Origin of the sequence: Paenibacillus sp. 4624, from assembly GCF_050435065.1 — a bacterium.
In the GTDB taxonomy this organism is placed as follows: domain Bacteria; phylum Bacillota; class Bacilli; order Paenibacillales; family Paenibacillaceae; genus Paenibacillus; species Paenibacillus amylolyticus_D.
This window is the reverse complement of the sequence record NZ_JBNDJR010000015.1, coordinates 57672-109805: the sequence shown is the minus strand read 5'-3', so window position 1 is coordinate 109805 and position 52134 is coordinate 57672. Positions and strand designations below refer to the sequence as shown.

Below are 52134 nucleotides of genomic sequence, written 5' to 3'. Positions count from 1 at the left end.
TCCGCGTCTGACTTCTGCCCACTTTAATCCTCCTCCTTTTTGAACATTCCACTAAATTTCAACTGCGTTAAATTGATAACCATAGCAATGACTAATAGAACGATACCAACCGCAGCTGCGTAACCCAGCTTATTCTGCTCAATCCCTTGTCTATATAGGTATCCAACTATGGTTAAGCCAATATTTTGGGGTGATTTGTTACCGTTGAACATCATCAGACTCTCGGTAAACATGGCTAAACCTGCATAAACACTAATTGTGGTAACATATATCGTGGTCGGCTTCAATAATGGCATTGTGATCATTCTAAACTTCTGCCAAGCAGATGCACCGTCAATTGAGGCAGCCTCATAATATTCATTGTCAATGCTTTTCAAACCCGATAGATAGTAAAGCATATTAACGCCTGTCCATCTCCAACATGCGAGGATTAACAGTGCTGCCATACTCCAATTTCCGTCTTTCAAAAATTTAATAGGTTCTACACCAAATAGACCCAGGAAACTGTTCATTAATGAACCTTCCATTTCACCGAATGTCAGGCGGAAAATGGTACCCGCAACTGCGACAGATGTTAAGGCAGGGAGAAAGAACGAAGATTTAAAAAACTCTCTTCCCATCATTAACTTACTGTTGATCATAACGGCGAATAACATGGGAAAGGGAATTAACAGCACTAAGGTTCCTAACATGTACACAACGCTATTTTTAATAGATATCAAAAACACTTTATCTGTAAGCAATTTTGAATAATTTGCTTCACCAATCCATTTAGGATCCTGCCCCAACATCCTATCTTGAAAACTCATTATGAATGAATTTACAAGGGGGGAAAACCAGAAAATCAAAAATATGAGTATAAATGGCAATACAAAAACATAAGGTGCAACTTTTTGAGAGTATACAAATTTCTTTATCATATTCTCAATCTCCCTTGACTATGGTTAAACCTGCCGACCACTATACCTGCCAACAGGTTTAATCGAATCATTTACTTATTATATTTATTTCAATTCTTGTTCAATGGCTGCTTGTGCTTCATCCAACGCTTCCTTCACGTCTTGGCCATCTTCAAAGATCGCATTCAAAGTAACCGTATTGAATATATTGCCGATGGTTGGTGAAGCTTTAACGGACTTAATCACTCTAATTTCGTCCTTGATTTCATTCAAAGTATCAAATGCATTTGTTTTAAAGTATTGGACATATTCATTTTCAGGGTTTTTCGTAACTGCATCATCTTTCCATACTTCCATGTTGATTGGGTCAAATCCAAGTGTATTCCAGATTTCAGTAGTAGCTTCTTTCGAAAGCTTAGCAAAGGCTACAAATTCTTTGGCCAACTGAACGTCTTTACCATTCTCGGTAACAACTGTGCCAGTACCGCCTAAGCCAACGGAACGAGGATTACCTTCTTCGAATACAGGCAATGGAGCTATAGCATACTTACCTTTAAGGTCTTTCATTTCGTTTACAAAGCGGGACATGTACCACTCAGGCATTAATGCACTTGCGTAGTTGCCTTTGTTATATTCGCCCTTTGCTTCTTCTGTGTCGGGTTGTCCGCCAGGGATCGTATGAATAACATTGTTCTTCTGCAGATCGACTAACATTTCAAACGCTTTAATCATTTCAGGCGAATTCACTTTTGGATTACCATTTTCATCTGTAAAATCAGCATTTTGCTGAGCTAGTAGCAGCGATGCTTGGAACGAAGCTGATGTATCAGCAGTACCTAAGTACTTGCCAGTCTTTTCGTAAACCTTGATACCAGCTTGTTTGTAATCTTCCCACGTTTTGATTGTTTTGTAGTCAACACCTGCTTGTTCGAGAATTTCAGTGTTGTAGAAAGCAAGCGTAGCACCTACGTGATAATCAAAGCCATAAACCTGATCGGCTTTGGAGTAAATCTCGACACGTGAAGGAACAACAGCGTCTTTGTATGGTGCATATACATCATTCAAAGATTCCAGAGGAACGTTGTCACCTTCCAAGAATTTAGGGAATTTACCAAGCTCGATATCCGCGATATCAGGAGCACCTTTTCCGCTTGTAACTGCCAATAAGAGCTTGTTGTGCATATCATCGTAAGGCATAACCGTTACATTCAACTTAATCTGTTTGTCTGGGTTCTGTTGGTTCCATAACCCCAGCATTTTATCCAAATGCTTACCGTGTAAATCTACGAATGTCCAAAATGATAATTCTGTTGCATTCTCACCGGCATTAGCGCCTAATTGCTGTGTTTCCGTTTTTGAACCAGAAGGACCACAAGCAGTAAAGACAATTGACATAATAAGGAGTGTAACGATGGAGATTAAAGCACTGCGTTTTTTCATTTGTTCGTCATCCTCTCTTTTTTGTTATGCATTTGAAAAGTCGGCTGACTAGTTAATTTTGTTGATTTAAGCGGTTACAATCCATCTTGACAACACCATCCTTAACTTAATTCTAACCCTTCAAAGAAAAGACCCCTTCGCAGCAATTTCTTAGATTCCATACTGTAAGCGCTTCATATGCCGTATTAATATATATATGAAATAAGCTTTATATAACCAATTGATTATAAAATCATAAAGTTTATGGGGAGATGCTACTCTTTGAAAAAGCTGGCGCTCTGCAAACAAATCGTACACCATTACATCCGACAATTACGGCGGTGCGTACAAGGCGGTCTCCCATTTGCTATCCAAGAGTCAGCAGCAGATTGCGCTCATCTCACCTGAAAATGCCAATACAGCCGTCGAGGATCGCATGCTCGGCACAGATCAAGGCATTTCGATTGACAAGAGTTTGTGGTGTCACATCCCTCTCGACATTCTACGCAGCGAGCAAGCATTAGACTATGTAATTGACTTCTTGCAGGACCACAGTGGAATTTCGGCAGCCTTTTCCCTGACTGGAGAAACTGCACGCCTTACATTAGCCGCTATCAGTCGTCTGAACGATCATTCAAATATCGATTTGCTATCTTTCGATAATCCACATCTTTCAGGCGTAGCTTATGTGCAGCAGGATGAACAGGAAATGGCACAAAGCTGTTACGTGAACAAATGGAAGTATTCATTCTCCTAAGAACGCCGTCATTCCCGTGCAACTCATCTTCCCTTGACACGACAAACGTTGCAGCCAGGCGATAGATGAACTGGGCATATTGATTGGTTTTACCGGCGATGTTGTTGATGATTGTCTGCCCAGAAAAGTTAGTTCATGATACAAAAAAACTTACTCAAGCAAAATATTCAACTCATTTAACTTTTATCTCACCACAGGATTCCATCATAATGCTATTTAGATAATTACCTAATCCGAAATGACACAATGTTCTTGTCCTCAGCTTGGGACAAGAACTTGGTTCCTTAAAACAAAAAAGCCGCTATAATAGCGACTTTGAATGGAACAAGGTTCTTGTCTCGCGACATTCTTGCCCCATTATTCATGTAAAATTTCCCACGCTGTTTATGGAAATGATTCTCCATGACTAAAACGAATTATCCTGCCTTAGTTTAATGAGAATTGACCAGGTTTTTGTCCCTCGACCTCACTGCTACTATAGTTACATTCCTGCTAGCCGCAAAACGTCTTCTAATTTCAGTTTCCCAAGAACCTTATACCCTCTCTGATCTCCCAGAGGTTGTATAATAACAGTTTCCATACTTGAGAGCTCTCCCAATCCTAAACCTGGAGGAAAGGAATGAGCTACAATTACCCTGTTGAAATTACTTGGAGTTTTTTGTTCAACTTCTTTGGTAAAAACTTGTAGTGTAGTGCTTATGGTTTCAGTGCTCGGATTTTGACTGAGTTTATATATATTTATCCAGAAATCATTAACTTTTACATTTTGTATACCAAAAGCAGTTTGAGCCGTTTGGACGGTTCTACATAAGGGACTAGCTTCAACGGGTAAATAGACAGGAATATTTAGCTTTCGAATAGCATTGCCATATTTCTCAGCCTGCTCCTTTCCCATAGTGCTTAAATTCCTTTGTGTAGTGCAATCACTCAGATTAATATTTTGTTGATCCTCACCTACCGATGCATCCCCATGTCGGATATAAAGTGTATACCCACCTTTTTGAAGTTCATTTATGAGAGAAGAACTGGGAACTTCTGATTGGCTGGCATTACAAATTGTTCCAAGCAAAAGAAATAGATAGGGTACGATAATGAATAAACGGTTCATTTCTTTACCACCTTTTTTCTCTCTACTGTCCCCTCATGACGATTTTCTATACAATTTTCATTATCCTTTTTAGGAAGGGATACTTAGTTACTTCTAATGAGAATGACGAGATGATTCATCAATGTTAGCACCCCATAATCAACTACATCGAGAATAATTATGTCTTGGTTGGTAGTGTAGCATTTTAGTTAAAGCTCTAATTGGTATTTTAACTTTTAGACATTACGAGAAAAGATTAGATAAAAGGCAGTCTTATGTACACGATGTATTCTAAACGGAATGGTTTCCATCGACCTCATTACTTCCTGGCTCGGTTGAACTCAATGCTTCTATCATCGTTCTAATACATGGCATAAAACATTTAAAATGGCCCCACTGAAGCAAACTATGGAAACTTGTACCGATCCCTTCTACGTTCCCCTCTTCATTATCAATTTATCTGTGAGTAGAAAACTTTTAGTGGCTGAACGTTATCATAAACAAAAAAAGGCACCTCTGTGGAGAGGTACCTTTAGCTATATTATCCGCAAGACATGTTTCTGGCTGAGCAACGGATAAACATTGAATAATGCTGCAGATTTCAAACACCATAAATAAATTTAGTTGTCATTGCATACAGCCTCCCTTTTTCTCAGTACTACTACGATATCTGTCTGAGGTACAAATAAATTATAATTCGTTACATGCACTTGTCTCGTTTCCGTTACGGATTCAATCTTTAATTCAGGAGGAAGACAGCGCTCTATGTGAGTAATTAATGTTTCTTTGGTAAATCTCCAAATTACACCATCAATCGAAGAGTTCGCCATATAACCACCGTCCGTTACAGAACCTGAAAGAGACTTGAGAATAACCGGGTCCGCAATAATGATAGATCCACCGTCACGTAACAATCTGCAGCTCTCAATGAAGGCTTTTTTGTGATAACGAATGTGATGAAAGCTTCGTGCAAACAAAATTATATCGCAGCAATGTTCAGGTAAAGAAGTCGGCTTATCAATGAAGGCATGGATATAGGAATTAAACCTTCCCCACTTCTTTCCAAGTTTCAGAGCATTTAAATTCGGATCCATATTGAGAAAACGAATATCCTTCTGCTTGCGAAGATACTTGTTCAGTAAACCTGTACCACAGCCCACCTGAAGAACATCGCCCTTTAAAGGGGGTAAAACTTTGTAGACATTACGAGGAATAGGGAAGTTTTGAACATACATGGCTAATTCGTAGAGAATCGGATAACGCTCTTGCAATCGAACCAATTTACTGGTGTAGAAAGGCTTCCGCTTTTTGTGACGTTTAAAGTCCCATTTGTTCAAATAGTAGATAGGGGTTAATAACAAGAACAGAATAATAAAGACTCCTTGGACGCCATAAATTCCAAGTTTACTAAAGCCATCATTGGAATGTTGAGGCATCATTTGTTTAGAAGTATTCAAAATGATCACTCCCCTCTCACAAGGCTATAAATGGTGTAGAACCTGTTCTATCATAACAAACGAATCCAATATATGGTTGAATGCGCCAAAAAATACAGACATACTGTCCGTAAGCAATGCTTCCTACCAAATGACTTACGAAGCGGAGGGAATCTGATCATGCACAATTCAATCGTATTTAGAGAAGATTTTTTGACTCCTTCCCCCCCCCCCCCCGTCCATTTGAAGCTGACAAAAGAAGAGCCGTTTACGATGATGCATCACCATGATTTTGTTGAAATCGCTTATGTATATGAAGGAGAAGTGCTCATCAGATTGGGGACCAATGTATTTTGGTTTCCAAAGGCGACTTGTTTGTCATCCCCTGGTGTATCACATGTGTTTCAACCTCTGGATTTAAAAGAACAGGCTCCGTTATATTTGTCGAGCGGCGTAACGAATTTCGCAACGTATTCGAACAAATGTTACATCAACAGGAGGCTGATGCTACGCCTTATTTAGCTGCTGCTCACCAAGCCGTTATGGGGACCCATTATAGGGATACACTTACATTGCAAAAAATAAGCCGGCTTGCTGCGATGAGTACAAGAAATTTTCAACGAATGTTTAAAAAGAAACGGGTATCAGTTATATTCAGATGTTACATTAGAAATTGGAACATGTTCTTATCCCTCATCTGAGCATCGAAAAAGCCGCCCACAGGCGACCTTTTGAGCAAGAATACGTTTTTCAATTTGAAGTATGATCATCAGGACGCTGGATCATATAGGTCTGCATCATGTTCTTCGATCCAATCAATTTGCCTGAATCCATAGCCAGCCATCGTTTGCTGCACATCCAGCACCTCTAATTCCGGTGCCTGCCAAGACGTTTTTTTCGTTTCGTCGTCTCCTCCATTCTACAAAAACTGGAACCAAGATGCGAGCACCCTTATATTACTTGCGCGATACAAACTTTTTGAGATACGATATGTATCTTTGTGAAAATTATAAGACACAATACGTATCTAAGTAAACAACTATTTCATCCCTTTCTATGGGTAAAGTATTTCCCTGTAGCGCTACTGCCCCAAGTTAAAGCCCACTCGTCTCTATATTGTGTTTTTATTTTGACACATATCTAATCGGACTATGTTCTTGTCCATTCCGGCAATCGGTACAAGTTCTTGTCCTTCGCTCGGGACACGAACTTGTACCGCGATATAATAAAAAAGCCGCTTAAATAGCGACTTCAATGGGAATATGTTCATGCCCCTCAACATTTACCTAATTTTTGGGGTTTTAAGCATTAGTTTCGTATGAATATACTGGAAATCTGGTACTCTCTGAAAGTACTACATCCCCTTTTGTCCTCAAAAAGCAAAAGGGATGAAATTATTCAAATAGTATTCCACTTCTTTTCAAATAGATATATTTGACGTTCAATGTTTTATATTCCCTGTTAGTCAACAATGAATTCAATTATCTCTTTTCTTGCTTCTCTTCCTTCTCGCATAGGATACAACGGATAAACATGATTCATTTTCTATCTTACATGAAGAATAACATCAATTTTTGTTCAACTATCGTATCCTTCGTAGCTTAATCAACTGAATCGCGTCCAAGTTGGCGTTTAAACGCCAGGTTGCTGTCCGCCATCGATGACAATTTCTGTTCCCGTAATAGAAGGAACACGGTCGGAAACAAGTAACAGCGACATCGCTGCTATTTCCGCCGGATCTACCATGTGTCCGAGCGGTATCGCGGCGTTCATTTCCGCCTTCATAGCATCGGCGCTGATTCCTTTAATCTCTGCGTTTTGCACGGCGAGATTTCCCGCCCGCTCTGTTGCCGTTAAGCCGGGTGAAATCGCGTTAATCCTGATGTTCGATTCCGCCAATTCCTTGGAGATGCCTCTTGTAAAATTCAACAACGCCGAGTTTGCGGTACTGCCCGCGAGGAATGCTGGATTTGGCGTCCGTCCTGCGATGCCGACAATGTTAACAATACGTCCGTCTCGCTGTTTGATCATGTGTGGCGCCGTTTCCTTCACCATTCGGATGTAACCGAGCAGCTTTAAATTCCATGACTCCAAAAAAGCTTCCTCCGGCAGATCGAAAAAAGATCCTGATTTAGCGGAACCGGCATTATTGATCAAAATATCAATGCGGCCATAGTGTTCAAGCGCGGTCGACAACGCTCGCAATAGCATAAAAAATGTTGAAAAGTTCATGCAGTGATTCGACTAGACGTTCTGCTGCTCCTCCGGCCCCGCCTACTTCCATTAATTGTTCCATCCTCGTTGATAGATTTCTGTCGTCATTGAGTATATAAATGCTGAGATGAAGAGGTTCATCGGTATGGCAACAGCCAAGTACCGAGGTCTATTTCGTATGCGAATACAGACATATCTCACAGCATTTATTGTGAATGTGGAACGAATGGTAAAGTTAGTCGAGCAAAAGCAGTATTTGGCATATTTAAATAAATCAACAAAGCTTATGACTGAGACAAAATTCCTTTTACAAACAATGAGACACTGTGCTGGTAGAAATCTTCCTCGGTGACGAGTTGGGACTGATATTGCCGGTGAATCAGCTCGCTCATCTGAAATCCGTAGCACATCGAGAGAAAAGACATGGCGGCAAGGCGCTCATCCTGTCTGGCTATAACTTTTTTCTTCTGCAGGCGTTCAAAATATTCAACCAGCAAGGAGTGCAGCTTCACCGGCGGATCGGCCAGCACTCTGTCCAATTCGGGAAACATTCCTTTGTCGCGGATGCCAATCAAAATGATGTCCGCATTCTTATGGAAAAACAATCGGTACTGCTGACTTACATTCAGCAGATCGACCTCCGGATTATCGGTCGCGTCCTCTTTTAACAGCTTCTCAAATTGCGGAATATCCGAATGTCTTTCAATGATGGCTTCCAATATGCCTTGCTTACTTCCGAATTGCCGGAAAATCGTAGATTCATTGACTTTAGCTTCCGTTGCAATGGCTTTGGTGCTTACACCTCGATAGCCATTCTTTTTGATGAGCCGTGTCGCGGCTTCAATGATTCTGTCTGAAGTTTGCATTGTATTTCTCCTTTTGCATATGTTAAACCTATTCTACTACAAGTTCTGCGATGAAGCAGATTCAGAGTTCATCATTTTGATAAACGTTTATTTAAGGTAAATCGCTTCTTTTTTCCCAACGACTTGGTTCCGTAATCTTGACATGATCAGGCACCAATTGCGTGAGCGTGCCTAATTTATCAAATGTAATCTGGATTCGGTCAGAGGGCAACAACCATTCTTCGGTCTCGATTGCGCAGCAATCCGGTATCGTCCCCATTCCTATAATCGTGCCCGGGAGTGGCGTGAAAACTTTGAGAACCTCCTCTATCACTTTTGCAGGGTGTGCAGCATACTCGGATGTGCTTCCCTTCCAGTGCAGTCTCTCCCCGATGCGTACATCTACATCCAATGCCAACGGGTTGTCGATTTCATCCGGCGTTACCAGAAATGGTCCTATTCCTTTGCTGCGATCGAAATCTTTGCAGCGCGTCGGTCCGGTCAGCGCCTGGAAATCCGGCCACTGCACATCGCGGACTGTACTGTCGTTAAAAATAACATAACCTGCAATGCAGTTCCCCTTCCCTGTAACAAAGGCCAGTTCCGGCTCGATATCCAGGTAGGAAGAGTACGAAGGCCAATGAATCGTATCCCCATCGCCAATTAATGCATTATGGTTACACTTGTAATAACTGAAAGTTACTTTATTCAGATTTTTCTGGAATTTTTCGGAAAGTTTACGTGTGAGTTCTTCTCTTTCCGGCCCTGTATATTCTCTTTGCAGCAGATTTACGCCAGCATTTCTTAGATGTCTTGGCGTCAGCCCGAAATCGATAAGCGCAGCCGGATTCGGAACCGGCGGTAGCAGGTTTACCGCTGTAATCGGGCTGATTTCATTTTCATTGAATTGATGCAACTGTTCGACAGCATATTGCATCAATTCCTTAGCGGTATCGTAACTTGCCGGCAAATAATGAAGATAGCTGTCCATACTTTCAAGACTGTCAACGAATGTTCTCTGCTTTTTCATGATTGCGGCAAAAGACACGACAAATTTCTCATTAATTACAAGCCCAAACAAAGGTTCCTGGGATGTATTGGTTCGAAAGGTTACTAGTTTCATGGTTAAGCGCCTCCATCCATGTAGTGTGATGTTGTTCTGTTACTATCATATTGCATAGAATGATTGCATGCAAGTACATGCTTGCATTCCTGTTTTCCATTCTCTATAATAATGGCATAGTCAGTATGTCTTACCCCAAAACATATACGCAAAGGAGAAATTTCATGAAGTATGGACGTATTATTCAAAAACCTCGCGTTAAATTTTTTGAAGTCGCAGATGGCGTCTTTGCCGGTATTTCGCCGTATCGCGGCATCAGTTGGGCCAATGCCGGGTTCATCAACAAGGGTGAAGGGCTGGTGTATGACACGTTCTTCGATTTGTTCCATGCGCGGGAAATGCGTGAGGCATTTATGGAAGTAAGCAACGGCGCCTCTCCCGCATATGTGGTGAACTCGCACTATAATAGCGACCATGCCTGGGGAAACAAAGCGTTTGAAGATGCTTGCATTATTATGCACAAGGAAGCGTCCAGAGAGCGTCTTACCGAAAATATCGCCTGGATGGATAGCGTTATCAGAAGAGGAAAGGATTCTCCCGAATCTACATCGGGCGAGCGGTTTTTTGCAGCGGAATTTGAAGGATTCGACCTGGAAGGCGTAGAATGGGTGCTCCCGAATATTGAGATAAAGGACGATATCAACATCCGTCTTGGCGATACGGAAGTAATGATTTACAACGTTGCTCCGGCCCACTCTGACAGTGACTTGCTGCTGTGGATGCCAAAAGAAAAAGTGTTGTTCGCCGGCGATGTCGTGTTTAACGGGTGTACGGCATACAGCGAAGAGGGAACCCTCAATTGGGTTAAAGTGCTTGACCGCATTATTGATGAAATTAAACCCGAAATCGTTATTCCAGGACATGGCGCCATCTGCGGCCTGGACTTCGTGAAGGAGCAGAGAGACTATCTCCTGAACCTGATCAGCGAGTTCAACAAGCATTACAATGACGAAATTGATGCCTTGTCCCTAACTAAGCAAATTGATATTTCCCGCTTCCTTCATTGGATTCAGCCAGAACGCTTGTATGTTACAGTGGACATCCTATTGAAAAGCAAACGAGGGTTACCACCCCTTCCCATTTGGAACGAGGTGCCTGCTAAGCTGGAAGACATGAAAGTTTTTTTGGCCGGAAAATATGGTAATCAAATCAAGCCATGGGACCCTATGAGTGTTTGGCAAGAATGAATAGCAATTTGAAGTTAGCCTACGAAAAACAAAAAACGACCCTGTCGCATACGTGAACTGTGACCCGTAAGATGGACACTTTGAAAAAAGTGCCCTCTTACGGGTCTTTGGTGTTTTAATCAGATGATAAACGTTTGTGGGGATGTAGATTATGGGGAAAATCAGACGGTTTTTTACGGAGAAAGAGATCATACTCTTAACTTATTCCAGGGAACGTTAGGTGTAGTATTAGGTATGCTGATATATGGAGGATCATTGCTTTTGATACATCTATGGATGAGTCGACGATTTTAAGTTCGTTGGCTCTTTTTTGAATTGAGCTCTTCCTTTAATCTGTTCTAATCTTCATACGTGCTATTCATTTTCAGCCGGACAACTGAATTCAATGCTCTCTTTAACCCAACACTCTTATACAGGATGATGCCAGATTTTTTCGGGAACGTTTCATAGGTTTCTTCATCAATAAACTCAGTTGTTGCATTGTTTTTGGCTAGAATATCCAAACAGGTCTCAACGTAGCCCCCATGCGAGACTAATTACCCACGCTAATATATGAACTTGCATCTATAAACCGATCGGTTTATACTAACACAAAAGGTATAGAAAGTGAGGCGATTCATGAACAAGCCCCCATTCATGTTTCTGAGCCAAATAGCTTCTGTATAAACAAAAATATAATAACTGATGGAGGTATTTTCCATGGCAAAAGTAAACGTAGGCGCTGAGAATGACCAACCAATTGAACTGTATTATGAAGATCATGGTGCGGGAAAACCAATTATTTTGATTCATGGCTGGCCTTTGAGTGGACGATCCTGGGAGAAGCAAGTTCCTGCCCTAATTGAAGCGGGCTACCGTGTTATCACATATGACCGTCGTGGATTCGGTCAGTCTTCTCAACCTTGGGATGGTTATGACTATGATTCCTTTGCTTCGGATTTGCATAAATTGATTTTGCACCTTGATCTGCGTGATGCTACATTAGTCGGATTCTCCATGGGTGGCGGCGAAGTTGCACGTTATGTCGGAACCTATGGAACAGAACGCGTTTCTAGAGCCGTATTTGCGGGAGCGGTTCCTCCCTATCTCTATATAACCGAAGACAATCCTCAAGGAGGATTAGATGATGCAACGATTTCAGAATTTCAAAACGGGGTAAAAGCGGATCGGCTAGCATTCCTGGATGGTTTTACAAGCAACTTTTTCGCTGCTGGAGACCGTGCTGACCTTGTGAGCGAACCATTCCGTATTTATAACCGTGATATTGCAGCTCTGGCATCACCTAAAGGCACATTGGATTGTATTGCTGCCTTTGCCCTTACGGATTTCCGTCAGGATCTGGAGAAGTTCAACATTCCAACACTGATTATCCATGGTGATTCAGATGCTATCGTGCCTTTGGAGGTGAGCGGACAACGTACTCATGAATCCATCCCTGGCAGCCGTCTGGTTGTTGTCGAAGGTGGACCACACGGATTTAATGCGACCCATTCTGATCAATTTAATGCAGCATTGATCGAATTTTTGCAGGGTTAAATTTAATTCGACTGATGATTTTAGCAAAAAAATGAGAGTAAAAGCAGAACGCCTCCTATAGAGGAGCGCGTCCTGCTTTCTGATTATTTCTTAAGAATGAACACCCTCTTGATCATTGCTAATACACAAAAAGAGCCACTATGCATAAGATTCATAAGATTGATGGCTACTTGGTACACTATGAATCTGTACCCATTCTAAATTGGTATTGAATTTGGGATGTATACTTGCACTTATAAACCGATCGGTTTATACTGTTACAAACAGTTTAGAAAGTGAGGAAAATTTAATGAATAATTTAACTCCCCCATTCACTCGTGAGACAGCAATCCAAAAAACACGTATGGCAGAAGACAGCTGGAATAGCCGAGACCCTCAGCGCGTCTCACTTGTGTATACTGAGGATTGCTATTGGAGAAATCGGAGCGAATTTATAACAGGCCGCCAAGAAATTGTCTCTTTACTGACTAGAAAATGGGCCAAAGAACTGGACTACCGCCTGATCAAGGAACTTTGGTCATTTACGGATAACCGTATTGCAGTCAGATTCGCATATGAATGGCATGATGATAGTGGCAATTGGTTCAGATCGTATGGAAACGAGAATTGGGAATTCGCTGACGACGGCTTGATGCAGCGTAGATTTGCTTCGATTAATGACATGCCGATTAAGGAAGAGGAACGAAAATTTCATTGGCCTCTCGGCACGCGCCCCGCTGAACACCCAAGTCTAAGTGAGTTAAACCTATGACTCGCACTGTTTTTGAAAAGTCTGATGTCATCCCTCTCGTTACTGAAGTATTTCGTGAATTAGGTTATGAAGGTGCATCTTTGAGTAAAATTACGGCCCGTACGCGTCTATCTAAAGGAAGCTTATATTATTTCTTTCCGGGTGGAAAAGATGAGATGGCTGCTGAAATTCTTGCTCATATTGATCAATGGTTTATCAAGAACATTTTTGAACCGCTCGAAAAGAATGAACCTCGGGCAGCCATTGACCATATGTGGCAAGAGGTCGATACTTATTTTCAATCTGGTCAGCGTATATGCCTTATTGGTGCATTCGCTTTGGACGAAACAAGAGATCGATTCGCTGCTGTAATTCGGCAATATTTTATAAGATGGATTGAAGCCTTAAGCGCGGCACTAGTTCAAACCGGTATCTCTAAAGAGACTGCAGACCAAATTTCAGAGGAAACAATTGCTAGTATCCAAGGGGGATTAATTTTGAGTAGAGCACTTAATGATGAATCCTATTTTGAACGTACATTGGCAAATCTGTCACAACGAGTCTCAACTTTTGTTTCTGAAAGCAACTCTGCTTACTGACACAAAAGTGTTTTTTAGTACACTGGCGGAATTTCTTTTCACCAAAAAACAAGTGATTTTTTCTTAACGATTTTTAGCAACTTTATGGGAGGTCAATATCATGAGCAATTTTGTCACAGATCAATTAGGATTTGTTCGCCATCAGACAGTTGATTATGTGAGGAATATAAATGACTCTGCCTCGGAAATAATTCCAACAGGTTTGAAAAACAATATAAAATGGAATCTAGGCCACATGTATGTCATACATGAGAAATTCGCTTTCCAACTTACTGGGGAAGAAACCAAATATCCTGCTAATTTTAGTAATTTGTTTGATCCAGGAACTAAACCGTCTGATTGGAATATAGAGCCTCCAACGTTGTCTCAATTAATTAACTTGTTAACTGAACAAATTGAAAGGGTTGAATCGATACTTTCAAACAAATTGAAAGAAGAAATCAATCCTCATTACAAGTCTTCTAAAGGACTCATCTTTACAAATGTAGAACAATTACTAGGTTTTCTGATTTACCATGAAGCAATGCACTTTGCAACAATTAAAAATATCAAAAGCATAATTAACAGTTATGTTTAGTAAAGAATTTGTTGGAATTAATGTCTCCATGAAATATTGAGTTATCTTACTTCGTTATTAGTAGTGTCCCTTCACTAAAACAAACAAACCGACCTTAAATTCTACTGAAATCGAAATAAGGTCGGTTTCTTTTTTATAACATCACCTTTCTAATCGGAATGGGAATATGCTTTTCCAATTCAGCAATCGGTGCAAGTTATTTGTTTCTTGACTTCTCTTTATGATTGATTTTTTCATTTGTGATAATTAATTTAATTCTGAAATAACCGGATATATTGCGCCTCTTAAGTGGAAATCATAGTTCTGATCTACAATTCCTACGACTACGTCTTCATGTTCATAGAGATCCACCATGAATCCAGCCATTTCTTTAGCAGTGTGATACTTAGGCATATTTGCTTTGTAATCAAATCCTTCGGCATCAATTGATTTTTGTACAAATTCTGTTTCCGTAATTGCTGGTGCCAAAATCTTCGCTTTAAGTTTTGCACCTTTTAGTTCCAGTTCTTTCGCAAGACCTTCTGTAAAGGCACTAACATAGTATTTCGATGCGGAATAAGCTACACTTCCCACTGCAATTGCATATCCGAGCGCTGAAGAGACGTTAATCAATTGAGTGCCTTCAACATCTGCATAATCTCGAACATACAATGTGGATAGAATCGTTAAAGATTCGATATTAACGCGCAGCATGGTTTCTACTTTGTCCAAATTCTGTTCAGCTATAACTGAGCCTTCTCCAATTCCAGCATTATTGATCCACGTTTCAATTTCATATTGTTTCAAATTGTTATACAGTGCATAAGCTTCAGAGGATACGGACAGGTCACTTTGTTGAACAATAACATTTACTTTAGTATCCATGCCTTGGATTTTAGCTTTGAGTTCTTCCAGCTTATCCGCTCTTCTGGCCACCAAAATTAAATTTTTACCCCGTGCTGCAAATGCTAATGCTGTTTCATATCCAATGCCTGAACTTGCTCCTGTAATTACAGTGTATTTCATAATGTTCTCTCCCTCTTATAGTACAGAATTAGTATGGATAATCACCTTTTATTAGAATGTTCATTCTAATAGAGTTAAAAAAATATTTCTTAATCGGAGTATAGCATTTTGAGAACGATCGGTAAAGAATTTTCGCTTGATTCTTTCATGAACTTAGATTTTCTTTTGACTTGAACAGATGGGCGAATTCAATATTAGTTCATAGTGCAGTGAATATGACCTATGAAGGAATTAGCCCACCCAAAACAAATCATTATATATCTAATAGTAAAAATTAATCTAAAATTGAAAGTGACATATCTATAATACTCGTTAATTTCCGCTGATCTGATGTCGTCTTAACGAGTGTGCGTAGTCCTAGCCAATTATTCATTAGAAAGTAAGCAGTAACTACCGGGTCCAAGTCTTTCTTAATTTCACCTGTTTGTTGTCCTGTCTGTATAAGTGTTGTCAAAAATTCTTCTGTTCGAGTGTAACTCTCATTTACTAAAGAAGAGATTTCAGGATCTAAAACACCCAGTTCCACACCTGAATTCACCATGAAACAACCTATTGGTTCGCCTTCTTTTCTTATTGTTGATTCAAACATCTCGCGCAGCACCAGTTTAATCGATTTTTGATTTTGAGTCAGGAACTTTATTTTGCTGGTCTGTTTCGCTTCATATCGCTCTAGTGCTTTCACAAATAAGGCATGCTTGTCCCCGAACGTATCATAGATGCTTCTTCGATGAATGCCCATAAATTCCACTAAGTCCTGCATGGAGGTTTTCTCATAACCTTGAGTCCAAAAAAGGTGCATTGCTTTATCTAGTACTTCATTTATTTCAAATTCTTTGGATCTTGCCATCTTTATCACCTCGAATAATCATTATACATTCAATTGATTATTCAGCAAATGGGTTTATAAAGTTCTTTGAACCAAATCAAACGATGGCTAAACTCTGTTTATTTATAGTTTTCTTCGTATGTTGGCTTGTAATCAGTCTGATGTCCATCCTTTTACTAAAACATCCGAGGTTACGCTGTACTTAAACGAATATCACTACCTTTCAACGTCTCCCGTAATTGTTTAATCGTTCTTGCCCTACAATTGCTGGAGTAATTGAGGGATGGGCTTGTGTAAACGCCAAAGCAAGAGGGGCCGCGTATAACCTACTTCATTGGCAAGAACTTGTAGTTCTTCATGCATTGCCCTTCACCCGCATGCAGGTGTTTTTTTCTTGCGTTTCACGCACTCAACTTGCTAAAGCCATAATAAAGAAAACTGATCTTACCGTCAAAGAAGTAATGCCATAACCTACGGAATAATCTGCTCAAGCAACTGTGGGGAAAAGGGGATTCAGCTCAAGCGATGCTGGAGATTACTCGAACCAGCAACCGTTCGGGCAATATTTCCGATGGCCATTAAATTGAGTTTAGTCCAACACGAGAATGCTTATCAGCTTGAACAATTAAATGCCCAATCATATTATTTAACACTACTTTTCTTTTGCTGTTAAATTTTTCATTTATAGCATTATTACACAATTATACAGTGATACCCTCTATCTTGAGATGAATTGCAATAATTGTAAGTCCTGTGAAATCCTCTACTACGTCTTTCACTTTATATTGCAGCTCCCTGCATACCTCATGCAAACGCATGCCATATTGGACTATAATGCTTAAGTGAATATCTATGCCTTTATCATGTTCACGCAGCTCAATTCCAGCAGTGTTACCAGTCAATTTTCTAGTGATGGATCCGATATAAGTCGAACTTAAAACAAGCCCGTCTGTCATATCGAGCGCCATACTTACAAATTTAGATATAGTCTCTTTGGAGAATGTAGTTTTGCCTAGTCCTGTTTGAATTAACATAATTACCATCTCCTTGTTTTCCACATAAAAAATATCTTCAACAATCGATCTTAAGTAATCGCTGGTATTTTGCTCCACTTTCTAACAAGCGAATTATCCGTTATCCTTTGTAATGATCATCTTTGAGTGTGAACAAGGGGCTCCGATTTAAGTATGAAACTGATTGCTATACTATGAAGACCACTGTGTGAGCGTATAGCACATCCCCCCTCTATGATGTGTACTTTTTTAATAGAAGTCTCATCAAGAATAACATTTCTTATCCATTCAGCGGTTTCCTTCTCTAGTGTCTGGGCAATAATAATATGATCGTGATCAATTCGATGAATTTGGCTTAAGATGCTTGACAAAAGTTTTTTTAGTATCCGCTGTTTGTTTCCTCTATACTTCACTCCTGATAGCACTCTTCCATGACTAACATATAAAACCGGACGTATTTTAAGCATATTTCCCAGAAGATTTTTAAGATTGCTTAATCGCCCCCCTTTATGGAGATAATCGAGATTATTAACAACTACGTTCAATTGAATTTCATCTCTTATTGTTTCAAGCGATTCTGCTATACCTATAGCGCTCTTACCTTCACTAGCCAATTGTGTGGCTAATAAAACCATCATGGCCGTCCCGGCAGAAACATTTAGAGAATCCACAACAGTTACTCTTCCCGGAGGAAACTCGCGCGAGGCTGTAACAGCATTTTGATATGTTGATGATAAATGAGAAGACACACTGATATACAGTACATCTTCTCCGTTCTCAATAACCGGGCGAAATGCTTTAAAAAAGTCAGCTGGTGGAGGTGTGGAAGTCTGCGGCAATTGTCCGTTCATCTCAACTTTGTTGTACATGTCATGGACGTTGATCTCTATGTCAAGATAGGAATCTTCCTGAAAAACTATATATAATGGAATGATTCCTATTTTATACTTATCAATCCATTCCTCCGGAATATCCGAGATGCTGTCTACAAAAATGCGCACTTTGGACACAGTCTTTCCTCCTTTAACCCAGTTTCTCTCTGTTTATCATGGTAGAAGCTTCTGATCCTTCATTCTCCACATTCGATTCTTCTAGGTGTTTAAGATGACGGGTTTTTCATCATAAGAGATTCGCCCTCTACATCAATATTTGGAAGTAGGCGATTTAGCCACTGAGTTGCAACTTAACGTTGCTCATTTGTATCTTTCTTCTATGTTAATTCCAACTAATCTATGTGCTTTAAAAACTTGAGTAACCTTGGTCACCTTGATTATCGATCTGAGGTAGGTTATCTGTTCCCATGTTCAGACAATTGAAAGTCGAATCCTTTTCTTTTGCAGAAGTAACTTCTAATTTCGATGTGTTCTGAATGTAAGAAGTAAGTGGCTTGTTTTCAGGTTTGATAGCAGCTGAAGATTCCAAAGTAATTTCTGTCGTCGAACATCCCAAAAGGGTTAGAAATACAGCTAAACTCAATGCGTTAATATACTCTTTCATATTATCATCTCCATATAATTATTTATTTAATGACATTACAGACTATTAATACAAAGGATAAACTAAAAGCTTATTTATATTATACGTCTGGTAATATTGTAAAACATCGTTCAAAGGGGCATACCTGTCTGCCCAATTGGGCAATGTTAATATACGATTATGTAGCATACTCCTCAAATGCGTATATTAAACCGTACTTTTGTATGGATCATCTCTTTAGGTGATTCCCTGTAAATTAGAGAGAGGAACAAATTTAGATAGTTCGTTAACAAACCTAATAGGGGCAGTATAATTAAATAAAACGAACGGTCCGTTTCATACCATATAGATTAAAGTGTCAAACCGACATCCACTACAATGATTGAACCTGTCATATAGCTGGATTTTCCAGTGGCATTGAAAACGACCATCTCCACAAGCTCCGCCGTATCGACTCCTCCCGGAAAAATGGCGTTGATCCTTACGCCTAATCGGCAATCGGTACAAGTTCATGTCTTTGGCATGCGACAAGAACTTGTACTGATAAAATAAAAAAGCCGCTTTAATAGCGACTTGAATGGGAATATGTTCTTGTCCTTTCTATCGGAACATGTTCTTGTCTCCCGACATGAACTTAAACGTTCTCGGAAGCCAAAATATTGTACTGTCTTCAACTTATAATTTGATCACCTTCCCTTCCGTAATGCCATTTTCATTAAACGCATCCACACGGACAAAGTAATCTGTTCCTTTGATTAATGCGCGAATATCCTGCTCTTTCTTGCCAAATATCATATAGCTGTGATACAGCTTATCCTCCTGATGTCCCCATAAAATATTATGCCCTGCTGCATTTTCATCCTGAGAGGTGATGGTCACTTTCATATCCAAATCATTTAATCTTACAGCCGTAAATGCCGGTGTAATTGGAGCAGTTCCATTTCCTTTACCAAAGACACGCACGCCAGATACACAAGCAGGTTGATTATAGGGCACTTCCAATACGGTAAGCTTCAGATAACGAGCCTGCACACCCTCTTCTCTGACCACCAGATCATGGGGCAGGCAAGTGTTCACCTTGGATTTATCCTCAATCATAAAGTAATTTTCGCCATCCAATGACCCTTTGAGCATCCAACGTGTTACAAACTCACGTTCTTCGATATAACGCCCGCCTGCTGCACTCACCACTAATGGCTGTGGTGGCTCGATATCAATCATGTCATCTGCAAAGTTCACCTGAACTGCACAAACGTCCATGGCTGCACCTAAGTCAACCTGTACCCATTCTCCAGATGCATTAGTAGTAGCACGCCACCAGGTACGAACATCCTCTTCAGTGACTTTGCCAGGCTCCTTTCCTTCTTCCGCAGAAGAAGCTGTCGCTGTCTTGCCGTAACTTAGCAGCATCCATTCCGGGCTGTTCCAAGGGTCCATCTTTCCTTCTTGTACACGCATAGGCCAATCCCCGTATCGCTGGTTACAGAACAGCTCTCCATCTGCATCAAAACCTGCCGGCCATAAGCCACAGCGACGCTCAAAATTATGATTTACGCTGATGCGCATGGTAGCGGTATGCCACAAATTATCATTCATATCTCTCATGGTAGAACCGTGGCCTGCACCAGGAATAAAGCCTCCTGGTTTGTACGAGTATGGGTTATTGCTGGACAAAGTGAAGGGTCCAAGCGGGGAATCACCTACATACACACCATCACAGTATGTATTGTATTCTGTTCCCGGACATGAATATTGCAGGTAATATCGGCCCTCATATTTATCCATCCAGGCTCCCTCAATATATGGACGATTCTTGGCCATCTCCCGGAACATTTGTCGCACTTCCTTAGGGACCATTTCTTCCGTTATACCTAATTTTCTCAAAAATTCCTGATACGCTTCATCCAATCGTTCCTCTGGAATTGGCGGGGAGGTATGATCTTCACCGTTACGTTCATAACCGATGTTATCCCAATTACCGGCAATAAGTCCGACTGGATCGGTCTTGGGTAGCATCGTCTCCGGGTCCATTTCTACGCCATAGATCGGCTCGGCACTCGAACAGCCCCAGTAGAAATAGACCTTTCCATCATCATCTACGAACAGATTGGGATCCCAGAATTCAAAGCTGCCCTGAATTTCTTCATAGGGTCCATTTAGAACATCCCGGGTACGATAGAAATTGCATGGCTCCGCTCTTTTAGATGCAGAGAAATAAACATATTCACCAATTACACGAACATCCGGTGCATAATCATAAAATGGCAAATTATCCGGCAATCGTTGTGCCTCCCAATGCGCCATGTCCTCGGATACCCATACCCCTAGTGTCATAGAAGCAAAAATATAATATTTTCCCTTATAACAAATCATAGACGGGTCTGCAGCCTCTCTTGAAATTTGCAGCGCTCCCATGGTATCTCCAATCTTTTGCTGGTTAAACTGATAACGGTAATCTACATTGATTGGGTTACAATAATACTTCATAGTTAAACTCCTTCTATAATTAATGTCAATTATATGCAAATAATTTTATTTTTAACAATGTCGGCTTATTATACTTCATTAAGGCAACTTCATCACCATTAAGCCTCCTAGTCATTTTCCAATTTCCATTCTCAAATTCTCCTTCTTCCAATGAAAGAATATCTACATATGGCTTTTCGTTTGTTGTAGAAAACGGTCTGAGGTAGTATCCATTGACAATGACATAAAATTCATTCTCAGACTTTTTTAATACCAGACATACGCCATCTTTTCTTTCTATCACTGGCAGATTCATTATTGCTTGAAAGCCATATGCTCCAAAAATCATAGTATCAACATCTTTTCGTTCACAAATAACTGCCTGCAAATCAGGTGTACCATACTTCTCTGTTAATAAAGGCATCATGTCATTTAATGTCTGTGAGTACCATCCATATTCCTCCACATTTTGGGGTGTGGACAGAGCCGGATCTGCAGTATCCATGCCAAATAGGTGTCCCTCACTTGCTGAGAACGGTTCTCCCATCTCCTCAAATCCAAAAGGAGCATAGCAAAGTGCATGATAATGCCCTACTGCATACACTTTTCTTGGTCCTGCATAGCTGTGAGTTACGGTCTCAGGGATAAATAACGGATTTCCCCTTCTTGTATATTCATCACAAATACCACAGAAATCAGAAGCATAAATATCCGGTGCAATAATATCAATGGCAGGTGCACAATATTTCCACACCTCCATCATACGTGATACCGGTCCTCCACTTGGATACATTCCGGCTTCCTGTCCTTTATCCAGCCAACAGTTAGCTACCGTAGGAAGTGGATATACCTTTTTTCCCGCTATAGCCACTTTATTCACATAACTTGCTATATGGTAAGCGCTAAATATTTCCTCCGCTGCATTACCAAACACAGCCCTCCAGTTACCACTCTTTGCTCCATCTTCAACTACAGCTCTCACATCAGGTACCATAGTTCCGGCATGTGCCCTCATGTACTCGACAAACTGCTGCGGAACATTTTCCTCGAATAATGCATCTGCTTCATCCGAGTTTTCTCGTGCAGACCCCTGTAGTCCAGTCTCGTTTTCTACCTGCACTACCACAACAGTATTTTCCTGCTCATCAATTTCTTTGATATGCTGCATCAGCTTTCGAAAAGCTCGTGCATCTGCATTATTAGTTTCTTCGCATAAATAAGATAAAGATGTGTATGGCATTCCATAAAAATCCTTAAGGTACGTAAATTTCTTTCCTTTCTCTACTTCAGCTCTTTTAAAACGCTCAAGATCTGTCTTCACCCATTCCGGTGCATAATAGCACTGTGCATTTTTCCAGGCTCCAAACCATAAAAAACCTAATTTCTTACCACGCCCTCTAGCCTGTTCAATCAACCCGTCTACCAAACTAAAATCAAATTTACCTTCCTCAGGTTCAATAAGCTCCCAGGTCACTGGAAGTAGTAAACTGTTCATTCCCAGTTCCTCTGCTTTATCCCAGATCTGCTCCATATACTCAACCGACGATGAATTAGAATTATGAACTTCACCGGAAAGCATAATAAATGGCTTTCCCTGTACCATCAGTACTTTTTTGCCTTCTTTTTGTGTTAAATATGGAATTGACAATTAAATCTCCTTCTTCCTTCTTCTTATTTTTTATTTAGGACCTGCATCATAAGTTTATTGACAAGTCATTCGTCTACCTTCACAATACAGACAGAGTGTCTATTTAACAACCATCAGTTGTTTTGTGTTTTGATGTAATTTAGACACTTGAGAGAGAAGTGTCTATTTTTATAGAAATTTTATTGCTTGGAGATGATTTGACCATGAATCAACGGGAACGGTTAACCAAACTACTGTTGAAGCAGAGCTTGATCAGCTTGCTCAAAGAGAAAAATATAAGCCAAATCAGCGTTAAGGAATTGTGTACCACAGCGGGCATCAATCGCTCCACGTTTTACTTACATTTTGCCAATGCTTACGACCTGCTTGAAAATGTTGAACAGGAGATTATTAATAATACGAGTGCCTATCTGGATAAAATTGAAGCGGTAGACAGCGGTACTACTTATATCCTGGCTTTTCTAGAGTACATAAAAAAAGATGAGGAGCTATTCACTGTCATGCTCCTCACCTCCAACGAAAACGTGTTATTTCCCAAACGTCTTCTGAAAGAAATACTCCAAAAAATTGATCGCGAGCTTCAACTCAACGTACCTGAACGATTGAAACCTTATACTTATTCTTACCTGGTCAATGGAAGCTTGGCGATCATCCAAGAATGGATACAAGAAGGATTTATTCTCTCCAGTAATGAACTGGCAGAGCTCATCTTCTCTTTGGCCGACCAATCCTTAGTGGCGATTACACAGCTAGAGAAGAAGTGAGTAGCTTATTGCTGGCAGAACCTGGAGACCATAAAGAGCGCATAGTCTATCCAGACTGCCAGCCAAAGCCCCATGATTTTTGCAGGAGTTGATCATATTCAGTTTAATGTTGATTACGGCGTTCTTCCAGTTCCTTTACGATCTGAGGATACTTCGCATCTAAGTCATACTTGCGCAGGAAGATATACGTAAGCGCCAAGGTGGCTGCAGGAAGATATACAGTAAGAACAAGAATACTGGTTATTGCGGAATCCGGCTGTGTGGTTAATGTTCCATCATAATCTCCCATTGCCAGAATCCAACCGATCATTGCTGCGGCGAGACCCACACCGATTTTAATACCAAAGCTGTTTGCACTATTGACCATCCCCACTAGACGCTTGCCTGTCTTCCATTCCCCGTACTCGACAGTGTTATTGACCAGCACACCGCCTACAGCCATCATTGGAATAGTACCCAGAGTTGTTAATCCGCCCAACACTAACGCAGCCACAAAGCTATATGGCATGAAGCATCGGATACCCGAGGCAGCGATTCCGATGATCATCCCAATACGCGCTGTGTTGGAAAGGCCAAACTTTTTAATCATTGGAGTAACGAGAGCGAAACCTATAACTACCGGAATCAAACCAACAGCACCCATGATTCCGATTAGATCTTCATTACCTAGAATATATTTGGTGTAATAGATCCCGGTTGAACTGTTAAACACAAACGTTATATTAATAAATAATTGAGCAAACAACATCATGATCCAATATTTGTTCCTTAGCAGGAGCTTGATACTTTCCCAGAATGGTACGTCATCGGTTTCATTCAAACTTACGTTTGCATTGTCCTCTTTGGAGGAAAGGAAGGTCAGCACTAAGGCAATGGCTGACACTGTTCCAAGTACGACTGCAACGATGATCCAAGCCTTCTGATTTCCGCCAAGCATATTGGTCACCGGAATTAGCAAAACAGAGATGATCATTCCAAACAAATATCCGGAGATTGAACGGGCAACTCCCATTTTACCGCGTTCTTCGACACTTTTAGTCCGAATAGCCATTAAGCTTCCGTACGGAATAGCAATCCCTGTGAATACAATGGCAGAAGCGAATATTACTGTGACTAAAGCATATATCGTTTTCATACTGTTGGATGCATCGGCAGGAATCGTAAATAGCAAAATGATAGCGGCCAGTGCCGGGAGAGCCATCCACAACATCCAAGGCCGTGCTTTCCCGTACTTCGATTTAGTACCATCAACGATACGACCCATGAGCAGGTCCGTGATTGCATTAACTAACTTGGTGATCAGCATAATTGTACCAACTGTCGCTGCTGCTATACCTACTTTATCTGTATAAAAGTAAGTTAGCACCCCAAGAAGTCCGCTAATGACGTTAAGTGCAATTTGTCCTGCAGCGTCACCTAAGTAATGATGAGGCCGCATCGTTTTTTGGATACCCTGGGCATCAGTACCTAATTCCTTCGATTTTTTGGTTGGCGTTACAACCTCTGTACTGTAGTTTGTTTCATTCATTATTTACCCCCCGTTTGACATGTCATGATAGCGCTTTCTATTCCTTATTTTAATCTTCTGAAATGAACATATATGGTATCTTAATTGTTTTTTTAGAATTTTAATTGTCTTTCTCTTTTTTTATTTTAAGCGTTTTCAAACCGATGATTCCCAGTGTACATTAAAATAAAAAGGGCATTGTAGTTATCCTACAACGCCCTCTTGTTTTAATGCACTGCCCCTTGCTCTTTCGGTTCATTTAATGTTTTCAAGATCAGTTTAAACAACACTGCTGTTTCCTCAGGGGTATTGGTTAACAATTCGCTTATTGAGAAATTATACGCATATTGTATCATCGGATGGTCTAACATCCCGGGGGCATGTTCTTCCATAATCTGAAGAGCTATCGGCTCTTCGATGACTTCCTTAAGCGTGGAGTCCAAGGTAAACCGCTCTATGTCCAGATTGGTTTGTGTAGGATATCTGAAGCTGTAATCTCCAGAATCGACTTCAATCGGGTCTTCCTGCTCAGGCAATTTAATGACCGCAGTAGTATTGGCAGGGATCGTCACATTGACGATAATTTCCCCATTCCTGCAAGACCATGAGCTCTTGATTTCTCCATATACCGAATGATAAATAGCTTCTACCGCACTTATTCCCTTTATGAACTGAGGATGTATCAGGATCTTCTTAAATCCGGGTTCGATTTGATTAATACCAGCCAGCTTCCTGTACATCCATTCTCCAATAGAACCATACGCGTAATGATTTAAGGAGTTCATGCCTGATGTATCGAAATCTCCATTCGGGAGAATGGAGTTCCACCGTTCCCAGATGGTTGTTGCTCCCTTCTTAACTGCGTACAGCCAGGACGGGAAATCTTCTTTCAGGAACAGGATGCCCGCAAGCTCATGCATTTGATTCTCTGATAATACATGGCACAAATACGGAGTGCCCACAAAGCCGGTGGTAAGATGATTCTTATGCTGGGCAATATTGGACTCCAGGGTCTTGCGGACTCTCTTTCTGTGCTTGTCATCCACCAGATTGAAGTGAAGAGCTAATACGCAAGCCGTTTGAGTCTCACTAACTAACCTGCCGGTTGCTGAAATATACTCTTCCTGGAACGCTGATTTAATTTGGCTATGAAGAGCTTCATATTTGGAGGCATCCTCAGATTTATTTAACAGCCTGGCAGCCTGGGCGACCAGTTCTGTGGAATAAGCATAATAAGCGTTAGCCACCAGATACACATCCGTAGCCCCGGTTCGCTCATTGCTGAACTCTTCCTTATCAAGTCCGAGCCAGTCTCCGTATTGAAATCCTGTCTGCCACAGCCCATTAACCCCGCAGCGTCCAGTGATATAATCAACCCAGCCCTTCATGCTGTCGTACTGTTGCCCGAGCAGTTTGAGGTCACCATACATTTGATACATGGTCCAGGGAACAATAACTGCAGCATCGCCCCAAGCAGCAGCTCCGTCCTGATTCCCCAGGATATTAGGAACTATTTGCGGAACCCCATATTCTTCAGTCTGCTCAGAAGCAAGATCACGCAGCCATTTCGTGAAGAAGGAGGCTACATTCATATTAAAGGCAGCCGTTCCGGCAAACACTTGAGCATCTCCCGTCCAGCCAAGACGTTCATCTCTTTGCGGGCAGTCCGTAGGAATGTCAAGGAAATTACCGCGCTGACTCCATTGAATGTTACTGAATAATTGGTTAACCATTGCATTGGAGGTTGTCAGGCTGCCTGTTTCCTCCAGATGTGAATGCAGTACGCAGGCGGTGAACAGCTCCGGCTGAATGATCTCTAATCCTTCTACCGCGATGTAACGGAAGCCGTGGAAAGTAAAATGCGGCCGGAAGACTTGTTCTTTCCCGTTACAAATAAAGCGGTCAATAGATACAGCTTGCCGCAATGTCTCAGTATACAGGTTTCCTTCTTTATCAAGTACCTCGGCATGCCGGATGGTAATGACCTGACCCTCAAGCCCGGTAATCTGCAGCTCTACAAATCCGGTCAGAATCTGTCCGAAATCAATAACCTGCTCTCCTTTGGGTGTAGTAAAAAACTTCACTGCGGGGAGCCTTCTGGTAATGCTGACCGGTTCACTTTCCTGGGAGATAAGACGATCATTATTATAGGAGAATGGGACCACATCAAATAGAGTATCGTCTGCATAACAGGAGTCGTAGGTCTCTCCCATATAGATTTCACTGGAGCGGATTGGTCCCTTCGTCACCTTCCAGCTGTCATCTGTTCTAATCATTTCTTTAGATCCATCTGTATAGACGATGTGCAGTTCTGCAATAGCTGCCACTCTGTCCCCGTAATGATTCGGAGTACAGGTAAAACCAAAGATACCTTTATACCAGCCATTTCCAACGGTGATCTCCATCTTGTTTTGCCGTTCCAGCAATCCGTCTAGGTTATAGGTCTGATATTGCAGCCGCTCATTGTAATTAGTCCAGCCCGGGGCAAAATAATGATCCCCTACCCGATTCCCATTAATAGAAATTTCATAAACTCCTAATGAGGATGCATAGAGACGGGCTGATTGTATATCCTTTTCTAAAGTGAAGATCTTTTGGAACACGGGAGGTGCAGTTTCATCGTCCTGGAAGGTATGCGTGATCCAATCTGCTGTAAAGTTACTTCCCTTCAGAAGACCTGTTTCGAAATGTCCCTCAATGCTTGCTTGATTGTCTTGATTATCCCAAACGGTGACATGAATCTGATACAAAGTGGAGGCCTGAAGCGGGAGTCCCGCATACTCTACCAGAATTGAAGTGTCCGCCCCCACCTTACCTGAATTCCAAACCTCCTGAGTATCCTTGGTTACAGTGATCTGATATGCAGTTTGCATTACTCCTTGCGCTGAAGAAACCAATTGCCATGAGAAGCGCGGGTTTGGTATATCCAAGCCAAGGGGATTCTCCATGTATTCAATCCGAAGATTCTTTAATTCCATCTGTATCCACCTTTCGATAAGTCCAGAATTTTTATGATACCGCTTACTAATGTTATTGTAATGAAATAGAAATAAATAATATGGTATTATGATTGTGATTTTAGAATTTTAATGCTTTATATGATCTAAGGAGACTTATATGGAGCAAAGTGTTGAAAGCAATTGCAAGCTCATATTGTCGGCCCCTCCCTGCCCTTCACACTGTTCGAACACAAAATAAATGGCTAACCACCGATACAAATCTCTTCACTAACTTCTTGATAGCTGAGAGATAAATTCATATCTACCGCTCCCCAAATTCTTTGTATTGCCAGGAAGAATGAGAGTAGCGGTAGAATTCGCTGGAATCGAGCATTGGTAAGTCACCTCGTCACCAGAAACAACATAACTGCTTTCTATCTTTCCATACGTTGTTTCAATGCTACCAGACGCTTGTTGAAATCCGGTAAAATCAGGCTTCAAGAAAAAATGATTAAATCCCGGATTGTGCACGTCTCTCCGAATTCCCAATACATATTCATACAGCCAGCTAATAACGCTTCCCAATGAATAATGATTGAAGCTATTCATTGCATTACGTCCGCCGAATCCTTTTTCAATCGTGTAGCTGTCCCAATGTTCCCAAATGGTGGTGGCTCCTTGAGTGACTGGATACAGCCAACTTGGAAAGGCGGTTTGGGTAATCAACGCATGAGCAATTTCTGGATAACCGCCCTCGCTTAACATCGGATTTAATGGTCCCGTGCCGAAGAAGCCGGTCGTTACTGTGTATCCTGCTTCCTTGGTCTTCGAAGCTAGATTGTCATAGGCTTTCTGTTTGTTCCTCTCTTCAAACATATTAAAGTTCAAACCGATCGCGTATCCCGCTTGAGTATCGTTAACGCTTCCGTCCATATTTAAGGTTTTTCCGGTTTCCGCATCCACAAAAGTCTTATTCCAGTATTGCTTTGCTTCATCCGCTTTCACGATGTAGTAGGAGGCATCGAATTGTTTCCCCAATAATTTCGCGTAAACGCTCATCAAATACATTACTCTTCCGTAAAACGCATTCCATACCAAATGGCTGTCCGTCTTTACAGGTGCGAGCCAGTCATCGATCGGACCCATGTATATATCTCCTGGCATACCCATATATTCCAAGTAGTTCGTAAATTGTTTCATTGCATCATAGTACTCAGCTACAACATCGACATCACCGTAATGCTGATACATTTCCCAAACTATCAAATGAATGCAGCTGCCATAAGTAATCCCACCAAATCCGCTGCCTACGGGCGCAATGTTGGGTAAATTCCCATTTGACAGTTGACCATCTCTAATCGCCTGTAGATAGCGCATATAAAACGTTCTAGCATCACTCTGGTAAAAAGCGGTGCGAACAAATACATGAGCATCACCAGTCCAGCCCATCCGTTCATTTCGCTGAGGACAATCGGTTGGAATGCTGATAAAGTTGCTTAGCTGGCTGTACTTCACGTTTTGAACCAGTCTATTAACCAGATCATTATCCACTTTCACGTGACCCGTAATGGTAGAGATGCTAGATAGTTGGATGCTCTTCACATCTTCGAGTTTTGGAGCTTCATCCAGACCCGTTATCTCAATATACCGATACCCATGAAAGGTAAACTTCGACATATAAGTTTCACCTTCAGGGTCGCCGCGAAGAGTATAGATGTCAGTGCTGGAAGCGTCTCTAAGATTGGCAAGAAGCATCCTCCCATGCAATTCTCCATATTCTTCTATTTTTGGATATAACATTTCTGCATAACGGATCCTTACCTTGGTCCCTCTCTTTCCTTTGAACGTAAGGGTAGGAATACCAGCGATCTCCTGACCCAAATCGTAAATGAATAGACCAGGTGCAGGCTCCGACATACTTTGGGCAATAAAAGTTTCAACTTTCCTCACTGGAGCGTTGAAATGGCCTATCAACTCTGGTTCTGTTTCATTAACTGCGGGCCACGGTAAAAAGAAACCCGGCAAGGAATCAAATTCCCCAATCGGAACAGCTTCAACAACTGCCGGCTTCTTCATACCTTCCTTGTAATAGCCTGGTTTCGAATAATCCTCATAGATATGAGCCAGATTGGCATCATAGTGCTCTCCTTGGAAAAAGCCAGAAAACCTATATGGTCCTTCCCCATAATATTGCCATTCGTCCTCGTTCGTCACGTAATTATCAGTTGTACCGTCTTCATAAGTGAGCACTAGCATGGCAAGCAGATTTTCTTTGTCGCCCCAATAATTAAAATTTTGCAGCACGAACGTCTGCGAGCCATTCCACCACCCGGAAGATAGCGTAAAGCCGATACCATTCATTCCCTCGATAAGCAACTCCGTCACATCATAAGTCTGATACATGAGATGTTTGTCATATTGACTTGAACCCGGCGCAAAGAATTGATCGCTAATCGCCTTTCCATTGATCATACAGTCATAGATTCCTCTGGCTGTCGCGTAAAGCCTTGCTTTTAACAATGGCTTCTTAACCGTGAAATCCCTTCTCAGCATCGGCAGTGAATGTTGATCCGGGCTTCGAGTCATTTGCACATCATTTTCAAATGCTTCTATATCGACCCCATACTCCGTGTCCATGTTATAGAATTCATTTGAAGGATGGCGCAGAAAATTAAGACGAATGCCATCAAAATGGGCCTTCGTACCGGCGGCAACACTATAACCGATCTGGCAAAGTCTTGGGAAAGTGGTGATGTCATTGTCGGCAAGGGGATTCAGTTGTCTGGCAGCGAGGTTTCCGTATTTTGTAAGCACTGCATCGACTAGAAATCCGTCCACATAGGCGAACGCGGCATTACCAACTACCTCAATCTTTAGCTCATGTGGACTATGCCGGTTTGCTTCGTTAATAATCGGTATCGTTTCATCTCCCTCAATATGAACAATTGGTACAGAAGCAAGCGGCACTTTCGGGTGATCATCTTTGTGGTACCCTACACGGTAAATGTCAAGCGTCGCGGGAGATTGCCCGATATTAATCTCATACTTTATGTAGTTCTCTCCTTCGAGTAAAGATTCGTTTCGCTCTCGATTCAATAATCGCTCGTCGTTAGCTCCGAATACTAATCCTGCACACGATCCGCCTTCCATTATGGTAATTGTACCCCTCATCGCAAATATACCTAATGTATTACTTGCGATATAATACTCGGGCGCGCCAATCCATTGCGCCCCGTTCCAGGCTTCCATACTTGGATTCATAAGCCCTGTTTCAAACTTCGTAGAGGCCGTAGCCACTTCATTGTCTTGATTCGTTGTTTCCACCTTTACATAGTATTCCATACACGGCTCAAGTTGTGCTCCAGCATAGACAATTCCCGTGGAACAATCGCTTGTCAACCAGCCACTATCCCACATGTCGCTAGAATCCGCCTTCCTGCCTACAACAATTCTAAAGCCAGTCTGTTTCATGTTATTCGCATCGGAAATGAACTGCCAGGAAATGACCGGCTTCTTCTCATCCAGGCCCATCGGTTCGATCTCGTGCATGACTTTAATTTGTGATATGCAATAACTCATTGTGTTTTCCTCCCTTATGGCCTCTAAGGTTATCTTGTAGAATTGTCTCTTTGATCCAATATTCATCGTGAACATTGTTGATTCAACCCGTGCCACTATCCAAGACAAGTTGTGCGATGAGATCCTCATTCCCGAGAATATACTTGGTGTAATAGATTCCAGTTGAACCGTTAAGTGTATACAACATGTAGATCAATGGCTGAGCAGACAGCATGACCCAGTATTTGTTCTGGTATAGGAGCTTAATGCTTTCCCAGAAGGGAGTGTTATCGCTTTCAACAATAGTTACACCAGCATTGTTGTCTTTGGAAGCTAAGAAGGTCAGAATCAAGGAAATGAAGGACACGAAACCCAATACAACTGCAACAATAATCCATGCTTTTTGATTCCCACCAAGCATATTGGTTATTGGAATTAACGCGATAGCGATAATCATCCCAATAGTATAACCAAAGATGGTTCGGGTAAGGCCCATTTTACTCCGTTCTTCTACACTTCTGGTACGGATCGCCATCAAGCTACCGTAAGGGATCGGAATTCCCTTACCACCCTTCAGCATAGATCCTGCACCTAAATGTTAACGCTTACTAAAATAGTATAATGAATTCCCCTCGTGTAATATGGTAATATCATTGTAATTTTATAATTATGGTATGATAAGATGATTAATAAAGGAGGCAAACGCAAATTGGATTTAAAACGTCAATGTAAACTCATTACAGAACTTTTTGATATGTCCATCTTCTTCGTAAACTCCACTGGAGAAGTTAAATTCGAACTGTTGGGTAATCGGATGCTTAATCCGCTGTATAATAATGATAAACAATTCTTTTTTTCAGCGTTGGGGTTTGATCCATCCGTGTGTAAAGAAGAACCTACTGTTGTAAGAACGAAGTTTTTTGAGAACTACATTTTAATTCGTATTGGTAACGATCAGAACGATGAAGGCACCATCATTTTAGGACCTTCCCTTCCATTTAGCTTAATTGAACATAAAATAAATGGGCTTATCAATGACACACATCTCTTTGCGAATCGGGAACAAGTATATCACTATTATCAGTCTGTTCCTGTGATAACCAATGAGAGACTAATCAACATCACGATCTTGGTTAATCAAATGTTTAATCATGAATTGATCGAAGCTGAGGATGTAGTACAGGACTATTTGCGCGGTATGTATATCGAAGAAAAACAAATACAAGGTGCCACAAATTCTTCAACAGGCTATGATGAGTTGCTCCATCACGACCCACTGAATGAAAAGAAATTGTTAACGTTCGTCAAGGAAGGTAAGTTGGATATGCTCAAACACTTTACACAACTTGGTTATGAAAATACAGGGGTCCTGTCCAAATCAAGCCATATCCGTTCTAAAAAGAATCTTGGCATTATAGGTATAGCTCTTGCAACTAGAGCAGCCATAGACGGAGGTGTCTATTCGGAGATTGCTTTTTCAGTAAGTGATCTTTATATACAGCGCCTCGAGGATCTACGGACCGATAAAGAAATCGATCAATGCTGCTTGGAAGCATTTTTTTCGTTAACCGAGAAAGTCTCTCAGGTTAAAGAATCACAGCATTCTAAAATCGTAACACTTTGCAAAAATTATATATATAACCACCGTTATTCCAAAATGACACATGAAAAAATTGCTGAACATGCCGGTATTAGCCCAAACTATCTATCGATACTCTTTAAAAAAGAAGTAGGAGTTCCCGTTAATAAATATATTCAACAGATTAAAATTGAGGAAGCTAAACATATGATTCACTTTACGAGCACTCCACTTTCTGAGATCGGGTCTCTTTTGAGTTTTACGGATCAGAGTTATTTCACCAAGATTTTTAAAAAACACACAGGTAGAACCCCTAAGCAGTATCAACAAACGCATCATATGTTAGAGGAATAAGCCCGATGGCGGGCTTATTCTAACGATGCATTCATTCAACGGTTAACAGCGGATAAGATACTTTGAAGTGTTTCTTCTGTGAACAGACCGTTGCTCATAAGTGCTGCATTGTGCAATGTGGTACCCATAATTAATTCCTGCATTCCCTCACCCAATCCTGCTCCATTCCCGTCATATTGCCCCATCGCAGCCATAATTTCAGCTCCGACGGGATGCTGAAGTAATTCACCGAATGTGGAATGTCTGGTAATTGGTTTGGTAACTATTACGCTCGATTCTACCTCGATCGTTTCAGTGAGTTCAATCTCTCTTGAAGATTTTCCGACCATAATGTCGAATTTGCCCGTCTCCACATGCCAGTCTTTCAGCTTAACATCGTAGTAAGCAAAGGCTCTTTTGCCCAGTTCAAAATGTACAGTGGTCTCTTCACCAGGCTGAAGTGAAACTTTGGCGTACCCCTTCAATTCCTGAAGTGGACGTGGGACCGTTGATTCCACATCACGTACATATAGCTGAACGGCCTCTTTTCCCTCTGTTTCACCCGTGTTTTTAACTTTTGCTGTAACCGTTACACTGTCGGTATCTTTGATCTGTTTATGACTGACTTGTAGATCACTATATTCAAATTGGGTGTAGCTTAACCCGAAGCCAAATGGAAACAAAGGCTCAACATCTCTTGTATCGTAATGTCGGTAGCCAGTAAAAATACCTTCTCGATATTCGACAGTCTCGCCGTCTCCAGGGAAATTCAAGTATGACGGATTGTGGATCAGTTTTTTAGGAAATGTCTCAGCCAGTTTCCCGCTTGGATTTACGCTTCCAAAGAGAATATCAGCGATCGCACCACCCAAAGCCTGTCCTCCAAGGTATGCCTCCAATACAGCCTTAACTTTATCCAGCCAAGGCATTTCAATGGGACCTCCATTGCTCAATACAACAACAACGTTCTCTTGAACCTCCGCGACTGCTTCAATTAAAGTTCTGTGACTTTCCGGCAATTGAAGATGTTTCCGGTCGAAACCTTCGGACTCATAACGTTCAGGCAGCCCGGCAAAAATAACTGCAATCTGTGCATTCTTTGCGGCAGATACTGCTTCTTGGATCAGTTCTTCGTTTACAACATCTTCGTCCAATGTATAACCGGCCGCATACGAGATGTTTGCACTGTCAGCGGCTGTTTTAAGAATTTCTTCATAGATGTTGTCCAGCTTCGTTGGTATAACATGTGAACTACCGCCGCCCTGGTAGCGCGGGTGCTGCGCAAATGCTCCGATAACTGCAATGGAATCTTTGGTGTTTAGAGGTAGAATGCTCTCCTCATTCTTGAGCAGGACCATGCATTCGCTTGCAACTTTTCTGGCCAATTGGTGCTGTGCCTCTACATCAACCGATACTGACTTCCGCTGGCTATCTACAGCTTTGAATACAAGTGACAACAATCTCTCAACAGACTGATCCAGCACCACTTCGCTCAGCTTTCCCGATTGAACAGCTTCAATAATTTTCTTGCTTCCCGCACCATGACTGGAGGGCATTTCCAGTTCCAGACCGGCAGCTAGTCCCTGATCCCGTTCATTGACAGCTCCCCAATCCGAGACCACTACGCCTGAAAATCCCCATTCATCCCGGAGAATTTCAGTCAGTAACCGGCTGTTTTCGGAACAAAATTCACCATTTACTTTGTTATAAGCGGCCATGACGGTCCATGGCTCTGCCTCTTTCACTGCATGTTCAAAGCTTGCAAGATAAATTTCCCGTAGAGTCCGTTCATCCACCACTGCATCGACAGACATACGCTTATATTCCTGGTTGTTTACAGCAAAATGTTTGATAGAAGTACCCACGCCTTGGCTTTGTACGCCTGAAATATAGCTAGCTGCCAAAGTCCCCGATAAATAAGGGTCTTCAGAAAAATATTCAAAATTTCGGCCACACAGCGGGGAACGCTTGATATTCACAGCAGGCCCCAAAATAATCGAAATATCCGCTGCTTGTGCTTCTTGTCCGAGTGCTGTCCCCATCGTATGGGCGAGTTCACGATTCCACGATGAGGCAACTCCACTTCCGGATGGGAAGCAGGTAGCTGGTAAACTTTTGTTTATACCTAGGTGGTCCGCAGTCCCGTCTTGTTTTCTAAGTCCGTGAGGCCCATCTGACATCATAATAGAGGGAACCCCAAGACGGTCAATGGAATTGGTATTCATGAAATCTTTACCTGAGCAGAGTTCTGCTTTTTCTTCTAATGTCATTTGCTTGATCATTTCTTGTAAATTTCGTTCCATTAATATTCCTCCAACCTTAATGATATCGCTTACTTATATAAGGATAGATGAATCTACTCATCAAATATGGTAATATAATTATTTTTTTAGAATTAATCAACTGAATCGTATCGAATAAGATCATTTTCTTCAAAAATCCATCACTAATGCACTCCATACGTTCATGTTTACTGTTCAAGCGGGAGCGTAATACTGAAACTCCCCCTTCCAATATAACTGTAATGCATGGACCGGACGTAACCGAGTCTCCATTGATCCACAATCGGTAACGGCTGTTTGCACTTATCGATAATCAAGAGAAGCATGATCATTCAGGTGTATAGCCAACCGGTAAAAAACAAAGCGATTCTCCTTAAGATCTGGTATCAGATTCTTCAGTTTGCATTTCTCTGATGTCGTCATAAGCTCTCCTTCATCTCAGATTCCGATGGATTCCGCCAATCCATTAAGATGCTGAATTCGCCGTTCTCTTCTCCTCTTACTATTTGACCATTCGGCAAAACAATCGTGCATGAGATTTGCTCTGGCCAAGTGGCATGCATGCGAAATGTAGAATCGACAAGCTGCCATTGTACGGAAACCATGCCTTTAGAGGTCATTGCACACCCTTCAGCGTGGGAAAGGCGGTCGATTTGCGGACTTATTTTTATCTTCTCGCAGCCTGGGGCAGAGGGCTGAATCCCTAACGTTTCTGTTGTATATTCATAAATAGGCACGGAGCCCCAAGCGTGAGCATCGCTGCGCTTGCTTACAGTATCTTCCATCCACGTTGTTAGCCCTTCACACGCCATTTGCCGCCATGGAGCCAGTAAATCATATACTTTATCGTACAAACCAACTAAAGAAAGCGCACGGAACTGGTAGATGGACATCGCGAATGAACAGGGTACGAAGTCCGGGCATTCGATCGAGTGAAGGATTGCATGCCTGGCCTCTCTTCCTGTCAACGTTCCACTTAGCACAGCCCAAATTTGGACATGTTGGCTGAAAAGCTCCAGTCCGGGGCCGTCGGTAAGACAGCCAGGGCGGCTTATCGACATGCAGTTTTCCTTAACAGCTAGCTGCATGCGTTCGGCTCGATCAAGATACTCCTTCGCAACGCTCCTTCTATCAGTAAAAGCAGCAAGCTCAGCAGCTCTTTGCAGTGCGTAAGTATACATTAGACAATAAACCGTCAGCGGGCCTTGGCGGGCTGCGTCAGGGACGCCATATTCTTCCTTCCATTTATCAGCCCAGTCTACAAAGGACCAATACCGAGGGTTCATCTTACCGATCAGACCGCTTGTCTCAATCTGCCGATGGAAATAACCGAGTATGGCATCTACACCAGGCAGGTATTGCTCAACAAGTTTCCGGTCTCCCGCAAACATCATGTGGTCATGCAGCATGTAAATCCAATATAATGAAAATCCTGGTATGACTTGGGTTGATACACTAGGATATCGGGACTGTGTTAATCCCTCCGGAAGCAAGGAACTGTAAAAATCAAATAAAGTTCTGCGGGCAAGCCTGTCATCGCCAGATAGAATATAGGTGAACTGGATTTGGGAGCGGGTATCCATCACATATTGAAGCTGCTCATAATACGGACAATCTTCGTATGTTTCATGCATGCATCGTTTAAGCGTTCTGACGCTAATATCCCATAAAGCAGTTTCTTGAGGATCTGAAGAACGATATTGGGCGATGACATCAAGCGGGTAACCTGTCTCTCTATAAGAAAATTTACGAAGCGTTAATGGTGCTTCTCCTGTCCTGATTTCAACTCTGACATAGCGGAATGTCCGGAACCAGAAAGGTTCATATTTCTCTATAAATTCCTTTCTTTCCTGTTCCATGCCACTAGGTCTATAAATATCCAAATCACCATATAAATCTCCATTTGTACTGTCCGTCCGATCCCCTTTGTCGCGTATCCAAGGGACTGATATGGGCGGATTCTCATAACATTCGGCGCACAACAGCTTAATTTCACTCCCTTGACCTCCGGACAAATCCATCTCAAGGTAACCTGTAGTCAGCTCTCCGGCGTCAAAATCTATCGTTATAACTGAATGAGGTGCGATCGTTAACGAGCGGTCATACGTCACCAGTTCCAACCAATCAGGCTTGCTTCCTTTTTCCGAGAGTCGGGAAATACCAACAAACCGGCGTTCAGTTTCATAGAGAGGAGGAATGGGACGTTTTCTTAACTCCCACGGTTTTAGTTCCCCATGAACGATATCGAATACATATCGGGAGGCCTTCTCCCACTTTTCTGGAACATAGCCTGCTTCTGTCCATCCAAAAGGACGCTTGAATCCGTCAACAGCTTCCGAAATTCCGAGAAATTGAGTATATACGCCTTGAGATAAAGTAATCGCCTCATCCTTAATACATTCCCAGGATTCATCGGTATGTGCAGCTGCAGCCTGAGTATTCTGCTCATCTCTGATGACAGCATGCACATACAGCCCGGCAAGCCGCGTACGCCATACAGACTGATTTCCACCGCCTGTATAGGGATAACGCAGCACCTGAGCAGCAAAAACGTTTATGCCTTCTTTCAGGTATTCTCCAATCTCAACTTCCTCATAATGCCATGTGAACCGGTCCCCTTTGCAAGGTCCCCGGCTTACTGGTATACCATTGACATAAAGCAGATAACGGCTGTCAGCTGAAATACGAAGCGCACAGTTATGCCTGCCTTTTCGAAGTTCAAATGTTTTTCTAAAATAGACAAATCCGCCTCCCTTAGCTTCATTTTCTTCCTTCCAATGAGGGTGCCATATCCAGCTTGCCTCTTCTTCCCAATCAGGACGCATAAGTGACCTCCTTTTTGCAGATAGATTACTCTTTTACACTTCCTGAAGCGACTCCTGAAATAATTCGTTCCGAAAAGATGAAAAATAATAGCAGAACCGGAATGGTTGCAATGACGGAAGTTGCCAGTGCTTTATCCATATTAAGCAGAATATTGGATGTATACTTCATAACTGCCAGCGGTATTGTCTTGACTGCGTCGTCTTGAAGCATAATTAACGGCAGGAAAAATTGGTTCCAGATATTAACGGACAATATAATGCACAGACTGACGATTACTGGTGAAGCAAGCGGAAACATAATTCGGTAAAAAATTCTCCATTCTCCGGCGCCGTCTATTCGTGCGGATTCGGCCAGAGCGTCCGGCAAGCCGGCAAAGAAATTCGTGAGCATCAGTACAGCCATTGATAATCCCGCTGATAACACCAGAATTACGCTCCACGGAGAATTAATCAGTCCAAGATTCTTGATAATCAAAAATACGGGAACCACACCGAGCTGGACAGGGAACATGAGACCGATCAAAAAATACAGCATTACACCTTGCTTAAACTTAAAGGAGTAACGACCTAAACCATAAGCAACCATGGAGGCTAAGGCTACAATGATGATGATTGTCATCATGAGGATAAATACGCTGTTCCAGATATTGACGCCGAAATGCTCGTTGCGAAAAACTTTGACATAGGATTCCAATGTAAAGGACTTGGGCCAGCCCAGTGTATTTGACAGTACATCCTGCTTGGTGCGAAATGAGTTCCATGTAAGATACCCAAGGATGAGTAAGGTGAAGGAAGAGTACACCCAGAGGATCAGCTTCGTTACATACAGCTTTTTGACATCAGCCATGATCATTTCTCCTCCTTATAAGTGAATCTTAGCTGAATCAAAGCAACCACAAAGATGATGGCAAACATTACGACGGCAATGGTAGTCCCCATACCTACGGAGTTTGTGCTTACCGTTCCTCCCATTGCGCCGGTCGTTCCGAAAGTAATTCTGTAGAAAAACAGTGTCATCACATCCATCGAATTGTTAATACCGCCGCTCACCCCTCCCAGCAAATAGCTGAAATCAAATAAGGTCATGGCAGCGATATAACTGATCATAGCAATATTTACAATACTGGAACGGATCTGCGGCATAATGACCGAGAAGAACCGTCTCCAGTAGCCGGCTCCGTCCAAATAAGAAGCTTCCATCACTTCGTCGGACAGCATCTTCATGGCTGCCACGAAGTAGATCATACTGAAGCCTACACCGGCCCAAGCATTCATAATGAACAAGGTAAGGACCTCGTAGCCCGGAACCCCTAACCAATTTCGAGCATGTTCCCCTAACCCGATTAGTTGGAGAAATTCATTGAAAATACCGATATTCTGGTCAAAAACAAGCGTAGCCAGAAATACGATAACGCTAGTGGTAATAAACTGCGGAGCAAAGATCATTGTTTGAAAAAAACGGTAGCCTTTTACACGTGTATAAATTACATAGGCAAAATAAAGCTGAATAGGAATCAGCAGTCCGACGTTAAGCACGACCAATATAACATTGTTCTTAAGCGCATTTAAGAACTGCCGTTTTAATTCCGAATTAGTGAACAATTCAATATAATTATTAAAGCCTACAAACACCTTCTCACTAAAACCGTTTGACTGAAACAGACTAAGCTGGGCAGCTGAGAAAATGGGATAGATCACGAAAATAGAATACAGAATAAAACCGGGCAATATGAACCACAAATAAGGTTTCTTTCCAAGCCACTGCAACACCTAGATCGCCTCCAAATGATTTGGACGGTTAAGCAGCTCGGCTTAACCGTCCCAAAATCGTTCTGATTATTTTGTGCGGAGCAGCGCTTCTTCCAGCATTTCTGCAGCTTGCTGACCATCAATATGAGAGGTCAACAGTTGCGGCATTACTTGCTGAAGGAAGATATCATTCAACTTGATCTCTTCTGTTGATATGTTAGTTAATACGGAATAAATATTATGACCCAGGGAATCAAACGCACTCAATTCTTTGACTCCCTCATCTCTAGGCGTGATATCCTGCAGGGCCGGCACCATACCTGTTTCATCCTCAAACAGCTGTTGAGCTTTTTGGCTGGACAGAAACTTTACATATTCGACCGCTTCTTCCGGATGCTTGGTTCCAGCAGATACGGCAAAAGTGGTCGCATTACTGAAGCTTTGCGGAGCAATGCGTTCACCAGATACTGTCGGGATATAAAATCTGCCGAGGTTTATTCCAGCGCCTACGAAGGTTGGATCATTCCAGGTACCATCTGCCATCATTGCTGTCCTGCCGTTAGTAAATGCCAACTGGGCACCGGCATTGTCTACAGAGGCCAAATCCTTGGTAAAATAACCTTTGTCGGCGAACTCTCTGATCGTTTGGAATACCTTAATTATGCTTGGGTCTTTGAAAGAACCAGTCCCCTCATTAATCTTGCTTAATGCTTCCTCAGCGGTAGCAGGCATTAGCGCAAAGGCAAGCCAGGCCCGTTCGAATTCAGCTTTACCGGGAACGCTGAAAGGTGTGATTCCCTTATCCTTTAATGCCGCGACCAGCGTCACGAACTCATCTAACGTTGCCGGAGCCTGCAAACCTTCCTTTTCAAAAATGTCCTTATTATAATAAATCAACTGAGAGTCCATAAAGGCCGGAGGCGAGGAATATAGTTTTCCGTCCACCTTTGCGTATTCCATGAGGTCTTCCCCGAAACGGCTGGTATCGAGTCCGTAATCATCCAGATCAAGCAATGCACCGCTCTGCACATACAGCTTCATTTTAGGCGTCTTGTTTCCTTGAACATAGAACACATCCGGCAGCGAGTTGCTCTTAACAGCCGTATCGATCGCTGTCTCTGACCCTGAGAATTGAAAGTTTAATTTGATATTCGGATGTTCTTCTTCAAATGCTTGATTGATTGCGGTAAAACCCGACTCAAACGATGATTGGTTAGACTGGTCTCCCCACACGGTTAATTCCACTTGTTTTTCAGTTCCGGTTTTGCTGCCTTGATCGGGTGAAGAACTGTTTGAGTTGTCGCCACATGCTACCAACAGCAAGACGGAGACACCTGTCACTGCAAGAAGTGCTTTTCTGAATAACCCCTTTTTCATTTTTTATTTCTCCCTTCGTGTCTAACGGTTTGTAAGCATGTAATAATCATAGTTCACAAAATAAAGCGTTTCCATGAACAAGTTTTTGTTTATGATTCCATATTATTCGATAGTTGCATTTCATTTAGGGCAAAAAACCGGAACAGTGATGTCCCGGTTGATCGTCATTCCATATTATTAGATGAACATTCCATTTATTTAGTTGAGAAGCCAGTCGAGTTTCTGAATTCAGAAACGGTCATTCCGGTAACTTTTTTAAACACCTTCACGAAATAATTCGAGTTTGGATATCCCACACGGGAAGCTACCTCTTCAGCAGAAAGCGAGTATCGCTTCATGAGATCTATAGATTTACGGATACGAACCTGGGTTAGGTATTCAAGAAACGTCATTCCCATTTCCCGGCTAAATCGATGACTGAAATAATGAATGTTTAAGTTCACTAAGCTTGCGGCATCCTCAAGCCGAATGCTTTGGGCGAAATGTGCTTCTACATAAAGAAAAACCGGCTCCAGCCATGTTTGCGATTTCATCCTAGCGGTGGCGGATAAGTCATTGAACCGTTTAATCGTCTGTAAAAAGCAGGACTTTAATTCGTCCCATGTTCGGATGGAATCCACTGAATAAAAGGGGAGGGTCATAGAATCGGACTTCTCTGTATCAATCAGCATATTCATGTTCGATGGATCATTTTGATAAATTTTAAGCATCCACTGGACCAAACGGAACGCAGTATCGGGAGAATAACGTGTCTCTAGTTCGCTGCCTACGGCGTCCAGCCACTTCGCCAACTCTTCCTCTGAAGAATTCAATATGCTTATAAATTCCTGCTGCCATTGTTGAAACTTTATGTCTAGCTGCTCCTGAACAACATTTAGACTCGCATCAAAGCGGTACAAGCCTGGCCCATTGAAAAAGGATCGGTCAATCATTTGCTCTGCTTGGGTTCTTATCACTTTACACTTCTGAAAGATCAGATGATCAGACATACCGGCTGATACTGTAATGGCAAGATTCTGCTTCACTGTGTCCATCCATTCTTTTACCAGACCGGCCATCATCGTTGTTTCTTCCGGCTTTGTTTCTCGACTAAAGAGTAAGCCGTGAAAAAAGCCTTGATCAAAGCCCAGAGGAATTGCATGTGTCGTTTTATTCATAAGATCTTGCAGGAGAAAACCCAAGGCAGTCTGGTCATCATCGTTGCCTGAGTTATCCGTTGACCAAATACGAATAGCAACCCAACAAACGAAAGCAGCTTCTTTCAAAAGGTCTGTAAGCACAGGGTACTCTTTGTGAGAGAAATCCGCCGCAAAAGCAACAATACCCGGAAGTATTCTGGATTGTGCCATCAGTCGCTGCCTTTCTTCATCCATGGCATTGGCCCGGCTCTGTCTAGCGCGAACCTTTGAGGAGAGTCTCTCCGATAATCGGGTCAGTGTTGAAATCAATTCATCTGGGTCGAACAGATGCTTTGGAATATAGTCTTGAACACCCAATTGGATTGATCTTCTTGTATATTCAAACTCTTCATAGCTGCTCAGGACTAAAATGATCATCTCTTTATCCGTCTCTCTAATTCGTCTTATCAATTCTAGACCGTCCATTTCAGGCATTCGTATATCGGTCAGCAGCACTTCGGGGTAACCATCTGTAGAAAAGGCCTCCCATGCCTCCTTGCCGTTCCGATAAACCCCTTGTATTTCATAGCCATTTTCATGCCAGTCAATAATAGTCTGAAATCCAACCCGAACCAGGGATTCATCATCTACAATCGCAATTTTAATCATTTTCGTTTGGCCATCCTTCTTTCAAGATAGGAAGCTTTAATTCCACAGTAGTGCCTGCTCCCCGTTCACTCGTAATGTTCATTCCGTAGGCAGGGCCATAGAACATTTCAATCCTCTCTTTCACACTCAATAATCCGATGTGGCTTCCAGTTCCGCTGCTCATAACCTGCTGGATTTCATATAAGCGCTCTTGACCTATTCCGCTACCATTGTCCCATACCCGAATGCTAAGCATCCCTTTCTCTGCTTTTGCCTCCAGACGTATCTGTCCTGAATGATCAATAGACGACAAACCATGAACTATAGCATTTTCTAAGAGCGGCTGAATCAAAAATTTAAGCAGTCGATACGGTTTCACCTCATCCTCCAGTTCGACCTGAAATATAAAGTTTTGGTGACGTACTTGTTGAATTTTGACAAATTCACGCATGACGTTAATTTCGTCTTCAAGCGAAACAAGTTCATTGGTGTCTCTGATCGAGTATCTCAACAGATTGCTCAAAGCATCAACAATCTCTTTTATATGGTCCTGTTTTCGTATCATGGCCATCCACCGGATGGTATTTAACGTATTGTAGATGAAGTGAGGAGAAAGTTGGTTTTGGAGCACTTTTAACTGCACCTGCCGTTTGCGTTCTTCACTGGCCTTCACTTCACCCAATAAATTGTAGATTTCATACATAACAGAAATAAAGGTTTCATTCAGCTGCGTAATTTCTCTGGCCCCCCTGAATTTAGTAAGGGAGTTAGGCTTCTCCCCGCGCAATCCTCTCCGCATATTGGCAAGAAGCCTCACGATCGGCAAAGCAATGTCGGTACGAATCAGGTAGGAGGCAACCAAACCAAGGACCAGACTTCCCCCGGCCAGCCAAGCTGCAAAAACACTCATTCGGTAGACGGTGGCATACACGGTATTTAGAGCATACTCCGCTGTAAGCGTCCATTCATTGTAATCAAGACTTTGTTCAAGACGTAAAACTTCAGAAAATGTATCTTCCTGTATTACTTGTTCTTGAAGCAGCACTCTATCCGGACCGTTAAGGAAAAAAGCAGTATTGGAACCTGCCATAGCAGAGCTAAGAACGTCCCTGAATACATTAGAAGAAACAATAAGATAAAAATATCCTATAGGTCGGAAGTTCTCATCTTTAATGACACGCCCTAACCTGAAAGCACTTACATCATTATCTGTAGTATAACCTGACCTTACAGAATCCCAATAAGGTGCTCCGTTGGCTGTAACCGTATTTGACTTTCCTTTCTCACTTAAAGGCTCTTGTTCATCTTGGCCGATGATAAAGGTAGTGTTGTCAGTCATAAATACACATCCTTTGATACGGTTGCTGTCTAGTCCTCCAATGATCGGCAGCACACTTCGCTCCAGCTGCTGCTGCAGTTCGATTTTTTCAAAATCGTTATGTACCGGTTCAGACAGAATTGCTCCTATTTCATCTGAGGTTAGAATGTGCAGACTCACATTGTTATAGGTCTCTATGGTTGCTTCCAGTTTGTCTACAGTCAGGCTCGTAATCGAATCGGAATATGACTCGGCGTTGGTACGGATCGCAGCATTATAGTTCTGGGCTAAGAGACTTAGTCCAACGATAGAGGGGAGAACAAATAAGGGCAAATAAAACAGGACCAGCTTCTTGGTTAAACTCCATTTATTCCATCGGCGATTTAACCATTTGTATCCAGGTAGATAGGAATGGGATCTTCTCATGCCAAATTCTTCTATACCTCCTATGCTGCTCTTAAAGAGAGTAACAGCCCTTACCTGATTCATTTAAACAACCAAGCAGTTCTTTAAAGGTAGCATAGCCGAAAAGGTGCAGCCCGGCAACAAGGTATCTATGTCAGGATGTAGTTAGCTAAGCAACTGGAAAAAACAAAAAGCCGCTATAAGCGACTTTTCTATATTGACCTGATTAAATTAAACGTTATTTCAATTTGTTTTCTTCGGAAATAGCATCCATTAATATTTTCTTGGCTTTAGCGCCATGATCCGAGTAATCGAACATTGACATACTTCCCCACCCACTGTAATCTGGAGCCCAATAACGGATACCTATAAGCCCATGTGTTTTACCCCACTGAACCACATCATGATAGATTGCCGCTTGTCCTTCTTCATTATGCGGATATCCCTTGATCGTTTTTGACCATCCCGCATATGCGCCCTGCACTTCACCTGAAGGATAAGAAAACTCTGCGATAAATACAGGTATACCCACCTCTTTGTTAATCGCAGTAACTATTTTTTTATACATAACCATTTTGTCGATGTATACTCCTGGCGCGCTGGGATAAAAACTAATTCCAGCAGTATCAATAGGGAATCCATTTTCCTTTAATGTCTTGAAATATGTGACTGCTGTATTCACTGTTGTTACTACAGTGGCGATGTGAGTAGAAAACTTAACATTGCTTGAATCAAGACCTAAACTAGTGTAGGCCTCTTTAATCCCTTTAGCTACTGAAGTCATCTGCACCGCATTGTATTTCCAAATATTATTTTTCAACCAATTGGTTCCCATCACAGAATAGACATGTCTCATAAAGCCCGGAACTTTTTCCAACTTTTCGTTTACTGCGGTTTTCAACCCAATGCTTACCCCTGCAAAACCATAGTTTGCTTCGTTACCAAGGTTCCAGTTATCTACAGTGACGCCAGTTTTTAAAATTTCTGTTGCCACAAATTTCCCGTATGCTTCCAAGACAACGTTCATTTCATCCAAAGTCAATTCTTCCCAAGGCTTTCCATTTTGCAGAGCATATATCTCGGGATATTCCTCGAAATTAGGTGCTTGTTGCCGATCCATATCCATATAAGTGTAAGCCAGCATAATCTCAGGGTTCAACGGTATATTTAATTTGGCTGCCATTCGAGCCAACTCTAATCCTTGCTCCAACGTATGGTAATTTGCATTTGAGTCTTCCTCACCATTTACGATATTATCTTCAGTAGGATATCGTTTAGTAGCAATTCTTGCGTACATTTCCGTAGCCCCTGATGAAATATACATCTTTTCTAATTCTTCTCGGTTTTTCGCAGTAACGTCTCCTGCTGTATACGTAGTATTCCCCGTCTTAAATTCATTTCCCGAAAACGGGCTTACCGAAAGCGCTACACGGAACTTCTCTGTAGTGGCAGCAGGTACATAATCTTTATCTTCCACATACACGGATAAATTTCTTACGATAATCCCTGTTATGATTAAAATAATGATAAGTAAAGAGATCATGATTTTTGTTCTTGTTTTCATTCGATTTAATACATACTTTAATTTATTCATGATGAAAAGTCTCCTTTTATGGATAATATGGGTATTATTGTATTAAAAAGTTTATCTGAGATAAACTTTTTAATATGTGCTTCTTCCACAAAAAGAATGGAAATTGTTAGCATAACCTGAGTTACAGAGACGAGAGGGCATCCATATTCGCCATATTTTAATTCTTCCCCTTTCACTTTTCTAAAATCCTCGAGCTACAAACCGAGCAACCTGTACCCCCATGATAACGAAAAAGAAAGAAAAAAAAATCGTACGAAAGGGCAAGCCCTTTATGTACGATGGGGCAACGGGATCAGCCCGAACTATTTGTGAGCATTTTTCAGTTTGCTTATAACTAAAAAGGATATTATTTGAATTTCTATGTATTTTTGTGATAGAGTTTCATTGGGGTTGATAGTTTGGATATCACATCGAAGTTTATCATATTAAAATCAGAGGTGGTGTTGGAAAGATGTATTCAGAACATAGCAGTATCGTCATTCATGAGATATCAAAGTTACAAAGTCCTGAACAATTATGGAGCCCCTATGATTGGTACCACGATATGATTGTCAATAATCCGATATATTATGATGAGAAGCAGAACGTCTGGAACGTATTTCGCTATGATGATGTGAACAGGGTGCTTAGTGACTTCAAACTATTTTCAAGTATACGGAAAAGAAGTGTGTCACCTATTCCACCAGTTATTACACGTGTAGATATCAATTCTACCGATCCTCCTATTCAACGTGATATACGCAAGTTGGTATCCAGTGCCTTTACCCCAAGAAGCCTAAAGGAGTGGGAACCAAGAATAAGGGGCATTGCTAAAGAATTAATAGATAATATGAAACAGATGAATAAGCCCGACATGATCAGTGATCTTGCCGTTCCGTTTCCCGTCACGGTCATTTCTGATTTGTTAGGCACACCACGACAAGATCTTCATTATATTAAGAACTGGTCCGATATTTTGTTTTTCCCTAATTCAGAGGCCGATGTTACGGATCAAGCCAAAAGAAAATACCGTGCGATGTCGGAGTTCAACGAATATTTGCTTCCCATTGTTAAAGAAAAACGTCAAAATCCTGAGCAGGATATTATTTCTGATTTAACTCTTGCAGCGTATGAGGGGACACAACTTACAGATGAGGAAGTGGTAACCTTCAGCTTGGGTCTGCTTGCTGCCGGCAATGAAACAACAACCAATTTACTTGGGAACATGTTCTACACTTTCGCGTATGAACAACAAGGAATTTATCAGGAGATTCTCTCCAATCGCAGCCTTATCTCCAATGCCATTGAAGAAACGTTGCGTTATCGCTTCCCCATCACACTTGATCGGGTATTGACTATGGATAGCGATGTGTTGGGTGTCCCTATGAAAAAAGGCGATGTCATTGTTATATGGCTCGGAGCCGCGAATAATGATGCAGAACAATTCCCGGAACCAAACAAGTTTGATATACACCGAGAGAATAGTAACAAGCATCTTAGCTTTGGTAAAGGCCCTCACTTTTGTCTAGGAGCCCCTCTGGCGCGTCTTGAAGCTCAAATAGCATTAGAGTGTTTCATTGAAACATTTGCTGATATTGTTCCAACTGAAACCTTTAATCCGGCGCTACATTTACACAAAGGAACACAAAATCTGCTTACTCTACCTGTAGAATTAAAAATTGTGGATAAAAGCATTATTTGATTTTTCTTCCATAAATGAAATAAGCGACCGTCCCTTTTTGAACACTGAGGGAACGGTCGTTTTTGTATGATGATTTTATTTGAATTAATTAGAGGTCTTGAATTTTATGTTAGTCAGTTCTCAATTCACTTGTTTATTTAATTATTGTTCGTCATATGACTTCTGTTTCTATGCGTTAATAATTGAGCCTCCATCGACAAAAAAGGTTTGACCCGTTATATGTCTGGCATCTTCACTTGCCAGAAAAGCAACGACCGGAGCGATATCTTCATAAGGGTCCCCATAACGACCGATTGCAGTGGGCTTGAACCCCAGCAGCTGCGGGTCACGCTGGTCTTCAGGCAGCGCATCCAGATGTGCGTGAATCCCATCCGTGAGGGCTCCAGGATTTATGACATTCACATTGATGTTGTCCTTGCCCCATTCTCGGGCAACAACACGTGACAGCGCCCGTATTCCTTCTTTAATGGCGGCATATGCGGCATACCCCTCAAGCCCGTCATACCCTGCTCCTGAGCCAAAATTAATGATCTTTCCTCCACCTTGTTTTAAATACGGGTAACTTTCCTTCATCATGAGCCAAGTGGATATAAGTCCTGTTCGGTAGCTCTCATCAAGTGTATCCAATTCATGTTCCAGAAAGGAATGTGGTGTCCGAATAGCAATCGCCAAATTGACTAGAATGTCGATGGTATCGAATTTCTTAATCGTATCTTCAATCAGTAATTTGACCTGCTCAGGCTCAGACAAATCAGCAGTTTTGGCAAGAACCGAAAACGTTGCACGTTCACAACGTGCAACGGTCTTCTCTAATGACGAGCCATTGATATCAGTAAGCATTAATGATGCGCCCTCTTCTGCCAGGCGTAGGGCGATGTAACTGCCCAGTCCTCCTCCTGCACCTGTTACAATGGCAACCTTACCCTTCAGTTTTCCCATGATTCCATCCCTCCGCCTTTTTTTGGATGCATACTAGATATTATAAGCTGCTGTTTTCAACTGGCATCTCCTAGACATAGACCGTAGACCTCCCTAAAATATCGAAGTGCTTTTTGAATAAAGGATATTATTAGGTCCGACAAGAATTCGTTTCGATTATTACCTGAAAGTTATTGCTTGGACTTCCAAATCACGCACTTTTCTGAACTCCAATCTCACTTCATGTTTACCCGGCTTCCCCGAAAAAGATGAAGAAAGACATTTTCCTCCATCCAGAACAACGATTCCCGCCGCTTCATTCTCATCATCCAAATAAATAAGAATTTCACCGCTTCCGTTGGCCTCTACAGAGACAGTATCTATGGGTTTTTCCCATTCCGTGTATCTAAAGACCGCTTGATCTTCATCACTTATCCCGATCAACGCCTCACCGCCGTTTTTTGAAGGGGCAATGTATACGCTGCCCGATAATTGGCACGCTTGGTATGCCTCCATTCTTTCATCTATGCCAAATGGTCTTCCCGCACCCTGAGACGTCATGAGCACCTCCTGAATCGTTCCATCTTCATTGAAAAAAATGGGCTCAATGCAAAGGCGGCGCTTGTCCTGCCGATACTGAGAAGTACGATGATAAAATACAAACCACTGTCCGTTCACTTCCTCGATCGAGCCATGATTATTCCAGCTCATCGGATCGCATCCGTCGTTGTCGATAATGATCCCTCTGTATTGAAACGGTCCGAGCGGAGATTGGCTCGTTGCGTAAGCAAGTGAAGTAGGTTTGCCGCGTTTGATGCTCGAATAAACCAAATAATAGGTCTCGCCGTGCTTGCGGACAGAGCTTCCTTCATGAAAATAATGCTCTTCTTCCGTTATCAGGTTATGGACAATGGTTCCCTCTTCAAACTCGACCATATTGTTTTTTAATTTTACTCCGTTTGCGTAGAACTGCCCCCAATAAAAATAAGCCTGTCCGTCATCATCGATAAAGACCGCCGGGTCGATCCCTCCGCACGGCAATTGAACCGGATCGGCGAACGGCCCTTCCGGCTTATCAGCTATTGCGACGCCTTCGCTATCGTCCGACATGCAAAAATATAAATAATACTTGCCATCTTTATATATCGCATCCGGAGCAAATAACATATCCGACTTTTGCTCGGGAGCTTCCGTTATTCCATGCTGAGCGGCCAGCTCATAAAGCTTGATCATGAATGGAGACGGCTTGGACGGATCCACACCCGGATATTTGGGTGCATGTTCATCATAAATCCAAGGAACCTGGTTTGAATGAAAAGATACTCCGTGATCGATCCAATCCACCATATTAGCAGACGAAAGCACCTTGTATTCCTGGCTACAGAAACCCTTCTCCTCTTGATCCCATGAGCCGTAAACGTACACCCTTGCATCCGGCATGACGTGAGCTTCCGGATCCGGGATGCATATGTGCGGTGGGAGCACTGGATTACGGCAATCTTTATATTCTTTCATATCTTCACTCTCCTGTTCGATAGAGAGAGGAAGTAGATCCTACTTCCCCAATAGCCCCTATTTAGTATGCGACCGGAAACGCTTTGAGCCCCCGAATGATCATACCTGGCCTCCACTCCAGCAGTTCCAGATCTGTATTTAACCGAATCTCCGGCAGCCGTTGAAGTAAAGCGTTGATCGCAATCTCGCCTTCAAGTCTAGCAAGTGGAGCGCCGAGACAATAATGAATCCCTTTACCAAAAGCAATGTGGTCATTGACTTTGCGAGTAATGTCAAACGTATCGGGTTCTTCAAATTGACTGGAATCCCGATTCGCTGAGGATAATGCAACAAGCATCATGTCTCCTTGGCGAATTTGTATTCCCTGAAACTCCACATTTTCCGTAGCCCAGCGTACATTGCTTATTTCAGCTGGCCCATTAAATCGCAACACTTCCTCAACAGCCGCTTGAATCAGATCCGGATCATCCATAAGTAGTTGCTTTTGCTGTGGATGTTCCAGCAACGCGAGCATGCCGTTCCCAATCAGATTCACTGTTGTTTCATGCCCTGCAATTATGAGTACGAACACTAGTGCATATAACTCCTGCTCCGTTAGTTTGTCACCTTCTTCCTCAATGCTGATGAGATCGCTGATGAGGTCCTGTTGAATATGGTTGCGCCGCTCCGTGATCAGTTCTTGTAAGTAATCGACAAAAGCCTTCATTACTTCATCGCTTTCCTGGTTCAGCTGCGGATTGCTGACACTCTCCATAATGGTGTTGGACCAAGCTCTGAATTTGTCTTGATCCTTCAGAGGAACACCTAGCATTTCACAAATAACGATAATGGGCAGCGGGAAGGCATAGTCCTCGATCAAATCAAACTCCCGAGTGTTTCCTGCCTGAATCTTGTCTAGCAATTGATCACTTATTTCCACAATTCGTCCCCGCAGCCTCTCAATCATACGGGGAGTAAATGCCTTCTGAATCAAGCGCCGCAGTCGACGATGATCTTCAGGACCAACACTGATCAGATTTCGTGAAATAATCGCCTGATGAGGATGAAGTGTCTCCTCCTTTTCATTGTTACTGTTATCGAAAACTCCGGTTACAAAGCGGCCATCCTGCAAAATTTTGACGGCATCCTCATATCGGGTAACCATCCAGGCAGCGTGCCCACTAGGCAGTAAAAGGCGATGG

General features: G+C 42.0%; 39 protein-coding genes (1 of these 39 cut by a window edge). 9 read left to right on the top strand and 30 right to left on the bottom strand.

Annotated features, from left to right (window positions below; genetic code table 11):
• Positions 1-23: 23 nt before the first annotated feature.
• Positions 24-920: a carbohydrate ABC transporter permease gene (locus ABIE27_RS27165; RefSeq protein WP_429351992.1), complete on the bottom strand. Its 897-nt coding sequence runs from the start codon at positions 918-920 to the stop codon at positions 24-26.
• A gap of 84 nt (positions 921-1004) precedes the next feature.
• Positions 1005-2339 (bottom strand): ABC transporter substrate-binding protein, encoded by a 1335-nt coding sequence (locus tag ABIE27_RS27160; RefSeq protein ID WP_429351991.1) that lies wholly within the window; start codon positions 2337-2339, stop codon positions 1005-1007.
• 343 nt (positions 2340-2682) lie between these two features.
• Between ABIE27_RS27160 and ABIE27_RS27155 the strand changes: the two genes are divergently transcribed.
• A complete protein-coding gene (locus ABIE27_RS27155; RefSeq protein ID WP_429351990.1) occupies positions 2683-3075 on the top strand; it encodes a hypothetical protein in 393 nt (130 codons plus the stop codon).
• 481 nt (positions 3076-3556) lie between these two features.
• Here ABIE27_RS27155 and ABIE27_RS27150 read toward each other — a convergent pair whose 3' ends face one another.
• The 6 genes from ABIE27_RS27150 to ABIE27_RS27125 all read right to left on the bottom strand — a co-directional run bounded on the left by ABIE27_RS27150 (position 3557) and on the right by ABIE27_RS27125 (position 9780).
• Positions 3557-4183 carry a histidine phosphatase family protein gene (locus ABIE27_RS27150; RefSeq protein ID WP_123066405.1) on the bottom strand — a complete coding sequence of 209 codons (627 nt, stop codon included), beginning with the start codon at positions 4181-4183 and terminating at the stop codon, positions 3557-3559.
• 599 nt (positions 4184-4782) lie between these two features.
• A complete protein-coding gene (locus tag ABIE27_RS27145) occupies positions 4783-5619 on the bottom strand; it encodes a class I SAM-dependent methyltransferase (RefSeq protein ID WP_123066404.1) in 837 nt (278 codons plus the stop codon).
• Between the two features lie 748 nt (positions 5620-6367).
• Complete coding sequence (locus ABIE27_RS27140) at positions 6368-6454, bottom strand: hypothetical protein (RefSeq protein WP_429351996.1); 87 nt, start codon at positions 6452-6454, stop codon at positions 6368-6370.
• Positions 6455-7230: 776 nt separating this feature from the next.
• A complete protein-coding gene (locus ABIE27_RS27135; protein WP_240037294.1) occupies positions 7231-7809 on the bottom strand; it encodes an SDR family oxidoreductase in 579 nt (192 codons plus the stop codon).
• Positions 7810-8096: 287 nt separating this feature from the next.
• Positions 8097-8678: a TetR/AcrR family transcriptional regulator gene (locus ABIE27_RS27130; protein WP_123067410.1), complete on the bottom strand. Its 582-nt coding sequence runs from the start codon at positions 8676-8678 to the stop codon at positions 8097-8099.
• Positions 8679-8769: 91 nt separating this feature from the next.
• Complete coding sequence (locus ABIE27_RS27125) at positions 8770-9780, bottom strand: fumarylacetoacetate hydrolase family protein (RefSeq protein WP_429351989.1); 1011 nt, start codon at positions 9778-9780, stop codon at positions 8770-8772.
• A 164-nt stretch (positions 9781-9944) separates the two neighbouring features.
• Here ABIE27_RS27125 and ABIE27_RS27120 point away from each other — a divergent pair, with 164 nt between their 5' ends.
• From ABIE27_RS27120 to ABIE27_RS27100, 5 genes are all read left to right on the top strand, one after another.
• A complete protein-coding gene (locus tag ABIE27_RS27120) occupies positions 9945-10967 on the top strand; it encodes an MBL fold metallo-hydrolase (RefSeq protein WP_123067412.1) in 1023 nt (340 codons plus the stop codon).
• A 699-nt stretch (positions 10968-11666) separates the two neighbouring features.
• The gene (locus ABIE27_RS27115; RefSeq protein ID WP_429351988.1) at positions 11667-12503 is read left to right on the top strand and encodes an alpha/beta fold hydrolase; all 837 of its coding nucleotides are present in this window, start codon (positions 11667-11669) and stop codon (positions 12501-12503) included.
• A 289-nt stretch (positions 12504-12792) separates the two neighbouring features.
• Positions 12793-13254 (top strand): DUF1348 family protein, encoded by a 462-nt coding sequence (locus ABIE27_RS27110; protein WP_111270891.1) that lies wholly within the window; start codon positions 12793-12795, stop codon positions 13252-13254.
• A complete protein-coding gene (locus ABIE27_RS27105; protein ID WP_123067414.1) occupies positions 13251-13832 on the top strand; it encodes a TetR/AcrR family transcriptional regulator in 582 nt (193 codons plus the stop codon). Before ABIE27_RS27110 ends, ABIE27_RS27105 begins: the two co-directional genes overlap by 4 nt.
• A 100-nt stretch (positions 13833-13932) precedes the next feature.
• Complete coding sequence (locus tag ABIE27_RS27100; protein ID WP_429351987.1) at positions 13933-14409, top strand: DinB family protein; 477 nt, start codon at positions 13933-13935, stop codon at positions 14407-14409.
• A 246-nt stretch (positions 14410-14655) separates the two neighbouring features.
• On the opposite strand, the gene ABIE27_RS27095 is transcribed toward ABIE27_RS27100, so the two are convergent.
• The 7 genes from ABIE27_RS27095 to ABIE27_RS27065 all read right to left on the bottom strand — a co-directional run bounded on the left by ABIE27_RS27095 (position 14656) and on the right by ABIE27_RS27065 (position 22843).
• Complete coding sequence (locus ABIE27_RS27095; RefSeq protein WP_429351986.1) at positions 14656-15414, bottom strand: SDR family NAD(P)-dependent oxidoreductase; 759 nt, start codon at positions 15412-15414, stop codon at positions 14656-14658.
• Positions 15415-15688: 274 nt separating this feature from the next.
• Entirely contained in the window at positions 15689-16261 is a 573-nt protein-coding gene (locus ABIE27_RS27090; RefSeq protein ID WP_123067417.1) for a TetR/AcrR family transcriptional regulator, read from the bottom strand.
• Between the two features lie 680 nt (positions 16262-16941).
• On the bottom strand, positions 16942-17274 hold the full coding sequence (locus ABIE27_RS27085) for an Asp23/Gls24 family envelope stress response protein (protein ID WP_429351985.1): 333 nt from the start codon (positions 17272-17274) through the stop codon (positions 16942-16944).
• 116 nt (positions 17275-17390) lie between these two features.
• Entirely contained in the window at positions 17391-18263 is an 873-nt protein-coding gene (locus tag ABIE27_RS27080) for a DegV family protein (RefSeq protein ID WP_429351984.1), read from the bottom strand.
• 229 nt (positions 18264-18492) lie between these two features.
• Positions 18493-18750 (bottom strand): hypothetical protein, encoded by a 258-nt coding sequence (locus ABIE27_RS27075; protein ID WP_123067420.1) that lies wholly within the window; start codon positions 18748-18750, stop codon positions 18493-18495.
• 654 nt (positions 18751-19404) lie between these two features.
• Positions 19405-21216: a family 43 glycosylhydrolase gene (locus ABIE27_RS27070; RefSeq protein ID WP_429351983.1), complete on the bottom strand. Its 1812-nt coding sequence runs from the start codon at positions 21214-21216 to the stop codon at positions 19405-19407.
• Positions 21217-21241: 25 nt separating this feature from the next.
• Positions 21242-22843, bottom strand: coding sequence for a DUF5597 domain-containing protein (locus tag ABIE27_RS27065; protein ID WP_205127962.1), 1602 nt, complete (start codon positions 22841-22843; stop codon positions 21242-21244).
• A gap of 203 nt (positions 22844-23046) precedes the next feature.
• Here ABIE27_RS27065 and ABIE27_RS27060 point away from each other — a divergent pair, with 203 nt between their 5' ends.
• Positions 23047-23607, top strand: coding sequence for a TetR/AcrR family transcriptional regulator (locus ABIE27_RS27060; protein WP_123067422.1), 561 nt, complete (start codon positions 23047-23049; stop codon positions 23605-23607).
• A 103-nt stretch (positions 23608-23710) separates the two neighbouring features.
• Here the strand turns inward: ABIE27_RS27060 and ABIE27_RS27055 are convergent, their stop codons facing one another.
• The 4 genes from ABIE27_RS27055 to ABIE27_RS27040 form a co-directional block, all read right to left on the bottom strand.
• Positions 23711-25135, bottom strand: a complete 1425-nt coding sequence (locus ABIE27_RS27055; protein ID WP_123067423.1) for an MFS transporter — start codon at positions 25133-25135, stop codon at positions 23711-23713.
• Positions 25136-25341: 206 nt separating this feature from the next.
• Complete coding sequence (locus tag ABIE27_RS27050; RefSeq protein WP_429351982.1) at positions 25342-28092, bottom strand: glycoside hydrolase family 78 protein; 2751 nt, start codon at positions 28090-28092, stop codon at positions 25342-25344.
• A gap of 249 nt (positions 28093-28341) precedes the next feature.
• A complete protein-coding gene (locus ABIE27_RS27045; RefSeq protein ID WP_429351981.1) occupies positions 28342-31632 on the bottom strand; it encodes a family 78 glycoside hydrolase catalytic domain in 3291 nt (1096 codons plus the stop codon).
• An 82-nt stretch (positions 31633-31714) separates the two neighbouring features.
• Positions 31715-32191: an MFS transporter gene (locus ABIE27_RS27040; RefSeq protein WP_429351980.1), complete on the bottom strand. Its 477-nt coding sequence runs from the start codon at positions 32189-32191 to the stop codon at positions 31715-31717.
• Between the two features lie 129 nt (positions 32192-32320).
• Here ABIE27_RS27040 and ABIE27_RS27035 point away from each other — a divergent pair, with 129 nt between their 5' ends.
• On the top strand, positions 32321-33544 hold the full coding sequence (locus ABIE27_RS27035) for a helix-turn-helix domain-containing protein (protein ID WP_429351979.1): 1224 nt from the start codon (positions 32321-32323) through the stop codon (positions 33542-33544).
• 35 nt (positions 33545-33579) lie between these two features.
• Here ABIE27_RS27035 and ABIE27_RS27030 read toward each other — a convergent pair whose 3' ends face one another.
• From ABIE27_RS27030 to ABIE27_RS26995, 8 genes are all read right to left on the bottom strand, one after another.
• Positions 33580-35826 carry a glycoside hydrolase family 3 C-terminal domain-containing protein gene (locus tag ABIE27_RS27030; RefSeq protein ID WP_429351978.1) on the bottom strand — a complete coding sequence of 749 codons (2247 nt, stop codon included), beginning with the start codon at positions 35824-35826 and terminating at the stop codon, positions 33580-33582.
• A gap of 398 nt (positions 35827-36224) precedes the next feature.
• Entirely contained in the window at positions 36225-38630 is a 2406-nt protein-coding gene (locus ABIE27_RS27025; protein WP_429351977.1) for an alpha-L-rhamnosidase C-terminal domain-containing protein, read from the bottom strand.
• A gap of 25 nt (positions 38631-38655) precedes the next feature.
• Positions 38656-39477 (bottom strand): carbohydrate ABC transporter permease, encoded by an 822-nt coding sequence (locus tag ABIE27_RS27020; protein WP_161557059.1) that lies wholly within the window; start codon positions 39475-39477, stop codon positions 38656-38658.
• A gap of 2 nt (positions 39478-39479) precedes the next feature.
• Positions 39480-40400 (bottom strand): carbohydrate ABC transporter permease, encoded by a 921-nt coding sequence (locus ABIE27_RS27015; protein ID WP_429351976.1) that lies wholly within the window; start codon positions 40398-40400, stop codon positions 39480-39482.
• A gap of 66 nt (positions 40401-40466) precedes the next feature.
• On the bottom strand, positions 40467-41756 hold the full coding sequence (locus ABIE27_RS27010) for an ABC transporter substrate-binding protein (protein WP_429351975.1): 1290 nt from the start codon (positions 41754-41756) through the stop codon (positions 40467-40469).
• 194 nt (positions 41757-41950) lie between these two features.
• On the bottom strand, positions 41951-43543 hold the full coding sequence (locus ABIE27_RS27005) for a response regulator transcription factor (protein WP_429351974.1): 1593 nt from the start codon (positions 43541-43543) through the stop codon (positions 41951-41953).
• A complete protein-coding gene (locus tag ABIE27_RS27000; protein ID WP_429351973.1) occupies positions 43536-45266 on the bottom strand; it encodes a sensor histidine kinase in 1731 nt (576 codons plus the stop codon). The genes ABIE27_RS27005 and ABIE27_RS27000 overlap by 8 nt, the downstream gene beginning before the upstream one ends.
• Before the next feature lie 217 nt (positions 45267-45483).
• Positions 45484-46839, bottom strand: a complete 1356-nt coding sequence (locus ABIE27_RS26995) for a glycosyl hydrolase 53 family protein (protein WP_429351972.1) — start codon at positions 46837-46839, stop codon at positions 45484-45486.
• 451 nt (positions 46840-47290) lie between these two features.
• Between ABIE27_RS26995 and ABIE27_RS26990 the strand changes: the two genes are divergently transcribed.
• Positions 47291-48520 (top strand): cytochrome P450, encoded by a 1230-nt coding sequence (locus ABIE27_RS26990; protein ID WP_429351971.1) that lies wholly within the window; start codon positions 47291-47293, stop codon positions 48518-48520.
• Between the two features lie 168 nt (positions 48521-48688).
• On the opposite strand, the gene ABIE27_RS26985 is transcribed toward ABIE27_RS26990, so the two are convergent.
• The 3 genes from ABIE27_RS26985 to ABIE27_RS26975 all read right to left on the bottom strand — a co-directional run.
• Positions 48689-49459 (bottom strand): SDR family NAD(P)-dependent oxidoreductase, encoded by a 771-nt coding sequence (locus tag ABIE27_RS26985; protein ID WP_429351970.1) that lies wholly within the window; start codon positions 49457-49459, stop codon positions 48689-48691.
• Positions 49460-49618: 159 nt separating this feature from the next.
• Positions 49619-50953 (bottom strand): family 43 glycosylhydrolase, encoded by a 1335-nt coding sequence (locus ABIE27_RS26980; RefSeq protein ID WP_429351969.1) that lies wholly within the window; start codon positions 50951-50953, stop codon positions 49619-49621.
• 61 nt (positions 50954-51014) lie between these two features.
• Positions 51015-52134: the 3' portion of a cytochrome P450 family protein gene (locus ABIE27_RS26975; RefSeq protein ID WP_429351968.1), read on the bottom strand. Its footprint extends 113 nt past the window's final position; only the last 1120 of its 1233 coding nucleotides appear in the window; its start codon lies beyond the right edge, outside the window; it ends in the stop codon at positions 51015-51017.

What these genes read in the sequence shown, in the direction of transcription:
- ABIE27_RS27150 (WP_123066405.1), bottom strand. Translation starts at nt 4,183, where the DNA reads ATGAACCGTTTATTCATTATCGTACCCTATCTATTTCTTTTGCTTGGA.
- ABIE27_RS27055 (WP_123067423.1), bottom strand. Translation starts at nt 25,135, where the DNA reads ATGAATGAAACAAACTACAGTACAGAGGTTGTAACGCCAACCAAAAAA.
- ABIE27_RS27110 (WP_111270891.1), top strand. Translation starts at nt 12,793, where the DNA reads ATGAATAATTTAACTCCCCCATTCACTCGTGAGACAGCAATCCAAAAA.
- ABIE27_RS27100 (WP_429351987.1), top strand. Translation starts at nt 13,933, where the DNA reads ATGAGCAATTTTGTCACAGATCAATTAGGATTTGTTCGCCATCAGACA.
- ABIE27_RS27070 (WP_429351983.1), bottom strand. Translation starts at nt 21,216, where the DNA reads ATGAAGTATTATTGTAACCCAATCAATGTAGATTACCGTTATCAGTTT.
- ABIE27_RS27160 (WP_429351991.1), bottom strand. Translation starts at nt 2,339, where the DNA reads ATGAAAAAACGCAGTGCTTTAATCTCCATCGTTACACTCCTTATTATG.
- ABIE27_RS27060 (WP_123067422.1), top strand. Translation starts at nt 23,047, where the DNA reads ATGAATCAACGGGAACGGTTAACCAAACTACTGTTGAAGCAGAGCTTG.
- ABIE27_RS27040 (WP_429351980.1), bottom strand. Translation starts at nt 32,191, where the DNA reads ATGCTGAAGGGTGGTAAGGGAATTCCGATCCCTTACGGTAGCTTGATG.
- ABIE27_RS27095 (WP_429351986.1), bottom strand. Translation starts at nt 15,414, where the DNA reads ATGAAATACACTGTAATTACAGGAGCAAGTTCAGGCATTGGATATGAA.
- ABIE27_RS27005 (WP_429351974.1), bottom strand. Translation starts at nt 43,543, where the DNA reads ATGATTAAAATTGCGATTGTAGATGATGAATCCCTGGTTCGGGTTGGA.
- ABIE27_RS27000 (WP_429351973.1), bottom strand. Translation starts at nt 45,266, where the DNA reads ATGAGAAGATCCCATTCCTATCTACCTGGATACAAATGGTTAAATCGC.
- ABIE27_RS27135 (WP_240037294.1), bottom strand. Translation starts at nt 7,809, where the DNA reads ATGCTATTGCGAGCGTTGTCGACCGCGCTTGAACACTATGGCCGCATT.
- ABIE27_RS26995 (WP_429351972.1), bottom strand. Translation starts at nt 46,839, where the DNA reads ATGAATAAATTAAAGTATGTATTAAATCGAATGAAAACAAGAACAAAA.
- ABIE27_RS27025 (WP_429351977.1), bottom strand. Translation starts at nt 38,630, where the DNA reads ATGCGTCCTGATTGGGAAGAAGAGGCAAGCTGGATATGGCACCCTCAT.
- ABIE27_RS27085 (WP_429351985.1), bottom strand. Translation starts at nt 17,274, where the DNA reads ATGTTAATTCAAACAGGACTAGGCAAAACTACATTCTCCAAAGAGACT.
- ABIE27_RS27045 (WP_429351981.1), bottom strand. Translation starts at nt 31,632, where the DNA reads ATGAGTTATTGCATATCACAAATTAAAGTCATGCACGAGATCGAACCG.
- ABIE27_RS27120 (WP_123067412.1), top strand. Translation starts at nt 9,945, where the DNA reads ATGAAGTATGGACGTATTATTCAAAAACCTCGCGTTAAATTTTTTGAA.
- ABIE27_RS26985 (WP_429351970.1), bottom strand. Translation starts at nt 49,459, where the DNA reads ATGGGAAAACTGAAGGGTAAGGTTGCCATTGTAACAGGTGCAGGAGGA.
- ABIE27_RS27020 (WP_161557059.1), bottom strand. Translation starts at nt 39,477, where the DNA reads ATGGCTGATGTCAAAAAGCTGTATGTAACGAAGCTGATCCTCTGGGTG.
- ABIE27_RS27050 (WP_429351982.1), bottom strand. Translation starts at nt 28,092, where the DNA reads ATGGAATTAAAGAATCTTCGGATTGAATACATGGAGAATCCCCTTGGC.
- ABIE27_RS27115 (WP_429351988.1), top strand. Translation starts at nt 11,667, where the DNA reads ATGGCAAAAGTAAACGTAGGCGCTGAGAATGACCAACCAATTGAACTG.
- ABIE27_RS27030 (WP_429351978.1), bottom strand. Translation starts at nt 35,826, where the DNA reads ATGGAACGAAATTTACAAGAAATGATCAAGCAAATGACATTAGAAGAA.
- ABIE27_RS27130 (WP_123067410.1), bottom strand. Translation starts at nt 8,678, where the DNA reads ATGCAAACTTCAGACAGAATCATTGAAGCCGCGACACGGCTCATCAAA.
- ABIE27_RS26980 (WP_429351969.1), bottom strand. Translation starts at nt 50,953, where the DNA reads ATGAAAGAATATAAAGATTGCCGTAATCCAGTGCTCCCACCGCACATA.
- ABIE27_RS27075 (WP_123067420.1), bottom strand. Translation starts at nt 18,750, where the DNA reads ATGAAAGAGTATATTAACGCATTGAGTTTAGCTGTATTTCTAACCCTT.
- ABIE27_RS27125 (WP_429351989.1), bottom strand. Translation starts at nt 9,780, where the DNA reads ATGAAACTAGTAACCTTTCGAACCAATACATCCCAGGAACCTTTGTTT.
- ABIE27_RS27105 (WP_123067414.1), top strand. Translation starts at nt 13,251, where the DNA reads ATGACTCGCACTGTTTTTGAAAAGTCTGATGTCATCCCTCTCGTTACT.
- ABIE27_RS27090 (WP_123067417.1), bottom strand. Translation starts at nt 16,261, where the DNA reads ATGGCAAGATCCAAAGAATTTGAAATAAATGAAGTACTAGATAAAGCA.
- ABIE27_RS27165 (WP_429351992.1), bottom strand. Translation starts at nt 920, where the DNA reads ATGATAAAGAAATTTGTATACTCTCAAAAAGTTGCACCTTATGTTTTT.
- ABIE27_RS26990 (WP_429351971.1), top strand. Translation starts at nt 47,291, where the DNA reads ATGTATTCAGAACATAGCAGTATCGTCATTCATGAGATATCAAAGTTA.
- ABIE27_RS27010 (WP_429351975.1), bottom strand. Translation starts at nt 41,756, where the DNA reads ATGAAAAAGGGGTTATTCAGAAAAGCACTTCTTGCAGTGACAGGTGTC.